52 protein-coding genes are annotated in these 56624 nt (G+C 50.9%); 33 read left to right on the plus strand and 19 right to left on the minus strand.

Going from position 1 to position 56624, the window contains the following annotated elements; translation table 11 throughout:
• Nucleotides 1–679: aminotransferase class I/II-fold pyridoxal phosphate-dependent enzyme (locus tag AB4Z33_RS17685; RefSeq protein WP_442051174.1), on the minus strand; the 679-nt coding region annotated here is incomplete at its 3' end.
• A 375-nt stretch (nucleotides 680–1054) separates the two neighbouring features.
• Between AB4Z33_RS17685 and AB4Z33_RS17690 the strand changes: the two genes are divergently transcribed.
• Nucleotides 1055–2233, plus strand: a complete 1179-nt coding sequence (locus AB4Z33_RS17690; protein WP_442051175.1) for an MFS transporter — start codon at nucleotides 1055–1057, stop codon at nucleotides 2231–2233.
• A 70-nt stretch (nucleotides 2234–2303) separates the two neighbouring features.
• On the opposite strand, the gene AB4Z33_RS17695 is transcribed toward AB4Z33_RS17690, so the two are convergent.
• Genes AB4Z33_RS17695 through AB4Z33_RS17705 form a run of 3 tightly spaced genes read right to left on the minus strand, consistent with a single transcriptional unit; the run spans nucleotide 2304 to nucleotide 4833 of the window.
• Nucleotides 2304–2984 (minus strand): TetR/AcrR family transcriptional regulator, encoded by a 681-nt coding sequence (locus AB4Z33_RS17695; protein WP_442051176.1) that lies wholly within the window; start codon nucleotides 2982–2984, stop codon nucleotides 2304–2306.
• A gap of 59 nt (nucleotides 2985–3043) precedes the next feature.
• Nucleotides 3044–4063 carry an ABC transporter permease gene (locus tag AB4Z33_RS17700; RefSeq protein WP_442051177.1) on the minus strand — a complete coding sequence of 340 codons (1020 nt, stop codon included), beginning with the start codon at nucleotides 4061–4063 and terminating at the stop codon, nucleotides 3044–3046.
• Nucleotides 4060–4833 (minus strand): ABC transporter ATP-binding protein, encoded by a 774-nt coding sequence (locus AB4Z33_RS17705; RefSeq protein ID WP_442051178.1) that lies wholly within the window; start codon nucleotides 4831–4833, stop codon nucleotides 4060–4062. Before AB4Z33_RS17705 ends, AB4Z33_RS17700 begins: the two co-directional genes overlap by 4 nt.
• A gap of 254 nt (nucleotides 4834–5087) precedes the next feature.
• Between AB4Z33_RS17705 and AB4Z33_RS17710 the strand changes: the two genes are divergently transcribed.
• Entirely contained in the window at nucleotides 5088–8114 is a 3027-nt protein-coding gene (locus AB4Z33_RS17710) for an efflux RND transporter permease subunit (RefSeq protein ID WP_442051179.1), read from the plus strand.
• A gap of 351 nt (nucleotides 8115–8465) precedes the next feature.
• Here AB4Z33_RS17710 and AB4Z33_RS17715 read toward each other — a convergent pair whose 3' ends face one another.
• From AB4Z33_RS17715 to AB4Z33_RS17725, 3 genes are all read right to left on the minus strand, one after another.
• The gene (locus AB4Z33_RS17715) at nucleotides 8466–9113 is read right to left on the minus strand and encodes a DUF1054 domain-containing protein (RefSeq protein ID WP_442051180.1); all 648 of its coding nucleotides are present in this window, start codon (nucleotides 9111–9113) and stop codon (nucleotides 8466–8468) included.
• A gap of 34 nt (nucleotides 9114–9147) precedes the next feature.
• Nucleotides 9148–9825: a response regulator gene (locus AB4Z33_RS17720; protein ID WP_442051181.1), complete on the minus strand. Its 678-nt coding sequence runs from the start codon at nucleotides 9823–9825 to the stop codon at nucleotides 9148–9150.
• Between the two features lie 74 nt (nucleotides 9826–9899).
• Nucleotides 9900–11030: a sensor histidine kinase gene (locus AB4Z33_RS17725; RefSeq protein ID WP_442051182.1), complete on the minus strand. Its 1131-nt coding sequence runs from the start codon at nucleotides 11028–11030 to the stop codon at nucleotides 9900–9902.
• Nucleotides 11031–11292: 262 nt separating this feature from the next.
• On the opposite strand from AB4Z33_RS17725, the gene AB4Z33_RS17730 reads away from it, so the two are divergent.
• From AB4Z33_RS17730 to gndA, 6 genes are all read left to right on the plus strand, one after another.
• Nucleotides 11293–12237, plus strand: a complete 945-nt coding sequence (locus AB4Z33_RS17730) for an ABC transporter ATP-binding protein (RefSeq protein WP_442051183.1) — start codon at nucleotides 11293–11295, stop codon at nucleotides 12235–12237.
• Between the two features lie 46 nt (nucleotides 12238–12283).
• The gene (locus AB4Z33_RS17735; protein WP_442051184.1) at nucleotides 12284–13450 is read left to right on the plus strand and encodes an ABC transporter permease; all 1167 of its coding nucleotides are present in this window, start codon (nucleotides 12284–12286) and stop codon (nucleotides 13448–13450) included.
• Nucleotides 13443–14600, plus strand: a complete 1158-nt coding sequence (locus tag AB4Z33_RS17740; protein ID WP_442051185.1) for an ABC transporter permease — start codon at nucleotides 13443–13445, stop codon at nucleotides 14598–14600. The genes AB4Z33_RS17735 and AB4Z33_RS17740 overlap by 8 nt, the downstream gene beginning before the upstream one ends.
• A 367-nt stretch (nucleotides 14601–14967) precedes the next feature.
• Nucleotides 14968–16677, plus strand: coding sequence for a proline--tRNA ligase (locus AB4Z33_RS17745; protein ID WP_442051186.1), 1710 nt, complete (start codon nucleotides 14968–14970; stop codon nucleotides 16675–16677).
• Nucleotides 16678–16865: 188 nt separating this feature from the next.
• Nucleotides 16866–17462 carry a hypothetical protein gene (locus AB4Z33_RS17750; protein ID WP_442051187.1) on the plus strand — a complete coding sequence of 199 codons (597 nt, stop codon included), beginning with the start codon at nucleotides 16866–16868 and terminating at the stop codon, nucleotides 17460–17462.
• Nucleotides 17463–17747: 285 nt separating this feature from the next.
• Nucleotides 17748–19160: an NADP-dependent phosphogluconate dehydrogenase gene (gene gndA, locus AB4Z33_RS17755; protein WP_337098709.1), complete on the plus strand. Its 1413-nt coding sequence runs from the start codon at nucleotides 17748–17750 to the stop codon at nucleotides 19158–19160.
• A gap of 25 nt (nucleotides 19161–19185) precedes the next feature.
• Here the strand turns inward: gndA and AB4Z33_RS17760 are convergent, their stop codons facing one another.
• The gene (locus tag AB4Z33_RS17760; RefSeq protein ID WP_442051188.1) at nucleotides 19186–19497 is read right to left on the minus strand and encodes a hypothetical protein; all 312 of its coding nucleotides are present in this window, start codon (nucleotides 19495–19497) and stop codon (nucleotides 19186–19188) included.
• A 149-nt stretch (nucleotides 19498–19646) separates the two neighbouring features.
• Between AB4Z33_RS17760 and AB4Z33_RS17765 the strand changes: the two genes are divergently transcribed.
• From AB4Z33_RS17765 to ptsP, 9 genes are all read left to right on the plus strand, one after another.
• Nucleotides 19647–20177 (plus strand): shikimate kinase, encoded by a 531-nt coding sequence (locus AB4Z33_RS17765; protein WP_442051189.1) that lies wholly within the window; start codon nucleotides 19647–19649, stop codon nucleotides 20175–20177.
• A gap of 36 nt (nucleotides 20178–20213) precedes the next feature.
• Nucleotides 20214–21509 (plus strand): 3-phosphoshikimate 1-carboxyvinyltransferase, encoded by a 1296-nt coding sequence (aroA, locus tag AB4Z33_RS17770; protein ID WP_442051190.1) that lies wholly within the window; start codon nucleotides 20214–20216, stop codon nucleotides 21507–21509.
• Nucleotides 21510–21572: 63 nt separating this feature from the next.
• Entirely contained in the window at nucleotides 21573–21998 is a 426-nt protein-coding gene (locus AB4Z33_RS17775; RefSeq protein WP_442051191.1) for a CoA-binding protein, read from the plus strand.
• Nucleotides 21999–22141: 143 nt separating this feature from the next.
• On the plus strand, nucleotides 22142–22840 hold the full coding sequence (locus tag AB4Z33_RS17780) for a response regulator transcription factor (protein WP_442051192.1): 699 nt from the start codon (nucleotides 22142–22144) through the stop codon (nucleotides 22838–22840).
• Complete coding sequence (locus tag AB4Z33_RS17785; protein ID WP_442051193.1) at nucleotides 22837–24225, plus strand: HAMP domain-containing sensor histidine kinase; 1389 nt, start codon at nucleotides 22837–22839, stop codon at nucleotides 24223–24225. The genes AB4Z33_RS17780 and AB4Z33_RS17785 overlap by 4 nt, the downstream gene beginning before the upstream one ends.
• Nucleotides 24226–24285: 60 nt before the next feature.
• The gene (locus AB4Z33_RS17790) at nucleotides 24286–24891 is read left to right on the plus strand and encodes a PepSY domain-containing protein (RefSeq protein ID WP_442051194.1); all 606 of its coding nucleotides are present in this window, start codon (nucleotides 24286–24288) and stop codon (nucleotides 24889–24891) included.
• A 123-nt stretch (nucleotides 24892–25014) separates the two neighbouring features.
• Nucleotides 25015–25671 carry a PepSY domain-containing protein gene (locus tag AB4Z33_RS17795; protein ID WP_442051195.1) on the plus strand — a complete coding sequence of 219 codons (657 nt, stop codon included), beginning with the start codon at nucleotides 25015–25017 and terminating at the stop codon, nucleotides 25669–25671.
• A gap of 275 nt (nucleotides 25672–25946) precedes the next feature.
• A complete protein-coding gene (locus AB4Z33_RS17800) occupies nucleotides 25947–27833 on the plus strand; it encodes a glucose PTS transporter subunit IIA (RefSeq protein WP_442051196.1) in 1887 nt (628 codons plus the stop codon).
• Nucleotides 27830–29572 (plus strand): phosphoenolpyruvate--protein phosphotransferase, encoded by a 1743-nt coding sequence (gene ptsP / locus AB4Z33_RS17805; protein ID WP_442051197.1) that lies wholly within the window; start codon nucleotides 27830–27832, stop codon nucleotides 29570–29572. The genes AB4Z33_RS17800 and ptsP overlap by 4 nt, the downstream gene beginning before the upstream one ends.
• Here ptsP and AB4Z33_RS17810 read toward each other — a convergent pair.
• A complete protein-coding gene (locus tag AB4Z33_RS17810; protein ID WP_442051198.1) occupies nucleotides 29569–30099 on the minus strand; it encodes a type 1 glutamine amidotransferase domain-containing protein in 531 nt (176 codons plus the stop codon). The two genes, ptsP and AB4Z33_RS17810, sit on opposite strands and share 4 nt — an antisense overlap.
• An 83-nt stretch (nucleotides 30100–30182) precedes the next feature.
• On the opposite strand from AB4Z33_RS17810, the gene AB4Z33_RS17815 reads away from it, so the two are divergent.
• The 4 genes from AB4Z33_RS17815 to AB4Z33_RS17830 all read left to right on the plus strand — a co-directional run bounded on the left by AB4Z33_RS17815 (nucleotide 30183) and on the right by AB4Z33_RS17830 (nucleotide 33085).
• On the plus strand, nucleotides 30183–30614 hold the full coding sequence (locus AB4Z33_RS17815; RefSeq protein WP_442051199.1) for a VanZ family protein: 432 nt from the start codon (nucleotides 30183–30185) through the stop codon (nucleotides 30612–30614).
• Nucleotides 30615–30765: 151 nt separating this feature from the next.
• Nucleotides 30766–31179: a hypothetical protein gene (locus tag AB4Z33_RS17820; protein WP_442051200.1), complete on the plus strand. Its 414-nt coding sequence runs from the start codon at nucleotides 30766–30768 to the stop codon at nucleotides 31177–31179.
• A gap of 197 nt (nucleotides 31180–31376) precedes the next feature.
• Nucleotides 31377–32381 carry a catabolite control protein A gene (gene ccpA / locus AB4Z33_RS17825; RefSeq protein WP_442051221.1) on the plus strand — a complete coding sequence of 335 codons (1005 nt, stop codon included), beginning with the start codon at nucleotides 31377–31379 and terminating at the stop codon, nucleotides 32379–32381.
• Nucleotides 32382–32386: 5 nt separating this feature from the next.
• Nucleotides 32387–33085 carry a 5'-methylthioadenosine/adenosylhomocysteine nucleosidase gene (locus AB4Z33_RS17830; protein WP_442051201.1) on the plus strand — a complete coding sequence of 233 codons (699 nt, stop codon included), beginning with the start codon at nucleotides 32387–32389 and terminating at the stop codon, nucleotides 33083–33085.
• Nucleotides 33086–33240: 155 nt separating this feature from the next.
• Here the strand turns inward: AB4Z33_RS17830 and AB4Z33_RS17835 are convergent, their stop codons facing one another.
• Together AB4Z33_RS17835 and AB4Z33_RS17840 are read right to left on the minus strand one after the other, a co-directional pair.
• Nucleotides 33241–34422: an acetoin utilization protein AcuC gene (locus AB4Z33_RS17835; RefSeq protein WP_442051202.1), complete on the minus strand. Its 1182-nt coding sequence runs from the start codon at nucleotides 34420–34422 to the stop codon at nucleotides 33241–33243.
• Nucleotides 34423–34475: 53 nt separating this feature from the next.
• A complete protein-coding gene (locus tag AB4Z33_RS17840) occupies nucleotides 34476–35111 on the minus strand; it encodes a GNAT family N-acetyltransferase (RefSeq protein WP_442051203.1) in 636 nt (211 codons plus the stop codon).
• Between the two features lie 247 nt (nucleotides 35112–35358).
• On the opposite strand from AB4Z33_RS17840, the gene acsA reads away from it, so the two are divergent.
• Nucleotides 35359–37083 carry an acetate--CoA ligase gene (gene acsA, locus AB4Z33_RS17845; protein WP_442051204.1) on the plus strand — a complete coding sequence of 575 codons (1725 nt, stop codon included), beginning with the start codon at nucleotides 35359–35361 and terminating at the stop codon, nucleotides 37081–37083.
• A 63-nt stretch (nucleotides 37084–37146) separates the two neighbouring features.
• Here the strand turns inward: acsA and AB4Z33_RS17850 are convergent, their stop codons facing one another.
• Together AB4Z33_RS17850 and AB4Z33_RS17855 are read right to left on the minus strand one after the other, a co-directional pair.
• Entirely contained in the window at nucleotides 37147–37539 is a 393-nt protein-coding gene (locus AB4Z33_RS17850; protein WP_442051205.1) for a VOC family protein, read from the minus strand.
• Between the two features lie 138 nt (nucleotides 37540–37677).
• A complete protein-coding gene (locus AB4Z33_RS17855) occupies nucleotides 37678–40749 on the minus strand; it encodes a transglycosylase domain-containing protein (RefSeq protein WP_442051206.1) in 3072 nt (1023 codons plus the stop codon).
• 301 nt (nucleotides 40750–41050) lie between these two features.
• Between AB4Z33_RS17855 and AB4Z33_RS17860 the strand changes: the two genes are divergently transcribed.
• Nucleotides 41051–41581, plus strand: a complete 531-nt coding sequence (locus AB4Z33_RS17860; protein ID WP_442051207.1) for a protease — start codon at nucleotides 41051–41053, stop codon at nucleotides 41579–41581.
• A 29-nt stretch (nucleotides 41582–41610) separates the two neighbouring features.
• Nucleotides 41611–43113 (plus strand): SPFH domain-containing protein, encoded by a 1503-nt coding sequence (locus AB4Z33_RS17865; protein WP_442051208.1) that lies wholly within the window; start codon nucleotides 41611–41613, stop codon nucleotides 43111–43113.
• A gap of 119 nt (nucleotides 43114–43232) precedes the next feature.
• On the opposite strand, the gene AB4Z33_RS17870 is transcribed toward AB4Z33_RS17865, so the two are convergent.
• On the minus strand, nucleotides 43233–43364 hold the full coding sequence (locus tag AB4Z33_RS17870) for a hypothetical protein (RefSeq protein ID WP_442051209.1): 132 nt from the start codon (nucleotides 43362–43364) through the stop codon (nucleotides 43233–43235).
• Nucleotides 43365–43541: 177 nt separating this feature from the next.
• On the minus strand, nucleotides 43542–44141 hold the full coding sequence (rpsD, locus tag AB4Z33_RS17875; RefSeq protein ID WP_337098904.1) for a 30S ribosomal protein S4: 600 nt from the start codon (nucleotides 44139–44141) through the stop codon (nucleotides 43542–43544).
• A gap of 466 nt (nucleotides 44142–44607) precedes the next feature.
• Here rpsD and AB4Z33_RS17880 point away from each other — a divergent pair, with 466 nt between their 5' ends.
• The 5 genes from AB4Z33_RS17880 to AB4Z33_RS17900 all read left to right on the plus strand — a co-directional run bounded on the left by AB4Z33_RS17880 (nucleotide 44608) and on the right by AB4Z33_RS17900 (nucleotide 49476).
• On the plus strand, nucleotides 44608–46563 hold the full coding sequence (locus AB4Z33_RS17880; protein WP_442051210.1) for a sensor domain-containing diguanylate cyclase: 1956 nt from the start codon (nucleotides 44608–44610) through the stop codon (nucleotides 46561–46563).
• A 224-nt stretch (nucleotides 46564–46787) separates the two neighbouring features.
• Nucleotides 46788–47423 (plus strand): hypothetical protein, encoded by a 636-nt coding sequence (locus AB4Z33_RS17885; protein WP_442051211.1) that lies wholly within the window; start codon nucleotides 46788–46790, stop codon nucleotides 47421–47423.
• A 101-nt stretch (nucleotides 47424–47524) separates the two neighbouring features.
• Nucleotides 47525–48646 (plus strand): aminopeptidase, encoded by a 1122-nt coding sequence (locus tag AB4Z33_RS17890; protein ID WP_442051212.1) that lies wholly within the window; start codon nucleotides 47525–47527, stop codon nucleotides 48644–48646.
• 162 nt (nucleotides 48647–48808) lie between these two features.
• Nucleotides 48809–49051 (plus strand): HPr family phosphocarrier protein, encoded by a 243-nt coding sequence (locus AB4Z33_RS17895; RefSeq protein WP_442051213.1) that lies wholly within the window; start codon nucleotides 48809–48811, stop codon nucleotides 49049–49051.
• Nucleotides 49052–49188: 137 nt separating this feature from the next.
• Nucleotides 49189–49476: a YlaN family protein gene (locus AB4Z33_RS17900; RefSeq protein ID WP_307203900.1), complete on the plus strand. Its 288-nt coding sequence runs from the start codon at nucleotides 49189–49191 to the stop codon at nucleotides 49474–49476.
• Nucleotides 49477–49533: 57 nt separating this feature from the next.
• Here the strand turns inward: AB4Z33_RS17900 and cax are convergent, their stop codons facing one another.
• On the minus strand, nucleotides 49534–50592 hold the full coding sequence (gene cax, locus AB4Z33_RS17905; protein WP_442051214.1) for a calcium/proton exchanger: 1059 nt from the start codon (nucleotides 50590–50592) through the stop codon (nucleotides 49534–49536).
• Between the two features lie 180 nt (nucleotides 50593–50772).
• Between cax and AB4Z33_RS17910 the strand changes: the two genes are divergently transcribed.
• Entirely contained in the window at nucleotides 50773–51150 is a 378-nt protein-coding gene (locus AB4Z33_RS17910) for an Asp23/Gls24 family envelope stress response protein (protein WP_337098739.1), read from the plus strand.
• A 28-nt stretch (nucleotides 51151–51178) separates the two neighbouring features.
• Here AB4Z33_RS17910 and ftsW read toward each other — a convergent pair whose 3' ends face one another.
• Nucleotides 51179–52381: a putative lipid II flippase FtsW gene (gene ftsW, locus AB4Z33_RS17915; RefSeq protein ID WP_442051215.1), complete on the minus strand. Its 1203-nt coding sequence runs from the start codon at nucleotides 52379–52381 to the stop codon at nucleotides 51179–51181.
• Nucleotides 52382–52392: 11 nt separating this feature from the next.
• Complete coding sequence (locus AB4Z33_RS17920) at nucleotides 52393–52737, minus strand: YugN family protein (RefSeq protein ID WP_442051216.1); 345 nt, start codon at nucleotides 52735–52737, stop codon at nucleotides 52393–52395.
• 234 nt (nucleotides 52738–52971) lie between these two features.
• On the opposite strand from AB4Z33_RS17920, the gene AB4Z33_RS17925 reads away from it, so the two are divergent.
• Together AB4Z33_RS17925 and AB4Z33_RS17930 are read left to right on the plus strand one after the other, a co-directional pair.
• Nucleotides 52972–54198, plus strand: a complete 1227-nt coding sequence (locus tag AB4Z33_RS17925; protein ID WP_442051217.1) for an amidohydrolase — start codon at nucleotides 52972–52974, stop codon at nucleotides 54196–54198.
• 93 nt (nucleotides 54199–54291) lie between these two features.
• Nucleotides 54292–54732, plus strand: a complete 441-nt coding sequence (locus AB4Z33_RS17930) for a CBS domain-containing protein (protein WP_442051218.1) — start codon at nucleotides 54292–54294, stop codon at nucleotides 54730–54732.
• 56 nt (nucleotides 54733–54788) lie between these two features.
• On the opposite strand, the gene AB4Z33_RS17935 is transcribed toward AB4Z33_RS17930, so the two are convergent.
• On the minus strand, nucleotides 54789–55640 hold the full coding sequence (locus AB4Z33_RS17935) for a thermonuclease family protein (protein ID WP_442051219.1): 852 nt from the start codon (nucleotides 55638–55640) through the stop codon (nucleotides 54789–54791).
• Nucleotides 55641–55800: 160 nt separating this feature from the next.
• Here AB4Z33_RS17935 and AB4Z33_RS17940 point away from each other — a divergent pair.
• Nucleotides 55801–56624: helicase-associated domain-containing protein (locus tag AB4Z33_RS17940; RefSeq protein WP_442051220.1), on the plus strand; the 824-nt coding region annotated here is incomplete at its 3' end.

Here is a 56624-nt window from a genome sequence, read left to right on the forward strand (position 1 = left end):
GCTTATKTACGCTCGTAGCCGCCATATCTGCTCCTGCTTGCATGGCGGACATCGGCAGCTTCTCATGGAAATGAATGAGCACCCCATGCGCCTCGTCGACAAGGACAGGAATATCGTAGCTATGAACGAGCTCAACGATTTCCTTTAAGTTAGCGCAAATGCCGAAGTAGGTCGGATTAATAACAAGCACGGCTTTGGAGTCAGGGTGACGCTCTAGCGCTTTGCGTACGGAACGGGTCGTAATGCCGTGATCAATACCAAGATTGCTGTCGCGAGCGGGAGAAATGAAAACGGGTCTCGCGCCTGCGAAAATAATAGCCGCCATAATAGACTTATGAACGTTGCGTGGAACGATAATTTTATCGCCCGGCGCGCATACGGACAAAATCATCGTCATAATAGCGCCGCTCGTTCCTTGTACGGAGAAGTACGTATAATCGGAACCGAACGCATCGGAGGCAAGCTTCTGAGCTTCCTCAATGACTCCGGTTGGCTGATGCAGGTCATCAAGCGGTGCTATATTGATGAGATCGATCGACAAAGCATTGTCGCCGATAAATTCACGAAATTCGGAATCGCTTCCTAGCCCTTTTTTGTGACCGGGTATGTGGAACTGAACGGGATCCTGCGCCGCATGTCGGCGAAGGGCGTTGAAGAGCGGGGTATTGCTATGATCCATCGCTTTCATCCCTGCCTTTCATCTGATGTGCAAACAAGCCCCAGTATAGCAAAAACAGGGGGGAATGCAAGCTACAATTTCATTTAAGAAGAAACGCCTGACGGCGTCTTTTCTTTAGACGCCATCGTTTCGTCGAAACGTATAGAGAAAGTATGAGCAGACTCATATACTTTCCTATACGTCATGCGCAAACGGCTCTCGCCATCTTTGGGGGCAAAAACAGTGTTTCACGGTGAAATGTAGACGCAAGTATAAGTGTGGAATTTATACTTTCCTATATTTTTATAAAAGGATAGGTTTGGCTATTTGTTCTCGAATTGTTCATACCAATCCCATAAACGGTTATGGTAACATAGGTGGGTGGAGGGATTAAGCATGTTAAAAAATCGTATGGCTATCGTAATGGCAACTTTAATGACGACTTTCATAGGCTTTGGCATTATCATCCCGGTTATGCCAGAAATTATACAAGCCGCCGACCCGGATGGGGCGGAGATTCATACCGGCTGGATGCTTGCTTTGTATTCGGCTGTATCCTTTGTTCTGTCCCCGTTATGGGGCGGATTGTCGGATCGGATCGGCAGAAGACCCATTATTTTAACCGGCATATTGGGCTTCGCAGTCAGCTTCCTGCTGTTCGGTCTGTCTTCAGGCGACTTGACGCTCATGTATTTGTCCCGTATTCTTGGCGGATTGTTCTCCGGTGCGGTTGCATCGGTTATCGTCGCTTATGTAGCAGACATTACTCCGCCTGAGCAACGGACGAAAGGGATGGGACTTGTCGGCATGTCGATCGGTCTGGGCTTCACTGTTGGACCAGGCTTCGGCGGGATATTAAGTCTCATATCGCTGGAGACGCCGTTCTACACCGCATCGGGTCTAGCGCTAATTACGTTCATTTTGGCTTTCATGATGCTGAAGGAATCGTTGCCGCCAGAGCAGCGTCGCAAGAGCACGGAGAAGCGGGAGTCCCGCTTTTCAGCATTCACAGGACCGCTCAAATACTTGTATGTGCTTGCTTTCTTCGTAACCTTTACGCTCGCGGGCATGGAGGCGACACTGCAGTTTTTCGGAATGAAGCGATTTGATGTGACGCCGCTGCAGGTCGGCATTTTATTCTTCGTCTGCGGTTTTGTCGGAGCGCTTGTGCAAGGCGGCTTCGTAAGACGCCGGATTAAGACGGGCGATGAACCGAAATACATCGGCATCGGACTTGTCATTTCGGCGATCGGATTTTTTATGCTTCTAGGTGCTCATTCCTTATGGTGGGCAACACTTTCGCTGGCCGTATTCGGCATCGGGAACTCGCTAATCAGACCTTGTGTAACGTCGTTAATTACTCAGAAGACGAAGGTAGGGAAAGGCGTTGCTTCCGGACTTAGCTCCTCGATGGACAGTCTCGGACGTATTGCCGGACCGTTGCTTGGCTCGTTCGTGTTCACCATCTCGATGGGTCTTCCTTATTTGATCGGCGGCATCTTATGTTTAGCCGCACTGTTGTTGCTGATCCGATTCCGCTCGCTGGACAAGCAGGAAACCGCGACAGAAGCGTAGGCTGGGCAAGAGCATGAAAGAGGGCTGTGCGATTAGCGATCTGATTCGCTAACGGCACAGCCCTTCCTTTTTATGGAGCCAATCCCTTTAATACAAATGTAATTGTAGCTTCTCGTTCCGCTTCATCATCCCAGTTCACCGCATCCTTCGAACCGAACAATGAACGCGATAGCACATAACCGATTATACTAGACACCGATAACCGAATGATCGTGAGCGGCGACCAACCGATAAGCGACCCGTTGCGCTGGAACTTTTCGACGCTGGCGGTCAGCTTCTCCAATATTTTCGAAAGTATTTGCTTCTGGAACTGCTCTTGCATGTCGGGTTGGAACGGAATTTCCTGAATGAATATCTTTAGGATTTTCATGTTCTTCTCTATAAACTCGATACGATTAACAATAATGGCGCGCAGTAGTTGGTCGTAGCTGTCATAGGTGCTATCCAGCACTTTATTGAAGTCACGCAGGACGAACGGTGCAATCAGCTTCGCCATCACTGGCGTGACGATCGACAGCAGCAAATCCTTCTTCGTCTTGTAATGACGGAATATCGTCCCCTCCGCAACGCCTGCACGCTGCGCAATCTCGCTTGTTGAGGAAGCGGCGAACCCTTTCTCCGCGAAAATATCGGCGGCAGCCTGCACGATCTTGAGCTGCTTATCGGTCATCGCATGTTCAGCCTCGTCGAGCTTCAGAAGCTCCTTCAGCCATTTTTCTATCGGTTCTTGCTCATCCCTACGCTCAGACACTTCCTCACTCCTTACCATTCTCTATCTATTGAAGTCATTATAGCAAAGTAATGAAATTCTTACATGCTCCTGTGTTTCTTCAGCGCCAGCACGTTCAGCAACGTAAACAGCAAGGAGAAGCCAATGAGCACATATACATCGATCCCGAAGTCACGCCAGCCTTCGCCGCGAATCATGATGCCTTGCATCGCGTCGGCTCCATAGAAGAGCGGCATTGCGTAGCTGATCTTTTGCAGCCAAGGATTCATCGCGTCAAGATTGAATAAGCCGGAGAAAAAGGCTTGCGGCACGATGACAATGGGGATGAACTGAATAATTTGAAATTCATTGCTGGAAAAAGAAGACAGGAGAGTTCCCAGCGTCAACGCGGTTAATGAGAGCAGCAGATTAATAAGCAGCACATAACCGATCTGTCCGGCCATGTACATGCCTAACATGTTAATGGAATACCAAGCGATCAGCATCGCCTGTATGAGCGTGAACAGACCGAAGCCTGCCAAGTAACCGAGCACCACCTCGCTGCGCCTGATCGGGGAGGCAAGCAGACGTTCCAAGGTGCCGGTCGTACGCTCTCTTAGAAACGACACGCCAGCGAGCAGGAAGACAAAGAAAAACGAGAAGAAACCAATAAGAACAGGGCCGAAGGAGTCGAAGGAGGCCATATCCGGACCGCCATGCAAATAGGTGATCGCCGGCAGTGACGAGCTGACCTTTGCTTGAAGCGTGTTTTGGAATAGCAGCATAACCGCCTTATTCATCGCCGGGTCGCTGCCTTCGAGTGTGATTGCGAATCCGGGAGTGCCGACTTGGATGATAGCATCAACGTCCCCATGCTCAATCGCCAGTTGCGCCTCGTCGGTCGAGGCGTACTCCGTTAGCGATGCGCCGGCTGCGCTCAGCTCGTCTGTGAATGCTTGCGGCGCATTGACCGTCCCAATATCGGGGGTTATCGCTTGACCGTCGAAGACCAGCTTCATCAAGCTTAAGATGAGCAATGGAGCAAGGAATAATAGAGCGAGCGTTCGCTTGTCTCTAATAAATTGCCGAATGATGCGGAGAGCCAGTGCGCGGATTCTCATTGTGTCGCCTCCGTTCCGGCAGCTTGCTGCTGCCCGAGAGTGATGAACGCTTCCTCGATCGTTGCCGCTCCCGCTTGCTCGATTATTGCTTGCGGCGTATCGACAGCGATTAGCTTGCCGTCTCTAATCATGCCTAGGCGGTCACATTTCTCAGCCTCGTCCATGACATGAGTCGTAACGATAATCGTTACGCCTTGCTGGCTAAGAGCCGAAAGCTCCGCCCATATCGATCGCCGCAGCACCGGATCGATGCCTACGGTCGGCTCGTCGAGAACGAGCAGCCGAGGCTCATGAAGCAGTGCGGTGGCCAGCGATAATCTGCGCTTCATCCCGCCTGAGTAGGCGCTAACTTGCTTGTTAAGGTGGTCAGACAGCTCAACGAGTGCGGCAACCGCTTGAATGCGTGCTTGCAGCTTAGCGCCTTTTAAGCCAAAAAGCGCCCCGAAGAATGCTAAATTCTGTTTGCCGGTCAGCTCATTGTAGAGAGCGTCGGATTGCGCCATATAGCCGAACGCTTGCAGCATCTTAAGCTGAGGAATGGGCTCGCCAAGCATGTGAACACTGCCGCCGTCGGCGCGGTCGATACCGGTTATAAGCTTAATAAGAGTTGTTTTGCCAGAGCCGGAGGGGCCGAGCAGCCCGAATAGCTCGCCTTGCGGAATGGTAAGCGATATGCCGTCGAGTATGGTTTTGCCATTAAATCGACGCTGTATCTGATGCAACTGTACAGCAGACACCGATTGCCCGTTTACCGAAGGGGTAGCCGACATGAAATACACGCTCCTCGAATGGAATGTCGTGAATGAGTGATTACTCACTTTATTTGATTATAAGCGAGGTTTCGCAAATATAGAAGTGAGTACTTACTCATTTATGAGGTMGACCTAGACTTAAGGCGTAGATTAGTTCCGACTAAAGGCGAGATCAAATAACGTTCTCGAGACGTTTTTACAAAGTCTGCCTGACCCTTATGATTATGAAAGACAAAAACAAAGAAACCGTATGGGAGAAGGAGTCGGGAAAGATGAGTAGATTGACGGAGTGGTCCTTCCGCAATAAGGCAGCTATTATTTTGATTGTAATCATGGCACTAGCGATGGGGGTGATGAGCTACCTCAGGCTGCCGATGGAGTTTCTGCCAGCTGCGGACAATCCGCAAGTCATGATTACGGCAATCGGACCGGGCAATGACGCGAAGTCGATGGAACATCAAGTGACGGGACCGATTGAAGAAGCGGTGGCCTTCGTGAAAGGCAAGACGGATATGTTCTCGACCTCAGGCGATGGTTACGCTCAAGTGAACTTGAATTTTGATTCGAAAACGAATATGAAGGAAGCGAAGGCGGAGATCGAACGAATCGTCGATCAGGTACAGCTTCCGGCGGGCGTTATGAAGCCGTTCGTGGTGCAATTCAACACTTCGATGATACCTATCTCCTGGGTCGTACTGACCTTCGAAGAGGGGCTAACTGATCAGCAGAAGGATGACAAGTTCAAGGAAGTAAAGGCGGAACTGCAGCGTTCCGAGGGAGCGGGACAGATTTCGATTGGCGGCAAATCGACGCCAACCATTCAAGTGACTCCGCTAACGGATAAGCTGGCATCGGCTGGCATTCCTGCGCAAACGCTGATGGGCGTACTGCAAGGACGGGGCGTAACGGCATCGCTAGGCGAGAAGAACGTAGACGGATCGGCGGCCAACATTGTCCTTAACGATCAAATTGCGGATATCGAGACGCTGCGCAAACTTCCGATCATTCCAGGTGTAACGCTTGCTGACGTCGCGAAGGTCGACTATGCCAATGATCAGGAGAGCATTAACCGGCTGAACGGCAAGGACGCAATCATGTTCACCATTTCCAAATCGGCGGACGCTAATGCGGTCAAAGCCGGCAACGCAATCGAAGAGGCGGTTAACCGACTGAACGAAGACGTTGATGGGATCGAAATTTCCGTCGTGCTTAGCACGGCTGAATCGGTCGTATCTTCGGTGAACAGCATGCTTCGCGAAGTATTGCTCGGTGCTTTATTCGCTACAATTGTTATTTTATTGTTCATGCGCAATCTGAAGGCGACGATCGTAACGGTCGTATCCATACCGTTGTCACTCGGCATTACGCTCTACTTGCTGCAATTATCCGGCGTTTCGCTCAACATTATTACACTAGGCKGCGTTGCGGTTGCGGTCGGTCGACTTGTCGACGATAGTATCGTCGTCATTGAAAATATATATAGAAGATTACAAAAAGAGCCTTTCTCCATGAAGCTCATTACAGATGCGACGAAGGAAGTGGCATCGGCGATTACGTCGTCGACGCTCGTAACGGTAGCGGTATTCCTGCCAATGGGACTTCTGCGCGGATCGCTCCAAGCGTTCCTGTTGCCATTCGCATTGACTGTTGCTTACTCGCTTCTAGCATCGCTTATTGTAGCGCTGACTGTTGTTCCATTGTTAAGCGCGTGGTTATTGCGCGGCACGAAGGAGAAGGAGCACACAGGCTCGCCGAAGTTCGCAGCATTCATCCGCTGGAACTTGCAACGGAAATGGGTGCCGATTGTGATTGCAATCGTACTGTTCGTAGGTTCAATCGGCGCATACGTCGCGATGCCGAAGGGCGCGCTTGATTCTTCCAGCGCTGGCACGGTAAACGTCTCGCTGCAATATCCGAGCGATACGCCTGCTGAGACGGTAGAAGAGGGCGGCAAGAAACTTGAGTCGTACTTGACGGCGAACGAAAGCGCGGAATGGGTCATGATGACGCTGGGCAACAGCTCGGACGCAGCACAGTATGGCGGAGTCAATTCGCCAACACTTGTCAGTTATATCGTCGATCTGAACGACGGAGTCGATGCCGAGCAGTTCATGGATGATGTGAAAAAACAGAAGGATGGTTATGGAGAAGCGGAACTGCTCGTGAACGCTACCGATTTGATGATGGGCGGAGGCTCATCGCAAATTTTCGTAGACGTAACGGGCGAAGATCCGGCGAAGGTTGAACAAGCGGCTCAAGACCTGCTTGCAGCGCTCAAACCGGTAGACGGCGTGCTAAAGGTGGAAAGCAATCTCGAGGAGAAGAAGCCAGTCTACTCGTTTAATATCGATCCAGGTGCTGCGAAGGGCGAAGAGCTTGCGATGCAATTGCAAAGCATGCTGAACCCGTTGCCGATTGGCAGCATCCGTATTGAGGATCATGACACGCCTGTTATTTTGCAGCCAATCGTCAACCCAACCTCTGAAACGGATCTAAAATCGCTGACGGTTATGACCRAAGCTGGTCYGAAAGCGATGTCGGATGTTGCCGAGCTCGTTCGTAAGGAAGAGCCAAGCAGCTTCTATCATAAAGACGGTAAAATGTATGTACGCGTAACGGCAACCGTTGAACCGAAAGAGCTGTCGGTCGTCGGCAGCGCGATTACCGATAAGACAAATGACCTTAAGCTGCCGGAAGGCGTTGCGTTATCCGTAGGCGGTGCATCTGCGGAGCAAGCGAGTGATTTCGCGGATCTGGGCTTAACCGCATTGATCTCCATCGGTCTCGTATACTTGATTATGGTGCTGTCGTTCAAGACATTGCGCACACCGCTTGCCATTATGTTCTCGCTGCCGCTAGCGGCTATCGGCGCAGTGACAGGCTTGCTCATCTCAGGCGTAACGCCGGACTTCACCGCGATGTTCGGGGCGCTTATGCTGATCGGTATCGTCGTCACGAATGCGATCGTATTGCTCGACCGCGTCAGACAGAACGAGGAGCACATGTCGATTCGAGAGGCGCTTATTGAGGCCGCAACGACAAGGATGCGTCCAATCGTCATGACAGCGGTGGCGACCGTCTCTGCGATGCTGCCGCTTATATTCGGCTCGCATGAGTCGGGAAGCATTGTCTCGCAAAGTCTTGCTATAGTTGTCATAGGCGGACTGACGGCTGCGACATTGCTTACGCTTATCATCGTGCCTTGTATATATGAATTGTTGTACTTCCGCAAGTCGCGCAAGCAACGTATCGCGAATACGAACGGAGCTGCGAAGGAAGCGGCGGCATCAGCCGAATAATTGAAAAAGATCCCGAGTTGTTGAAATTGACAGCTCGGGATTTTTTTTCAACGCGGGCTCAGCGCTATAACGGCATTTCGGGCAACTAATACAAGCACAACTCATGTACCGCCTCTAATAGCTCGATTTCGGGACGTTATTGAGACGCTTTCCGCATTTCGGTCATATTTATGGTGATTAGTTCGACGAAATGCCGCTATTCGCAGTCTTTTGGGTAAACTTCCTAATTAGTTCGACGAAATGCCGTTACGGGAGTAATAAAGGGTTGTGGACACTCGCTGGAGGCATGGTGGAGGAATAAGAGAAAGACCGTCAAGCCGATAGTGGCAGGACGGCCTCTCGTTTATTATTTTATACGAGCGACATGCGGTAAAGAGGCATAAGCGTCTCGAACGTCGAGGAAGCGAATTTCAGCAAAATATCGCCGCTGCGCAGCAACATGTCATCCGCCGGAATGTGGCGGCCGATCAGCAGCTCCGCTTTCTTCACGTCGCGGAACCGGACGAGCGCCTTGTTCCAATCCTCGGCGCTCATATCTCCGGTTCTCGTCGCTTCCTTCATCGTATGGTCAAGAGAGATCATATAGTTGTCAGGCACGGAGGCGATGACGTCATCGAGCTTGTCCAAATAAGCGGTAGCAATCTGCGATTTGTTCGGCACTTCATAGATGAGCGCCAGCCACAGGAACAGATGGTCATCGAACAGGCCTAACTGGAAATGCGGATGAGATTTGTATCCGCGTTTGTTGTTGCAGATGCTGAGCCAAGTATCCTTCGGAGGATTGACCGTGCGTCTGGCGTGTTTCGCGATATGCAGATACATTTCGTCGCCGGCATGGACGGCAAGCTCGCCAGCCAGCCGTTCGCCGATAGCTTGGAATTTCGGCTGAATAAGCTCTTGAATGCCAGCCATGCGTTCCTCCAAGCCTTCCAGTTGAAATACGTCAAAATCCTCTTGCGTGAAGCCGACTAGTCCGGCTGTTGCTGTTTTCGTTGCCATAATATAATTTCTCTCCTCTATGTCTGTGATGGACTTACAAGCCCTGCAAGAGCTTCAAATAATAGATCGCAAGCTGCGTCCGATCCCGCAATTCAAGCTTGTTAAGAATTTCGGAAATGTAATTCTTAATCGTTCCTTCGCTTAGAAAGAGCGACGAAGCAATTTCCTTGTTCGACTGCCCGTCCGCTACGTGACGGACAATCTGGCATTCCGCCACCGTCAAGCCTTGCTCGGCTAAGCTTTTGCTCGCTTGATCGAATAGATAGGATGGCTCAGCCGAAGAACCGCCGCGAGGCGATTCAAGCATGCCAGCCAGTTTGCGGGCAATGTCGGGATGAATGAGCATCGTGCCTTGATGAACGGTCTTAATGCCATTAATAATTAGGCTCGGCGAAACGTTCTTAAGCAGGTAGCCGTTCGCACCATTGCGAATGGCCTGCGCAATATAATCGTCATCGTCGAATGTCGTCAGAATGAGGACGGCAGGCGGATTCGGCAAGGCACGAAGCAGCTTCGTGCCTTCCACGCCGTCGCAGACCGGCATTCGAATATCCATCAACACGACATCAACAGGGTGAACAGCCGCGAATTCGGCGGCTTCTTTGCCGTTTTGACTAACGCCGACGACTTGAAGTTCCTTATCCAGATCCAAAATCACTTGCATGCTTTCCCGAATGAACGGATCGTCATCGACGACAAGAACCTTGATCATCGTATGCACCTCCTTATTTATGGCGCTCGCATATGTAATTTTGTATCACGCCGACGCCTTCCGATTGACGTAACCTACTTCGTTAACAGCGGCAAAATAGTTGTGATGGCAAATTGCTCCGCGGTCGCAACCTCCAGTCTTCCGCCAATGAGGGCGATCCGCTCTCGCATGCCGCGTATGCCAAGTCCGGCTTCTACAGGCTCGCTTGGCAGCATGCCGTCATTCGCAACCGTCAAGGACACGCTGTCGCTCTCGAACCTGAGGTCGACGGTAATGACCGTTGCTTCGCCGTGCCTAACCGCGTTCGTTATCGCTTCTTGCGCGTTCTTGAACAATATAAGCTCCATGCTCGGGTAAATCGGCCTCGGATTGCCGTGCACCTCGAAGCGGACCTCGTAGCCTTGTCCGTCTACCGATTCGGCCATTAACCGATCCAGCGCGTAACGACGCGGTTCGCTATCGCTATCCGAAGCGAGCTTGCGCACGGTTCGGCGCATGCGCTCCATGCTGTCCTGTAATTGATCGCGGATTTGCTCGAGAATGCCGCGGGCTCTATCCGTATCGACGTCAAACAGATGCAGCGCGGCTTCCGACATCATTTTCACGCGAATGAGCCGGTGCCCGAGATCGTCATGGATATCTTTGGCAATTCGATTTCGTTCTTCGGTCTGGGCGTATTGCTCGATTTGGGCGGCGTAATCTTTCATACGGTCTTTGGCGGCATCCAATTGCTCATTGCTAATCGTGAGCGCTTCATACAGCTCTTCGAACTTAAACCTCTTTTTCTCAAAATCATTCGTAACGAAGAGCATGCCCGCGGCCGTTCCCCATAAGACGAGGAGAGAAACAATCAACTCAAGCTCTCTGCCGTACAGTCCGACCGTAAGCGCCGCACAGCCGATGGCCGTCCAAGCCGCGCACTCTCGCACGGTCGCTCCTCTGCGGAATGCCGCAATGAGCGTAGCGAAAGGCAGGAGGTATAAAATTCCGCCGTACGTATAAGAAAACCAGCTAAAGAAGACGAGCTCCGCAATCAGTATCGGTCCTGCTAATCGAGGCATGATGATGTCGGCTTTGCTAATTAAGAGGKCGATCAGTGCGAATGCGGTATACGGGGCGTATGTTCTTGCTTCAATATCTATGATGGTTACAAGTGCCRGTATAGCTATGAGCAAGCTTCGCATTCGGAGCAGTATGACATTCATATGGAATGGTCTCCCGAAACTGAATTTGTTCCCAATCTATGCTTTTTTGACGGCGTTAGCCATATCTGCTTCCATATACTGCGATAGGCGTTTTCTCATTATATCACAGACAGTCAACCTGGTCGCCGGTATCGCAGGCATGCATCATTTTGGCAAAAATGACTTTCGTCACCTCGATCTCATGACTTTGGAGACCTGACTGCATCCAGTTCCTTCCGTATAATCAGAGTTAACAAGGGCGCAAGAGAGAGGATGAACAGACATGAGTTTGGTTTCATTTCGAGATGTGGTCAAAAAATACGATACGAAGGTGACGGTCAATCATTTGTCGCTCGAAATAGGCGAAGGCGAAGTGTTCGGTTTGCTTGGTCCGAACGGAGCGGGCAAAAGCACGACAATTAGCATGCTGGCCGGACTATTGAATGCCACCAGCGGAGACATTACCGTCGGCGGTTACTCGATCGGCAAGCAGCCGCTGGAGGTCAAACGAAGAATCGGTCTCGTGCCGCAGGAGCTTGCGATCTACGAGACACTGACGGCCAAAGAAAACGTTACTTTCTTCGGAAAGCTGTATGGACTTAGAGGCAAGCTGCTTAAGGAGCGTGTGGCGGAGGCGCTGCAATTCGTCGGATTGCTGGAGAAGGCGGGCGATCAGCCTCAGACGTTCTCCGGCGGCATGAAGCGGCGGCTGAACATCGCTTGCGCGATTATGCATCGGCCGAAGCTCATTATAATGGACGAACCGACGGTCGGCATCGACCCGCAGTCCAGAAATCATATTTTGGATTCGGTGCGCGAGCTTAATAAGCTGGGTTCGACCGTTATCTATACGAGTCATTACATGGAAGAGGTTGAAGCGATCTGCTCGCGCGTAGGGATACTGGATAACGGCAAGCTCATTGCATGCGGAACGAAGGAGGAGCTGAAGCAGCAGGCTGGCCAAGACGAGAAGCTGATCTTCGAGCTCGACCGCCAGCTGGGGCAAGCGATGGAAGAGCTGAAGCAGCATCCGGGCGTTCGCCAGATCGATGAGCAAGACAACGGAACGACATTAGAGGTGACGGTCAAGGAGTCGACTTCGATGCTTCAGGATTTGCTGTYCATCCTTCAAAAACACGGCATTACGCTTCGGAAGCTGACGCGGGTCGAGCCGAATTTGGAATCGATGTTCCTGCAAATGACGGGTCGCACGCTGCGGGACGATTAGCGGAAATGCCGAATGCTCGGTTAACAAGCTTGGGAGGGAACGATAAATGCGGATTTGGTGGACAACGGCTTATTACGAGCTGCTTAAATACAGTCGCAAAAAATCATTGATTTTAATATTGATCGTATTGCCGCTTATTCTTATTTATATGCTCGGAAGTGCTTTCGATACGGAGATTAAGCCTGCGAAAGTGATCGTATACAACGGCGATCAGGGAGAGCTGCGGGCGAGCGTGGACGCCTTCTGGGAAAATGATGCCATCAAACCTTACGTCCGGCTTATTGCCGCGGAGGAAGAAGGAGACGTACAGCCGTCCGTGACGGAATCCGAGTCCGACTATGGCGTCGTCATTCCGACTGATTACTCCAGTCGTGTTCTAAGCGGCGAGAATGTATCGTGGCGCACGTATTCAGGGAGGTACGCGGAGAAAAATTTGGCCATCGAATMGGTCATCAACAGTTACTTAGTGGAGGTTAACAGAGAAGTGGCTGCTCAAGCCGTTCTAGGGCCGGAGGCAGGAAGCGGGCAAGCGGCATCAGGAGGAACGGGTTCGACCGAACCGTTCGTAAAGGTCGGCATGCTTGGCGTTGACAGCAACCAGATTTTCCACTCCGTATCGGCCATGCAATATTATGCGGCGACCTACTTGATCATGTTCCTTCTGTATGGCGGCATGCTGGCAGCCATCGAGCTGTTGAACCAGCATAAGAACGGCACGCTGCAGCGCATGTTCACGCTGCCGCTATCTTTCGCCGGGCTTGTTCTCGGCATCATCACGGGCTCCTTCCTCGTTGCGGGGCTGCAGGCCGTTATTATCGTCGTATTCACGACTTACGCATACGGCGTCGACTGGGGCTCGAATTACGTTTGGCTATTCCTCATCAGCTTGCTCACAACGGCTATCGGAGCGGGCATCTCGATTATCATTGCCTCCTTCGCCAAGACGGTCAAGACAACGCAAACGGTGTTCGGTATCGTGGCATTCACCATGACCTTTGTAAGCGGAGGAATGATCGCGGATATTGACGTCATCATCGGAGATGTCTCCAAGTGGACGATTAATCACTGGGCCAATGAGGGGCTCCGGGCGATTATGAACGGTTCAGGTTGGTCCGCTTATAGCCAAGCGGTAACGATTCTGGCTATTATCGCGGTCGCACTATCCGCACTTGCCGTGATCAGATTGCCTAAGGTGGTGAAGCAGGATGCCTAGTATCCATATTGCTCTGCAGTTAATCAGACGGACAATGGGCTCAAGACGGGGGTTATTCCTCAACATGCTGCTTCCGGCTATCATATTATCCGTGTTGACGGGTCTGCTCGGCGCGCAAGGTCAACAAGCCGTTATCGCTGTTGCGAATGCGGATGCCGGCGAGCTAGGCGCTTACGTAAAAGAAGCTTTATCGCGCGAAAAGCTGTATGATGTCCGCGATGTGACAGGGAGTACCGAGGAGGAAATCAAGCAGCAGGTGCTTGATGGAAAAGCCGATGCCGCCGTATTCATTCCGTCGGATTATACAGCCGCTTTGCTCGAGGGCAATCACGTTCCAGCCGTGATGTACCGGATGAATATTCAGCTTTGGAACGCCTCGCTGGCTACGACGCTGGAAGCGGAGACGAAGAAGCTGTCCGCATCCGCCGCGATGGTTGTGGGTACGGTAGGAGTCGATAAGGAGGGGATCATGCCGCTCCTCAAGGAACTATTGGCCGCGCAGGAGAAGCCGCTGGTCACGACGGAGCATGTCGGGACGAAGCTTGGCAATATTTTGTCCAGTCCGATTATGGTCGGTATTCTGCTCATGTTCGTCATGATGCTAGTCAGTCAATCCATCGGGTTCATCATGGAGGACAGAGAGCTTCGCACGATGGCGAGGATGTATACGGCGCCGGTCAGAGCGATCGACATCTCGCTCGGCAACTTTATGGGCAGCATGGCCGTCGGTACGCTGCAGCTTCTTATCGTGCTAAGCTTGACGTACTTTGTGTTCCAATACGATCCTGGCGTTTCGTTCGGCTATATGCTGCTGGTGCTTGAGTTTTTCTTGCTGGCTGCCGTCGGTCTTACGTCGGCTATTGCCGGGCTGGTCAGAGACAGCCGGCAACTTACGCAAATTAATAACCTCGTCATCATGCCAAGCTGCATGGTCAGCGGTTGCTTCTTCCCCTTGTCGATGCTGCCGACGTTCATGCAGAAGCTGGCRAACTTTTTGCCGCAGAAATGGGCTCTTCAAGCAATCGACCGGCTCGGCGGCGGCGGTAGCGTTGCGGATATCGGCTTGCAGCTAGCCATTCTGGTCTTGTTCGCGGCCGTACTCATCGCCTTCGGTTCGGCGGTGCTTAGGCCGAGCAAACAAAGTCTGTAGGCTGAAGTCGGAAGCGTCTTGACTTGTGGCAAGCGAATATTGTAAATTATTCAAAAGCTTATCTTACGATATCACAATAGCATTGACCAAGGTTATGCTGATCGGAACAACGTTCGCGACAGAGAGGAAGCCCGCCGGTTGAAAGGCTTCCGCGAATGGCCGATAGGCTCCCTGCCTTGCGAGCTGCGTTGGCTGCCAGACGATCGTTATGGGAGCTTATCGCCGGAATGTCAACATTCCGTTATTGAATGAAGAACTGCCGTTTTCTTGGGCGGTCAGAATTAGGGTGGTACCGCGAACGCATTCGTCCCTGACGAACGCGTTCTTTTTTTTATGCTCAAAATCCACGAAAATCGGGGGAATTCTCATGCGTCAAAGTAAAATGCTAATGCCTACATTACGTGAAGCGCCGGCTGAGGCGGAAGCAGTCAGCCATCAACTGCTGCTGCGAGCCGGTCTTGTCAGACAGCTTGCCGCCGGCATCTATACGTACTTGCCGCTCGGACGCCGCGTACTGCGGAAGCTGGAGGGAATCGTACGCGAGGAAATGGATAAGGCTGGCGGGCAAGAGGTGCTCATGCCGGCGCTGCAGCCCGCGGAGCTTTGGCGGCAATCCGGTCGTTATGAGGTGTATGGACCGGAGCTTGTCAGGCTGAGAGATCGTCATGATCGGGAATTCGCGCTTGGTCCGACGCATGAAGAGGTTATTACGGCGCTCTTGCGCGGCGAGATCAGTTCGTATCGCCAATTGCCGGCGACACTCTATCAGATTCAGACCAAATTCCGCGATGAGCAGCGTCCGCGCTACGGGCTGCTGCGAGGCAGAGAGTTTTTGATGAAGGACGCTTATTCATTCGATGCAGATTGGGAAGGGCTTCATCGGAGCTACATGGCCATGTATGACGCCTATCACCGCATATTCACGCGCTGCGGTCTCAACTTCCGTGCGGTAGAGGCAGATGCGGGCTCCATTGGGGGCGAAGGGGGCACGCACGAGTTTATGGCTCTCGCCGATATTGGCGAGGATACGATTGCCTCATGTACCTGCTGCAATTATGCGGCCAATCTGGAGAAGGCGGAGTACGGCATCGCACATATGGATGCCGCAGTAGTTGAACCAGAAGCGCCTAAAAGGCTGCATACGCCAGGCATCAAAAAAATCGAGCAGCTTACGGAATCGCTTGGCCATGACGCATCCGTATTCATTAAGACGCTTATCTTCGTAGCGGATGGCAATCCGGTAGCCATTCTCGTACGCGGAGATCACGAGGTGAACGAGATTAAGGTGAAGCAGGCACTGGCCGTTGACTCGCTTGCGCTCGCTGATCAAGAGACTACAGAACGGGTAACAGGCGCGCCTACAGGCTTTGCGGGACCAGTCGGACTGGCGATCCCGGTCTTTGCTGATTTTGCGGTTACGCAAATGGCTGCAGCCATTGTCGGTGCTAACGAAGCGGACTATCACCTTGCCAATATACAGCCGGGCGTTCACTTCAACAGTAAGGCGAGCGGCGATTACCGCAATGCGGCGGAAGGCGACCGATGTCCCCGTTGCGAAGAGGGGCGGCTTCAATTCCATCGAGGTATCGAAATCGGACATGTGTTCAAGCTGGGGACGAAATACAGTGAAGCGATGGAAGCCACTTTCCTCGATGCTTCAGGTAAAGCGCAGTCTCTTATTATGGGCTGTTACGGCATTGGCGTGTCGAGGCTGCTCTCGGCTGTCATCGAGCAGCATGCCGATGATCAAGGCATTGTGTGGCCGGCTTCAATCGCGCCGTACCATGTCCATATCGTGCCTGTGTCGGCAAAGGATGACACTCAGATGGCGCTAGCCTCGCAGCTGGCAGAACGACTTACGGCTGCCGGCATTGAAGTGCTGCTCGACGATCGGGATGAGCGGCCGGGCGTTAAGTTCAAGGATGCCGATCTGATCGGCATTCCGCTGCGCTTGACGGTCGGCAGGCAGGCGGCGAACGGCATCATCGAAGCGAAGCTTAGGACAGAAGCGGCGGCTAAGGAATTGACGATCGAAGAAGCGCTTACAATGGCGTCGTTGCTGAGTGCCGGTCAATAGTTGTACAGATAAGGGACAAACCGCTTAACATAGGCGGACTTGCCCCTTTTTTTTACAAACAGGCGCCCGATTCTATAAAATTAGTCAATAATCCAAGTTGCCATTACATAAGATGGAGTATAAGATAATGGTAAGAACAAATTATCAGATTATTTCGTCAACTATCATGAAGCAAGGGAGGGATTGCCGTGAACAAGAGCTATGAAGTCGAATATTGCAATCTAGAACTGCGATTTGACCGCCGGCAAATCCAAAATCTCATCCGTGATCTGATTCAGGAAGGGTACTCCTTATACTGGAGCGAGACGGAGGGCCAGTTTCTCGTATCCATCCGCACCGGCCGCAAGCTCGTCAAGCTTCGGTTTCAGCGAATGAAGAGTCGGTATAAAATTGTCGGAGATTATATCATTAAGGACGAAAAGTTGTCTGAGTTGATCGAGAAGCTGATTAATGACACGCGTGGACATGCGGTAGTGAAGCGAATCAAAGATCGTCAAATCGTCATTGAGAGCATTATGTTCGGTGAGATTATACGACTCGTGGAGGTGTCAGGTATGGAACATCGCATTATTTATCAAAAGAAGCCTTTCGTGACAATAGAGGAAATGATTAAAGCTTTCCAGTCGAAGAGAGCGGAAGAGCGAGCAATCGTCCTGCGCTACGAGCTTGATTACGAGCTGTCGATGTTGTTCGACGCGCTGCAGGACGGCAATGAGGAGGCGGCAAACGCATCGAAGGGGAAGCTGGCTGTTCTTCGAACAGAAATGTTGCAATTAGAGTTATAGAGATGAAAATTTTTTTCATACTAAAATGCTAAACGATTGAATGCTGCTCCGATGAGGCACAGCGTTTGATCGTTTTTTTGTTGTGCGGCAAGCAAAGGACAAATGCCTGGAAGCCGCGTCACGCTTGATTTTTTGATTAAATAGAAGGGGATCTTTCACGAGCGGTCAATTTTATTAGTAACCAAAAGAAATTTTTTTTCATCCAAACGGTTTTCTTCTGCCAGCAAAAGGAGTAGAATAAAGTCATTGCAAAACAAATAAATAACAAAGGATGGACGAAACCAAATGTCGAAACAGCAAATTGGCGTAATTGGATTGGCAGTAATGGGCAAAAACTTGGCACTCAATATCGAGAGCAGAGGTTTCACGGTATCGGTGTTCAACCGTTCCCGCGAGAAAACAGACGATCTTGTACAAGAAGCAGCAGGCAAAAACCTCGTTCCTACTTATACGATCGAAGAATTCGTTCAATCGCTTGAAGTACCGCGCAAAATCCTGATCATGGTTCAAGCAGGAGCAGGCACAGACGCAACAATCGACTCGCTCGTTCCGCATCTGGAGCAAGGCGACATTATTATAGACGGCGGCAACGCTTATTTCCCTGACACCGTTCGCCGCAGCAAAGACCTTGAAGCCAAAGGCTTCCGCTTCATCGGCACGGGCGTTTCCGGCGGCGAAGAAGGCGCTTTGAAAGGCCCTTCGATCATGCCGGGCGGCCAAAGGTCCGCTTACGAGCTTGTAGAGCCAATCCTTACGGCTATCTCCGCGAAAGTCGGCGAAGACGCATGCTGCACATACATCGGACCAGACGGTGCCGGCCACTACGTGAAGATGGTTCATAACGGCATCGAGTATGGCGATATGCAACTGATCTGCGAAGCTTACGACCTGCTTAAGAACGTTCTTGACGTTAGCGCCGAAGAGCTCCACGAGATCTTCACGGAATGGAATAAAGGCGAGCTCGACAGCTATCTGATCGAGATTACGCGCGACATCTTCTCCAGATACGATGAAGAGACTGGCAAACCAATGGTAGACGTCATTCTTGACTCCGCTGGCCAGAAGGGTACTGGCAAATGGACAAGCCAAAGCTCGCTTGATCTTGGCGTACCTTTGTCGATCATTACGGAATCGGTATTCACACGCTTCCTGTCCGCTATGAAGGAAGAGCGCGTTGCAGCAAGCAAAGTGCTTAGCGGTCCTGCTAAGAAGCCTTTCCAAGGCGACAGAGCGGCATTCATCGAATCCGTTCGCAAAGCATTGTTCGCATCCAAAATTTGCTCGTACGCGCAAGGCTTCGCACAAATGCGCGCTGCTTCCGAAGAGTACGGCTGGGATCTTCGCTACGGCGACATCGCAATGATCTTCCGCGGCGGCTGCATCATCCGTGCTCGCTTCCTGCAAAACATCAAGGACGCATATGATCTTGATCCAGGCCTTCGCAACCTGCTCCTTGATCCTTACTTCAAGGAAATCGTCGAGTCGTACCAAGGCGCATGGCGTGAAGTTGTATCGATCGCAGTTGCTAACGGCGTACCGGTACCGGCTTTCGCAAGCGCGATCGCATACTTCGACAGCTACCGCACGGAGCGTCTGCCAGCTAACCTGCTGCAAGCGCAACGCGACTACTTCGGAGCGCATACGTTCAAACGCATCGACAAAGAAGGCACGTTCCACTACAACTGGATTCAATCCTAATCGTCAGCGCCCGCGCTGCGATCGATTACCTTGCTTTGTTCGAGTTGATGCCGTATGAGGCTTCCCTGAGCCAATCGCGTAATCGATCGGCTTCTTGATCGCAGTAATGCTTGCGGTTAATGAGGGACATAGCCACTTCGGCAAAGTAATGAAAGTTCTGTAACAAGCGTGGCTGCGAGAGATCCATTAAGGCGGGATCCTCGTCAGCCACCTTTTTTTTGATATATTGAAGCATCCATACGACATCTGAGCGGCATAACGGATGGTCGGGATCCATTATGCGGTCGATATGCGATTCGGTTCGGTGCGGCGGAGGTAAATCCAGCTTGCTATTCATCTCTAGCTTCACTCCTGTCCGGAAGTTATGCATCTTTAACATCCATACGGCATATGCAACTTTTTTATACCCTAGTATTCAAAAAAAATGATATGATGTTGTGGAATATGTGCGAAGATACAATGGTTATAAAGGGTGGATCAGCTACAATGGAACGGCAGCTTGGCAACAAATTGATTTTGGTCGGCTTTATGGGGACGGGTAAATCAACCGTCAGCAAACTGCTCGCCGGCCGCCTAGAATGGGAACGCGTTGATGTCGACGAGCAGATCGTAAGCAGAGCAGGACAAGCGATTTCGGATATCTTCGCCGAGAGCGGGGAAGAAGGCTTCCGGGATATCGAGTCGGATGTGCTTGCGAGCATACTGGCAGATGAGGCTTCATCGGTTGTAGCTACTGGCGGCGGAGCTGTGCTTCGCGAAGCGAATCGCAACCTGATGCTGGCATCGGGACTCGTCGTTGCTCTTAAGGCGGATGCTGCCCAGATTATTGACAGAGTTCAATCGGACGACGCTCGTCCGCTGCTTCAAGGAGATGCCGCAAGCCGGGTGAATACGCTGCTCGAGCAGCGGAAGCATGCGTATGACTTTGCGCATATCACCGTGGATACGACAAGCTTGACGGCAGACGAGGTTGTAGCCGCTATAATGGAACGTTGGGGCAACGGCAAGCAGCAGTAGAGGATACTATTATAGTAAAAGGAGATCATACGAACTATGGACGTGTTAGTGACACCTACTCCAAAGCTACAAGGGGAAATTCAAGCGCTTTCCTCCAAAAACTATACGACGCGCTACTTGCTGGTAGCCGCGCTTGCTGAAGGAACAAGCACGATTTATTATCCCGCGCATAGTGAGGACAGCGATGCGATGCGCCGCTGTATCCGCGATCTTGGCGCTATCGTGGAAGAGGATGACGAGAAAATCGTCATTACCGGCTTCGGCCGCAATCCGAAGCCTGCCGAGCAGCTTGATGTAGGCAATGCGGGAGCGGTGCTTCGTTTCTTGATGGCAATCGCGGCGCTATGCCCTGACGTTACGTTTATTAACCGATACCCGGACTCGCTCGGCAAGCGTCCGCACGATGATCTGATCGAATCGCTGAGCTCGATGGGCGTTAAGATTGATCATAACGAAGGCAAGCTGCCGATTCGCATTCAAGGCGGCAAGCCGAAGGGCGGCCACATTCAAGTATCCGGCAATATTAGCTCGCAGTTCCTTAGCGCGTTGCTATTCCTTACTCCATTGCTTGAGGAAGACAGCGAGATTGAAGTGCTTCATGACTTGAAGTCGAAAGTCGTTGTAGGCCAGACGCTGGAAGTGTTGGAGCAGGCAGGAATCGTTATCCATGCCGACGAGGACTACATGCGCTTCCGCGTTCCCGGCAACCAAAGCTATGCGGCGAAGACGTACTCCGTGCAAGGCGACTACCCGGGCTCGGCTGCGATTCTGGCTGCTGCTGCGGTTACGGAATCCGACGTGATCGTACATCGTCTCGAAGAGCGCAGCAAGCAGGGCGAGCGCGCAGTCGTGGATGTACTTAAGATGATGGAGACTCCTCTGACTCATGAGAACGGCATCGTTCATGTGAAGGGCAACGGCAAGCTGAAGGCCGTTGAATTCGATGGTGACCACGCAACCGACGCTGTACTTGCGATGGTAGCGGCTGCCGTATTCGCAGAAGGCACATCGCGCTTCTATAATGTAGAGAACTTAAGATACAAGGAATGCGACCGCATAACCGACTACTTGAATGAGCTGCGTAAAGCAGGAGCGAACGTCGAGGAGCGTCAAGCGGAAATTATCGTGCACGGACGTCCCGAAGGCGTTGAGGGCGGCGTGGAGATTAATGCGCATTACGACCATCGCGTAATTATGGCGCTTACGATTGTAGGCTTGCGCTCGAAAGAGCCGATCCGCATTCGTGACGCGCATCATGTCGCTAAGTCTTATCCGATTTACTTCGACCATCTGAAGGCGCTTGGCGCGAACGTAGAATGGATTGAAGCGTAAAGGGCGCAAGAATTCGGTTATTCGAACTTACAGCAATTCAATATGATGAATTGAGGTGCGGCAATGGCCTATCAACATCCGTCTCGCGAGGAAATCAAGTCGATTCTGAAGGGAAGTACAACAATTGCAGTTGTCGGGCTGTCCGATAAGCCTGACCGTGTATCGTATATGGTATCCGAGGCGATGCAAGCCAAAGGGTATACGATTATTCCGGTGAACCCGAACGCGGAATCGATTCTCGGTCAGAAGAGCTATGCTAGTCTTAAAGAGATTCCCGTGCCCGTCGATATCGTGAACGTCTTCAGACGGAGCGAGCATACGCCGCCAGTRGCTGAAGAAGCCGTTGCGATCGGGGCGAAGACGTTGTGGCTGCAGCTTGGCATCGCAAGCGAGGAAGCAGCTTCCATTGCAGAAGCAGGCGGCCTGAATGTCATTATGGATCGTTGCATTAAGGTAGAGGATTCCATCCTTCTTCCAGACGGCAAATAATAATACGGTACAAAGAGCTTTTTAACCGCACTTCGGTTAAAAAGCTTTTTTGTTGTGTCCTTACCGGACCGGCAGGTTAGACGAGCACGACTCTTTCCGCTATGCTTATAAAATAAAATAGTAATGCTGGGAGGGAATTGCCAGTGAGCGATACGATACTGATTGTAGAGGACGAGCGCCGGATCGCCCGTTTGCTGCAAATCGAGCTCGAGAGCGAAGGGTACGGGGTAAGGCTTGCGCCAGATGGCGTGGAGGGCTGGGCAGAATATAAGGCAGGGGGAATCGCCCTCATTTTGCTCGATGTGATGCTTCCAGGGATTAGCGGAATTGACCTGCTGCAGCGTATTCGCGCTGTGGATGCAAACACTCCCGTCATTATGCTCACTGCCAAGAGCGCATTATCGGATAAAGTAACCGGTCTTGATCTGGGCGCTAATGATTATATGACGAAGCCGTTCGAGATGGAGGAGCTGCTCGCCCGCATTCGCGCAGCCTTGCGCAAAGCTGCCGGGCAAGTCACGGGGGACCAGCAGCCCGGCCAGTGGATGACGGCGTCCGATCTCCGGTTGAACGAAAGCACGCGCGAGGTGGAGCGGGCCGGGCAGTCGATTACACTTACTCAGCGGGAGTTCGACCTGCTAGCCTATTTGCTTCGCAACAAAAAACTGGTCTTAAGCAGAGATCAGCTGCTCGCCGAGGTATGGGGTTATGATTATGCGGGCAATACGAATGTCGTGGATGTTTATATCCGCTATGTACGCAAAAAAATAGACGAAGGCTATGATACGGAGCTTATCCATACGGTGCGGGGCATCGGCTATTGCATTAAGGACGCGACATGAAGCTGCGAAGCAAAATACATCTGTATTCGTCGGTATTGTTCACGGTGCTGCTGCTGCTTGCCAATGCAACGGTATACACCATGTTCTCTTCCATGATGCTGGAGCGCGAGCTGAACAATCTCGCGGCGGAAACCCGCCAGTCGGCAACTGCATTACGTCAGGCAGACCACAATGCTGCATTAGTGGAGCTGCTTCGCGCATACGTGCCGCTTAACGGCATGCTTAGGTGGGTGCCTGAAGGGGCGGACGGCGGCGGAACGCTCGTTACTTCAGCCTCGGAAACAGATTTAAGCCGCCAAGCGGCTGTATATTCCAGCGAGCAGAAGCAGCATCGATTGAATATCGCGGGCAAAAGCTACGGCTTCGTGTCCATTCCGGTTATCGGAGGGGATGGGGCGGTTGCGAACGTGCAGGCGACGGCGAGTCTCGAGGAGCTTAAGGAGCTGCTGCGGATATTGCGGCTTGTGCTGATCAGCGTTTCGGCAGCGGTGCTGATACCTGTGCTCGTTTCCAGCGTCGTATTAGGCAAGGTGCTGATGCGTCCTATTTCTGCTATGACGAGAACGATGCGTCAAATTGCCCGCAGCGGCGAGTTCGTCAAGCTGAAGCAGCAGGGACGCTCCCGCGACGAGCTCGTGGAAATGGGAGAAACGTTCAATGAGATGATCGGGCTGCTGGAGGAAAGCTTTGCGAAGCAGGAGCAATTCGTGTCTAACGCTTCGCACGAGCTGAAGACGCCGTTAACGATTATCGAAAGCTACGCCAGTCTGCTCAAGCGAAGAGGACTTGATCGGCCGGAGCTGTTCGAGGAATCGATTGAAGCGATCCATTCCGAAGCCGTGCGAATGAAAGGGATGACGGAACAGCTGCTGCTGCTCGCGACGTCCCGGCGGGAGTGGAAGGTGGAACGGGAGCCGCTGGAGCTGCTGCCGTTCGCCGAGCAGACCGCCGAGTTTTTCCGCAGCGCATATAAGCGCGATGTCCGGGTGGCAGCGCTGGATCTTGCTGACGTGACGGTTAGCACGGATCAAGACATGCTTAAGCAGATTCTTTTCATTTTGTTGGACAACGCTCGCAAATACAGCAGCGAGATGATTCAACTTGAGGTGGGACGCGTGCAGAATGCCGGGTATATACGAGTGAGGGATCATGGAATCGGGATTCCTGCAGAAGATCTCAAGCAAGTATTCGAGCGCTTCTATCGCGTCGATAAAGCCCGCAGCCGGGATCAGGAGCCGGTGGGAGGCGCAGGGCTCGGCTTGTCGCTTGGCAGGGAGCTTGCGCACGCCATTAGCGCCGAGCTTGTGCTGGAAAGCGTGCCTAGCATTGGCACGACGGCAACAATCGTCATTCCTATCCAGGCGTCAGCCGGTCGTTCTCAGTAAATTGTAAGAAAAGGGAGCTAGAATAGACGGTATAAAGGAACGACTGGAGGGATGGATTGCATGAATTACGCAAAATGGCGGCTCGGTACAGCGGCAGCAGCCGTCATCGTTATTGTTGCCGCTGCAGCGATTTATTTGGTGGTCCGGGCCGATAGCTCGCCCGAACTTACGCTAGCTGCGGCCGAGGAGGAGGTACTCGGACAATATTCGGGTGAGATCGTTGGAAGCAAACCGTTAGGCGAAGGGTACGCGATCCAGCTCCGATCAACGCAAGGTTTGTATGAGCTGACAGTCGAACCGGCGGGTATTGCCGCTATTCGAACGTTGGAACGCTACGGCATTGAAGAAGGGGGCGCGTCTCCGGAACCGGGTTCGCCCGAACCGTCGCTTTCGCCTCCGCCAACGGCGACGCCTAAGCCGACTCCTCCTCCACCTGCAAGCAGTCCGTCAACCAATCCGTCCATTCTGATTACCGAGCAGAAGGCAACCGAGCTGGCTCTGGGCAAAATTCCTGGCAGGGTCAAGGATATCGACATGGAGCAAGAGGGCGGAAAGTGGTACTATTTCGTGGAAATCGAAAACAAAGACGGACGTGAAGCGGACGTACAGCTGAATGCCGCTTCCGGTAAGGTCGTATCTGTAACTTGGGACGACGATGACGACTAGCTTTATCATCAAATTCTAATGTTTCTGTAATGGTTCTCTTAGATTGCGGGTGTAAGTTATAGATGTAGCAGCAAGAGCCGGCAACGGTTCGCAATCAGAGAATGGTAAAGGAGATGTTAGAGTATGATGAATAGAAAAATCTGGATGATCGGATTGGGACTTATCGTGGCGCTAGGAGGGGCGAGCGCGGCCGTGGCTGCCGAAGGGGCAACTTCCTATATCGGCAAGACCAAGGCGAAGCAAATCGTCTTAAACGCAGCTCCAGGGACCGTGACGGATATTGAATTGGAGCGTGAACGCAACACGGTGTACTACGAGGTGGACATCGACCGCAAGGACACCTTCCAGGAAGTGGATGTCCATGTAGATGCGGCAACCGGTAAAGTGCTGAAGGTTAAAAACGATGACGATGATGCTCCGCGTACTACGGTTGCACCAACAACGTCGCCGACAACAGCACCGTCAACAGCACCGTCAACAGCACCGACAAGTGCTCCGTCAGCCGAATCGGCATCGACGACGATTACGAAAGAACAAGCCGGCAAGCTGGCTCAGCAGAAGGTGAAAGGCGAAGTCATCCGGGTGGAGACAGATTGGGATGACGGCATCAAGAAATTTGAAGTCAAGCTAAGAACAGCTGCAGGAAGGGCAGAAGTGGACATTGCAGCCGCAACAGGCAAGGTACTGGATGTCGATTACGATAATGATGATGACGACAATGACGATGACGATGATTACGATTCTGATGATGACAAGCATGATGACGACGATCGTGATTAATCCCATGGATCAAGCGCGAGTACCGAGGCTGACGAAACCTCAGGTGCTTGCGTTTTTTTTGACGTATAGGAAAGTATATGATTTTGCACATACGTTCTCTATACGTTTCGACGAAGCGTTGGCGTCCATAGATAGGACGCCGCTAGGAATGATTTCAAACAGCTAGACTAAAGAGAGGCGGGTTTTGTTTTGACAAAACGGACATATGCGCTTAACATCGTAATAGACATTTTGGTTCCATATCACAATAGACGCAAACGGTTAGGGGGTGCGTAATGATCTCCATTGGGAGCTTTCAACAGCTCGGCAGAGCGATCATGCTGCCGATGGTTGTGCTGCCTGCGGCAGCTATATTTTTAAGCTTAAGCACGCTGCCATGGGATATGGTCGGGATGCCCGGCATGTCCGGCTATTTGCAAGCGGCGAGCGAAGCTGTATTTATGTTTTTGCCTTACATATTTGCCGTCGGCATCGCGCTGGGCATGACAGGCAATGCGTTGTCGGCCGGTATGGCTGCCCTTGTTGGGATGTTTATTTACGAAGGGATTACGGGCTCCGTAGAAGCGCAGATTGAGCCGACCGTGCTCATCGGCACCCTTATAGGCGTGGCATCGGGTTTAAGCCATGCACAGTTCAAAAATCTTAAGCTGCCTGAGTACATACAGTTTTTTGGCGGTCCTCGGTTCGTACCGCTGTTCGTCAGCTTTATTTCKCTTCTGTTCTCAATAGGAATGGTCGGTGTAGCTCCTTATTTGCAGCAGTTACTGATTGATCTTGGCGACATCGTTGCCTCAGGCGGCGGATTCGGCGTGTTCTTGTACGGCTTCGTTCATCGAATACTCGTCGTATTCGGCCTGCACCATCTCGTCAGCCATGTGTTCTGGTTCCAGATTGGCGGCTATGAGACAGCAACAGGCGAGATGGTCTATGGCGATTTGCCGCGTTTCTTCGCCGGCGATCCAACGGCCGGATCATTCATGGCGGGTATGTACCCTACGATGATGTTCGCATTGCCTGCGATTGCGTTCGCGATCATTCATGAAGCGCGCGAGGATTTGAAACCGAAAATCCGCAAAACGTTTATGTATGCGGCATTGTCTTCTTTCTTGACAGGGGTTACCGAGCCTGTCGAATTCGCTTTCTTATTCGTAGCGCCGTACTTGTACGTCGTTCATGCGATTCTGTCGGGCGTTATTATGTGGGTAACGTATGAGTTAGGCATTAAACACGGCTTTTCGTTCTCGGGCGGCGCGATCGATTACCTTATTAATGAACATTTGGCTACGCGCGGGTGGCTGCTCATTCCGATTGGCATCGTCGTTGGTTTGGTTTATTATTTTCTGTTCCGCTGGGCGATTCGGAGATTCCGCATTCCAACGCCGGGACGCGAGGAAGGGTCGCAGCTCGATGAATGGGCAGGCGATATTCCTTACCGCGCGCCGCTCATTCTCCAAGCGATCGGCGGCAAGCAAAATATCGTGCAAATGGAGTCCTGCATTACTCRCCTGCGGCTTAAAGTATCAAACGAGAGGCTAATAGATACGAACGCACTGCGCAATCTCGGCGCGGCAGGCGTTATCAAGCTTGGAGGAGGGCATGTTCAAGTCGTCTTCGGGACCTATTCCGAGCTTATACGCGAGGAAATGAACAAGACGATCCAGCGCGATCAGGCGCAAATCTTGTTCAATTCCCCGATGCAGGGCAGAATGATTCCGCTCGAGGAAGTGCCAGATCCAATCTTCGCCGGCAAGCTTGTCGGACAAGGGGTGGCCTTCATTCCCGACCGAGGGGAGCTCGTATCGCCGGTCAAGGGTGTCGTCATTCACATTTATCCGACGATGCACGCCATAGGCATCAAGACTGGGGAAGGACTTGAGGTGCTGCTTCATATCGGTATCGATACGTCGAAGCTTGCTGGCAAGTCGTACTTCAACGCTGTCGTGAAAGAAGGGGACGAGGTTACGCCGGGCATGCTGCTTATCCGCTTCGATCTGCAGCGCGTTAAGAAGGAGAGCAAGTCGCTTGCAACTCCAATGGTCATTACGAACTCCGATCTCGTACACTCCTGGCGCTTTGCGCCGTTCAAAGCGGTGAAGAAAGGTCAGTCTTCGGTGATGTCGGTTGTACTTAAAGAGAGAAATGGTGGAGGGGAAGCACAATGATTCAAGGAATAGGAGCGTCAGCAGGCATTGCGATCGGGAGAGCGTTCGTGCTGCCTAATTGGGAGTGGGAGCTTCCGGAGCAAAAAATTGACGTTGCCGATTTTGCGCGGGAGTTCGAGCGTGTATATGAAGGCATTCGGACGTCCAAAGTCGAAATCGAGCAAATCAAGGATGAGCTTCGAGAGGTTGTCGGTTCGGAGGAGACGCATATATTTGACGCGCATCTCGCTATTTTGGACGATCCTGTATTCATGAATGAAATTCAAGGCATCATCCAGCGCCAATACAAGGCGGCTGAAGTTGCTGTGAAGGAAGCGATCGATCATTTCGTGACGATGTTCGATCTGCTGGACGATGAATATATGAAGGAACGCGCGCTGGACATTAAGGATGTCGGCAACCGGCTGCTCAAGCACTTGTTAGGCGCACCGGAAATTACGCTTCCTTCCGACACGCAGCCATTTATTCTGATAGCGAAGGAGCTGTCCCCTTCACAGCTCGCTCATATTAATCCACAGCATGTGCTTGGCATTGTGACGCTGCAAGGCAGCACGACTTCCCATTCTGCCATAATGGCGCGAGCGCTAGGCGTTCCGCTAGTCGTTGGCGTCGAGATCTCTTTAGAGGAGCCGCTTCAGACCGGTCAGACAATCATAATCGACGGTAGTGACGGCAAAGTATTCATGGAGCCGACGCAACAAATTATTGAGACCTACACGCAGCTGCACAGCCGGCAGAAGGAGGCGAAGAAGAAGCTTCATAACATTGCTGGACATCGCCCGATGACGCCGGACGGCAAGACGCTGGAGCTTGCTGCTAACATCAGCTCCCTCAAGGAGCTGGAGATTGCGATGGCAAGCGGGGCGCATGGCGTTGGTTTGTTCCGAACCGAATTTCTATACATGGACCGCAATCGATTCCCAAGAGAAGATGAGCAGTTCGACGTATATAAAGGTGTAGCCGAGAAGTTGGCAGGAGATGCGCTCGTCATTCGAACGCTCGATATCGGCGGCGACAAGCAGCTTGATTATTTCGAGCTTCCGGAAGAGGACAATCCGTTCCTTGGCTATCGTGCGATTCGTATATCGCTTGATCGGCAGGACTTGTTCAAGACACAGCTTCGAGCGATTCTTCGAGCGAGCCATTACGGTCAGGTGAAGCTGATGTACCCGCTTATTTCCTCGGTCGACGAAGTAAGAGCGGCGAATGCCATACTGGAACAAGCGAAGCGGGAGCTGGAGCAGGAAGACATCCCATACGATAAAGAAATTAAGATCGGGATTATGATTGAGGTTCCTGCAGCGGTCATGATAGCCGACATGCTCGCGAAGGAGGTTGACTTCTTCAGCATCGGAACGAATGATCTCGTTCAATTCACGTTAGCGGTCGATCGGATGAACGAGGAAATTTCACATCTGTATGAGCCATTCCATCCTGCGCTGCTTCGAATGCTGATGTTGACTGTAGACGCGGCAAAGCGCAATGGAATCAAAGTAGGCGTATGCGGTGAACTGGCGGGGGATTTGCGGGCGCTGCCGATATGGCTAAGCCTAGATGTCGAGGAACTGAGCATGTCCTCGCACTCGATCTTGCCTGTGAAGGAGAGACTGCTCAGCACGACGCAGAATGAGAGCCGCGAGGTGCTCCATCAGGTGCTGGAATGCCGCACAAGCAATGAGATTATTGATGTGCTGACTCGTTTCATGGAACGTGTGGACGTAAAGACAGCGAATGGTTAACCCATTCGCTGCTCTAATGCGTCTACGAAAGCCTTTGCGTATTCCGGCAGATCCGGCGGACGTCTGGCCGATATGAGATTGCCATCGACAACGACGGCTTCATCATACCAGGTCGCGCCTGCGTTCTCCATATCGTCGCGAATGCCCGGAGTCGACGTGACTTTGCGTCCTTCGAGTATTTTGGCAGAGATGAGCACCCAGCCGGCGTGGCAGATTTGTCCGATCGGCTWATTTTGCGCATTTAGCTCTTGTACAAGCTGGAGCACCTTCGGATAACGGCGGAGCTTATCCGGCGCCCATCCGCCAGGAACGAGCAAGCCGATGATATCTTCGCTGCTCACCTCATCGAACGAGAGGTCGGCAACAGCGGGAACGCCATACTTGCCGATATGCTTCTTGCCCTTCTCGGGTCCAGCATAGAGCACCGTTGCTCCGGCTTCACGGGCGCGATATACCGGATACCACAATTCCAAATCTTCAAATTCATCATCCAGCAAGCAAATGACCGTCTTATTATGTAAGGACATTTCGATTTTCCCCTCCAACGTGTACGTTTAACCATCTCTATTATTGTAGCGAAGGAGTTTCAATGAAGCAAACAGAACAAATAATGATGCAGACTCAACGGCGTATTTCCATTTATCGATTTATTCCCGCTTTCCTTTGGATGGCGATTATCTTTATATTATCCTCACGAACAGGCGAACAGCTGGATACCGTGCTTCCGCTGTTTCAGAAGCTGTTCCCATTCATGGATAATTTCAATTGGGGTCACTTTGTTTCCTACTTTTTGCTTGCCATGCTGCTCGACTATGGTTTTGGACGCCGCTCGGAGCTTTTATCCTACAAGCTGCTCGTGATCTTATTATGCGGCTTATACGGCATTACTGATGAGTATCATCAGTCATTCGTTGGAGGCCGGATGCTTGATCCGCATGACCTAAGGAACGACCTAATTGGAGCAACTATATGGGTTGTTATCGGGTTACTGCCGCCCGTGAAGCGGTTAAGATCGAAGTTGTCCAGAGCGAATAGTCAATAGGCTGGCGATTAACGCTTGTTGCCTGCTGTAGTAAAAATTACATAGACGACACAAGAAGGATTTTTTGCGAAAAAGGTCRAATTACCTATCTATCTCTTTGTGCCTAGATTTCTACTTAGGCTCAAGCTGCCATGAGAAGGAGTGGACCACTTTGCAAAAGCGGTGTCATTGCGGCGACATTATGACGATGAAGCTGCGAACAGTTATATTTTCCGGAAAAGTAGAAATTGATAACGTTCCGATATTCTCCTGCACGATATGCAACCGGAGCGAGGTTATTCCCGAGGTTAAGCCCGATTTGACTGGACTAATCGCCCAGCTAGGGGCAGAACCCGATAAGCAAACGTTTTTGTTTAACGAATGCAATGAATGGGCAAGTTTGTTAGTAGAAGCGAAATCCTATAAGCAGCATACGGATCGCAGCGCGGTCGAGCGCCTCTTCGAGGAGCGCGTCAATCAATTGCTAGATCTATATTTGCTTGCGCAAACGCTGAAGGACGAAGCATGGATTCAAGATTTGGATAAGCGGTTGAAACAGCTTAGCCGCCGCACGCTTCTTACATAACGGTACAACGACTGCACTTTTAGCCAGATCTACCCGGGTGGGCGATGTGTAATTAAATCGTTCATACGGCTATTTTACTTACACCGTAAGCGTAAACGATAAGCGTTAACATTGCGAAAAGTAATATTTTGTCGTATCATTACTGTAATATGCGGCGTACGTAACAATAAAAATCTGAGCTAATGGAGAGAAGGACCGTGACTGTAACCATTTATGATGTAGCAAGAGAAGCAGGAGTATCCATGGCAACGGTTTCTCGGGTTGTGAACAACAATCCTAACGTAAAGCCTGCAACACGCAAGAAGGTATATGAGGCGATTGAACGGCTAGGATATCGTCCGAATGCGGTCGCACGCGGATTGGCAAGCAAGAAGACGACAACGGTAGGCGTCGTCATCCCCGATATATCGAATGCTTTGTATGCAGAGGTAGCCAGGGGCATAGAAGATATAGCTAATATGTATCATTATAATATTATTTTGGCTAATGCGGACAAGAAGAAGGACAAGGAGATTCGCGTTATCAATACGCTGCTAGAGAAGCAAGTCGACGGTTTGCTGTTTCTAGGAGCGCCTGTAACCGAAGAGCACTTGCAAGCGTTCAAGACGGCCAATGTGCCAATCGTGCTATGCGCGACTACGGATGAGAGCGGACAAGTTCCATCGGTAGACATTAATCACGAGAACGCTGCTTTCGACGCAGTCATGAGCTTGGTTGGGAAAGGCCACAAGCGCATTGCGATGATTAGCGGAACGCTGCAAGACCCGGCTAACGGCTATGCTCGTTTCCAAGGATATAAGCGCGCGCTGGAAACTTCCGGCATTCCATATGACGATTCACTCGTTCGAATCGGCAACTATCGTTATGAGTCCGGTGCTGACGCAATGAAATATTTCATTGAGCTTTCTGAACGTCCTACGGCCGTATTTTCAGCTACGGATGAGATGGCGATCGGCGCTATTCATGCGATTCAAGATGCGGGACTGAAAGTGCCTAACGACTTCTCCGTTATTAGCGTGGACAATAGCCGTATGGCTTCAATGGTAAGACCGCAGCTAACAGCTGTAGCTCAGCCTATGTATGATATTGGCGCAGTATCGATGCGTTTGCTTACGAAGCTGATGAAGAAGGAAAACGTGGAACAATCTCAAGTGGTTTTGCCTCATGAAATGGTTGTGCGTCAATCAGTTGGAGGAATTTAATAGAAATGCCGTTTAACAAAATCGGAATTATTGGCGCTATGGTTGAAGAAATTGAATTGCTGCATAAGCATACGGAAGTAGCTTCCGAGGTGACGAAGGCAGGGATTACGTATTACGAGGGCAAACTGCACGGCAAGGAAGTTATCTTCTGCAAGTCGGGTGTAGGTAAAGTGAATGCCGCCGTATGTACGCAAATTTTGCTTGATCTCGGTGCAGACTGTGTGTTGTTCACAGGCGTTGCAGGCGCGGTTGATCCCAGGCTTAACATCGGCGATATCGTCGTATCGACAACCAGCATTCAGCACGATATGGATTGCTCGCCGCTTGGCTTTGCTAGGGGCACGATACCTTTCCATAACCGTTCGGAGTTTCCTGCCGACGACAGATTGATCGAGCTTGCTGTATCGGCTAGCGATCGTCATTTCCCAGGCCGCAGTCTAAAGGGAATCGTATTGTCTGGCGATCAGTTCATTGCAAGCCGCGAGGCGGTCAAGCTGCTGCATGAGACGTTCGATGGCGCATGTGCAGAGATGGAAGGCGCGTCCGTTGCGCAAGTTTGCGACATGAATGGGATCCCATATGTCGTCATTCGTTCCATGTCGGACAAGGCCGATGGATCTGCTCATGTGAATTTTGCGCAATTTACGATTCAAGCCGCCAATAACTCGTACCAGATCATTGATGAGATGGTCAAGCATATGTAATTATTATGATTAGACACATAAGCACCCGCCAGTTGATCGCTTTCGATCGACCGGCGGGTGCTTTTTAATTATCTCCCTTAGAGCTGTATCAGCCTTTTGATTGGAATTTCTAAATTGCATGAGATACAGGCAAAACATAATTCTATTAAATAGTTCTACAAATCCTGAATGGCAATTTGCTGCGTCACGCGATTTTTGAGTGTAATTTCTTCACGTCGCGGAATAGGCGGGATGTGCGTCAGATCATCCAACCAGTGTGAAGGAAGCTCATGCGGACATGAAGATGACCAGTGCTCCAGCCAATCCGCTGGCAGTTGCGGCATTGTAAGAGTGTCTTGGAGCTCTGTCGTTACAGGATGCTCGGTCATCGTCAGCCACACGAGCGCCCAAGCTCTTGGAACGACACGCCATATATCGTAACCTCCGCCGCCAAGCGCAACCCACTTGCCGTTCGTATAATCATGCGCGAGCTCATGAATGATGGCCGGGATTTCCCGATAGATGCGCATGCTGCAATGCATATGGGAGAGAGGATCATAGGCGTGAGCGTCGCAGCCATGCTGGCTGATGATGACATCCGGCTTATGAGCGGCAATGACTTTGCGAAGCGTCACATTAAAGCTCTCCAGCCATGAGTCATCTTCGGTATAGGGCTCGAGCGGCACATTGAAGCAAGCGCCAAAACCGCTATCCGCGCCTTTCTCATGAACGAAGCCCGTTCCCGGGAACAGGAAACGCCCGGTTTCGTGAATCGAATAGGTGCATACGTCCTGATCGGCATAGAATACCCACTGTACGCCGTCGCCATGATGGACGTCCGTATCGATGTAGAGCACTCTTGCGCCGTATGTACGGCGTATATGTTCGATTGCGATGGCGGCGTCATTGTAGACACAGAAGCCCGATGCGCGCTCAGGGAAGGCGTGATGCAAGCCTCCAGCGAGGTGGAACGCATGAAGCGACTGTCCGCTCATGACGGCATCAGCAGCGGCTACGGAGCCGCTAACGATCGCAGAAGCGGCTTGATGAATGCCGGCAAAGAACGGGGTGTCTTCGGTTTGCAGACCGTATTTCTCGGCAAGCGTGTCGCTATTATCGACAGATGCGCTTAATTTCGTAACGGCGTCCACGTAATCCTGCCTATGCACTAACGCAAGAAGCTCCTCATTTGCGCTTAGATGGGGCTGCCTGATTTGATCGTCCGTCAACGCGCCCATTCGTCTCAGCAGATCAATCGTCAATGTAAGACGCATCGGATCAAAGGGATGCTCCTCTCCGAATTTATAGTTCTCGGAACCCGGATGGTGAAAAAATATTGCGTTTGCTTTTGAAGACATTCCCCTTATAGCCTCCTAGAAAGGTTAAGCCTATATCTTAAGCTCTAACCGTGTTAGTACATGAATCGCTGACGGAACCGGACGCGGTCGAATTGTTCAACGGAGCTTAGCGGCACTTCCTTGCCGATCTTCACCATTAGACAGTTAGCAGGGTGGGAGCAAATCTCGGGATCATCCGTTGCGAACCAGATCATGCCTACCGACTTCATCAGCTTCTCCATCATATTGCGATATTCCCATACATTAAGCTTCGTACCCTCTAAGTCCCAATGCCAATAATATTCGGTTGTAAATACAATCATATTGTCCAGCTGTTCTTCAGCAAAAGCGAGATTTATCATCTTCTTGCCGAGTCCATACGAGCGGTAATCGTCAGCAACCTCAATCGCGCCGAGCTCGATTAGGTCGTKCATCCCGCCCTCAGACCAGCGCTCAAGCTCATCTGCATAATGGAATGTTACATAACCGACAATTGTATCTGCTTCCCGTACGAGTATAATTCGTCCCTCGTCAAGCGCTGCGATTTCTACCAAAGCCTCATGCTGGTCGCGCGGCCTTCTGAACGCGTCAAGCGCAGGATGCATAACGAGCTGTGCAACTTGCTCAGGCGGTACAGGACCTTCAATGACAAGCTCACGATTGCCAGGCAGCTCGATACGCTCATGCTGCAACCGTTTTCGATGTTCCAAAGCAAATCCCCCTTTCGTCTACTCATGCAGCCCGTGCTCAAGGCGATGCTCTATTAATGGTTATAACAAACATTGCGGGAAATGAAAAGCATAGTCGAGATGAAAAAGGTTATGCTATAATAGTTGTGGCGGTTAAATGCCATACGAATCGTTTAGGTTAGTCGGCTTGTTTGCCTGCAAGAATAGACTACTTTATGAAAGCGTATTCTATGGTAACAATAGACAGATTTGATGGGAGAGTGATAGAATGATCAACTTGCATCAAGAGCGTATTCCAGCAACGGCGACAAATGCGAATTTGACGAACTATGAGGATGCGGCAGCTAACTTTAGATGGGAACAAATCGAAAGTCAATTCAGCTGGTATTCAACTGGCAAAGTAAACATGGGTTATGAAACGATAGATCGTCATGTGGAGCAGGGCAAAGGAAGCAAAATCGCGCTTCACTACAGCGACAACGACCGCGATGAGTCCTACACGTATGAGGATCTTAGCAAGCAGTCGAATCGATTCGCGAATGTGCTTCGGAAGCATGGCATAACGAAAGGCGAGCGTGTATTTATTTTCATGCCTAGAACGCCTGAATTATATTTCAGCGTGCTCGGCGCGCTGAAGGTGGGTGCAATCGTTGGACCGCTGTTCGAAGCATTTATGGAGACAGCTGTAAAAGATAGACTGCAAGACAGCGAAGCAACGGCAATCGTTACGACTCCTTCCTTGCTTGGACGGATCAAACGCGAGGAGCTGCCTGCGCTTAAACATATTTTCGTATTCGGCAACGACGTACAAACGGAAGACGGCATACTGGATTTTGCCGCTGAGATGAGCCAAGCCTCGGAGGAAGCTGAGATCGAATGGCTTGATCGAGAAGATGGTCTGATCCTGCATTATACATCCGGATCAACCGGCAAGCCGAAGGGTGTATGTCATGTTCAGAACGCAATGATTCAGCATTATTATACGGGCAAGATCGTACTTGATTTGAAAGAAGACGATGTCTATTGGTGTACAGCGGATCCAGGCTGGGTAACGGGCACTTCGTACGGCATCTTCGCTCCGTGGTTGAATGGCGCTACAATCGTCATTCGCGGCGGCCGCTTCAGCCCTGGCGACTGGTACGGCGTCATTCAGAAGTATGGCGTAACCGTATGGTATAGCGCTCCGACGGCCTTCCGGATGCTTATGGGGGCTGGCGATGACGTCGTAACACAATACGATCTATCCAGCCTGCGTCATGTCTTGAGCGTTGGCGAGCCGCTTAATCCAGAGGTTGTCCGCTGGGGGATGAAAGTATACGGCCAGCGTATTCATGATACGTGGTGGATGACGGAAACAGGCGGTCAGCTAATCTGCAACTACCCGAGCATGGATATTAAGCCTGGCTCCATGGGCAAGCCAATTCCAGGTGTATCAGCCGCGATCATTGACGACAACGGCAATGAAGTGCCGCCGTATCGCATGGGTAATCTGGCTATACGCACTCCATGGCCTTCGATGATGCGCAAGATTTGGAACAACCCGTCCAAATACGAGGAATACTTCCGCTTGGAAGGCTGGTATGTATCAGGAGACTCCGCTTATATGGACGAAGACGGTTACTTCTGGTTCCAAGGACGGATTGATGACGTTATTAATACGTCCGGCGAGCGGGTAGGACCTTTCGAGGTCGAGAGCAAGCTGGTCGAGCACCCAGCGGTAGCGGAGGCAGGCGTAATTGGTAAGCCTGACCCGATGCGCGGCGAGATTATTAAAGCGTTTATCGCCTTGCGCGAAGGTTACGTCGCTTCCGAAGAGCTTAAGAAAGAAATCTCGCAATTCGTTAAGGTTGGCTTGTCCGCTCACGCGGCTCCGCGCGAGATTGAGTTCAAGGATAAGCTTCCGAAGACGCGAAGCGGCAAGATTATGCGCCGTGTGCTGAAGGCTTGGGAGCTCAACTTGCCGACTGGCGATTTATCTACAATAGAGGACTAATCTTATAATGAACGAAGGCGGTGCAGGAAAGATCCTGCGCCGCCTTCATTTGTTCTGTACAGTTTACCGCTGGAACAGCTCGATCCGCTCGTTGTCAGGGCCGCTGACGAAGAAGTAGCGGTAACCATTCGGCAAAGTCGTAATATCCTCATCAACGAATGGAACTTCCAGCAGCTTCAGACGCTCGAACTCCGCCTCAATATCGTCCACCTTGACCGCAAAGTGATGCACCTTGCCTTCGATCGGCAGATCGCCGTTGTAGCCTTGAATGAGCTCCAGATCGGTTTCGTCCGAATGTCCGAACCCCAGGAATGCAAGCTGGATTACGCCATTTGTATGCGGGACGCGGCCCTTCTCCTCAAATCCGATTACTTCCGTATAGAATCGGATGGAGGCTTCGATATCTTTAACCATTACGCCTACATGATCGATACGTTTATTAGTCAAAACAACCATTCCTTTCATTTGTTATTCGAATTAATTCTGCTCTATGTTAACGATCTATTTCTCAGCTGTCAAGTCGGGATTGTATAATTAAAGTAAAAACGGTATCCCGCTGCAAGCCAATGGCTGAGGGGATACCGTTTCTTATCGCTAATTAACAACGATGATTTGAGAAGGTGCGGATTGGCCGCTTGCGTTCTCAGAGGTTACGTAGAATGCGCCAGTTACGAGTACATCGATATACTCGAACTGCGATTCGCTAGTGGAGCCGATTAAGGAATACTGTCCGTTGTTGCCCGGACTATGGTAGATATGGTACTGCGTAACTTGATCCGATACGGAGTTCGGCGTCCAGCTAAGCGTGACGCTAACTTCGTTCTTGTTAGCTTGCAAGCCTTCCGGAGCAGCTGGAGCATTGCCGCTAGGCTGCTCTGTACCGCCGCCAGGCTCTTCGCCGCCTTCCCCAGGGCCAGTAGGCAGCTCAGGAATGGCTGGGGCGTCACCGTAATGAACCATCAAGCTAGGCTGAGATTCGTTGCCTACGACATCGACAGAGGTAACATAGAAGCTGTAGCTATGCGCGTTCGACGCGTATAGCTTCGCCTTGTACTCGTTGCCGGCAGGTATCGATTCGCCCTCTTTCGTAGGCGCGTTACCGTCAATTGCTTTGTACACACGGTAGCCGACAACATCCTTCGCTGCACTATCGGTGAACGTTAGAATGAGCACGCCGTCGGCTTGATTTAGCCTTACATTGCTCGGAGGCGGAGGCGCTGCGCCATCGTCTACACGAGGATCGGGTTTGGATGGCGCGTCATTAGCCGCATCCTTCGGCAAGTAGACCGACATCGGCCGTCTGCTCTTCGCAGGAAGCTTCGCTTGCGCTGCGTTGATCTCATCCATTAGCGCATCAAGCGGTTTCTTGCGCTTGACAACGATTTGCTCCTTCAGCATATCGAGCGGAGTAGCCGGATTCGGCACATAGTTGACGCCTTCATAGGTTATGAAAGCCATCTTCACAAGTGATTCGTCAACCGCCTTCGGCACATATTTTTTGTTGAACCAGTCGGTTACAAGCATGCCTGCTTCTTTCGTCAATTGAGAAGGAAGCAATCCGCTTGCGCTGGATACAGTAGCCTTCACAATGCCGTCCGGTTTATTGAACTTATCCGTAACGAGCAGCTCAGGTTTCTTTTCTACAAGCTGATCCATAATCTTTGCCCAGATTGCCCGAGCGCGTTTCTTGCCTTCGGTCGAGAGAGAGTTGATCTGCTCCTCGTAGCCCGCCCATACGCCGAGCGTAACGTCCGGCGAGAAGCCCATGAACCATACATCGCCGTAGCTTTGCGTTGAGCCTGTTTTGCCGGCAATCGGAATGTCGCCGTAATGCTCGAACTGAGAGGTCAGACCATGACCTGAGCCCGATGGGCTGGAAATGACGGTCGACAGCATATCTGTAATAAGGAACGCGCTTTGCTCGGAGAATACGCGTTCAGGCTTTGCCTCGTGCTCATAGACGATTTTACCTTCAGCATCGGTAATTTTCTCGATCATGTATGAATCATTGTATATGCCGTTGTTCGGGATAGAGCCGTAAGCGTTCGTAAGCTCCTCCACCGAGACACCGACGCTGAGACCGCCGATTACGCCTGTCTGAGCGCCAGCGTCCTCCGGCTGAAGCGTAGTAATGCCAAGCTTCTTGACGAACGCCCAAGCGTTCTCGATCTTAAGCTCTTCGTTAAATATTTTTAGCGCTGGTATGTTCATCGATTTGTTAAGCGCTTCACGCGCCGTTACAAGTCCGGAGAACTTCTTATCGACGTTCATCGGGATATGGAAGCCCTTTTGATAGTCTTTCATGACGATCGGCGAGTCATCGATAATGCTGGCCGGTTGAATAATGCCTTGCTCAATCGCAGGCAGGTAAGCAGCGATCGTCTTCATCGTTGAACCCGGCTGGCGAGTCATTTGAGTAGCGTAGTTCATTTGCTCTTCATAAAAATCGCGACCTTCAAGCATGCCGAGAATGGCGCCAGTCTTATGATCCAGCATGACGGCAGCAACTTGTTCAAGGCCTTTCTCTTCGCTATAAGGCGTGAAGTTCTCCTCATTGGAGCCGATCTCGCGCATAAACTTGTAAATATCTTTATCAATCGTGGTGTATACTTTGTACCCGCCGCGAAGCAGATGATCTCTTGCTTCTTCAAGCAATTGCGGGTTTTCCTTCAGGTCTGCCTTCGTCAAGTCCGGGTCTTGCTGCATGAGCATAATTTCCGCGGCTTGGCGCTCGGCTTCCAGCATGAGATATGGATAAGTCGTATAAGCTTTCTCGCTTGGCGCAGCAAGCGTCTTGCGAACGTCGAAGGCGAGCGCTTCGTCATATTGCTGCTGATCGATGCGTCCAGTCTCGAGCATGCGGCGAAGCACCATTTGCTGGCGCTCGATGGCTAGCTTGATGCCTTCTTCGTTGTATTGCCCTTTGCCCGTGTATGCCGTATAAGCGGACGGGCGCTGCGGCAAGCCTGCGAGATAGGCGGCCTGCGCGATATTAATTTGATTCAGATCGGTAATGTTGAATATCCCTTTGGCTGCAGCCTTAATCCCGAATACTTGATAACCGCTCGAACCGTTGCCGAAAGGCATCTTGTTCAAGTAAGCGGCCAATATTTCCGGTTTCGTCAAATATCTTTCCATACGGAGAGACAAGAAGATTTCTTTGATCTTCCGGCTGTCGGTTTTGTCCAAGCTCAGAAATACGCGTCGTGCGAGCTGCTGCGTCAGCGTACTGCCGCCTGTCTGTGTTTCCTCGTTCAGAAGCTTCTGCTTGACCGCACGGCCGAGGCCGTTAATATCTACGCCGTAATGCTCGAAGAAGTTGTTGTCTTCAATAGCGAGCAGGGCGTCTATTACTTGCGGAGGCAGATCCTCATATTCGACGATCATACGGTCTTCGTCGGTACGAAGCTGCCCGACAAGCGAATCATCATTAAAATAAACATAACCGGTGAGCGAGTTCTCCCCGACTCTCTCCTCGATGACGGTACGGGGCCGGACCTCTTCGTTTTTGACGAGAGCAGCCACATAGCCGGTTACGGCTCCGCCTGCTAACAAGCCGATGAATATGCCGAAATATACCATCCATTTTACAGTTATAAAAGTTACGATTCCGAATGTTCGCCATTTGCTTCGTTTCGTTGGCGCCGGCTGACGATCTTCTTGCATCTTTTTAATTCCCCCTCCAAAATAGCAAGTCCATTATAACATAAAACACCAATAGAAGCAGGTACTAACCGTATGGTCATATATATTCGTTATCTCATTGACGTATCGGGGGGCTAAAATGTTTTGCTTAAACGTGAAATTCAGCAATAATCAGCCTGAGACCGTAAAAACTGCTGTAAACGGAGCAATTTACAACTTTTTTGCTTATTTTTCGACGATTTTGAAACATATTGGGGTTTATGGCGTAATACATATTGGGGAATGGTTGGAAAATATGGTTATAGAAAGAGGGTGAGGGAAAGTGGAAACGCTGTACTTAGCCTGTCTGATCGGCGGCATTCTGTATGCGATCGTCAGCGTCATATTCGGAGATTGGCTCAGCCTGGCTTTGGACGGCGTGCTTGATTTTCTATCGTTTGACGGCCATTCATGGCTGCAGCCAACCGCACTTGTTGGAAGCATTACCGTATTTGGCGGCGCCGGCATCATGCTTACCAGATATACTTCGCTAAGTATAGGCGTCGTATTGGCGCTTGCGTTGCTCATTGCTTTAGCCGCTGGCGTCGGCGTGTTCTTTCTATATGTTCGACCGATGGAGCGAAGCGAGAATTCCATAGCTTTCTCAATGAATGCTTTGTCGGGCTCGCTCGCAGAGGTGCTTGTCTCAATCCCCGATAAAGGATATGGCGAAGTGCTCGTTAAAGTAGGGGCGGGGTTTACGAATCAGATYGCGGCGAGCTATGAAGGCGTCCCGATAACTGCCRGTTCCCGTGTCGTCGTCGTCGAAGTGAAAGACCGTACATTATTTGTATCCGAAGTGGACTTATCCTAAATCCAAGCACGAGAGAGGAGTCATTCGATATGCCGGAACATTTGTTAATACCGATCATTGTTGTTGGAGTGCTTGTTGTGCTGGGGCTTGCCTTCTGGGCTCGTTATCGAACCGTTAGTCCCGATGAGGCAATGCTGGTTACGGGGTCATTCTTAGGCAGCCGTAATGCGCTGACCGATGACTCTGGAAGGAAAGTAAAAATCATTCGCGGCGGAGGCGCCTTCATCCTGCCGATCTTCCAGAAGGCTGAGTTTCTGTCTTTGCTTTCGCATAAGCTGGACGTATCAACCCCGGAGGTGTATACGGAGCAAGGCGTTCCTGTTATGGCCGACGGTGTCGCGATTATTAAAATCGGCGGAGCTGTAGAGGATGTTGCAACCGCTGCCGAGCAGTTTCTAGGCAAGCCGACCGAAGCGCTCAAGGGCGAGGCCCAAGAGGTGCTGGAGGGGCATTTGCGAGCGATTCTAGGATCGATGACGGTGGAGGAAGTGTATCGCAACCGCGATAAGTTCGCCCAAGAGGTACAGGGAGTAGCCGCCAAGGATCTTAAGAAAATGGGGCTGCAGATCGTATCATTCACGATCAAGGACTTGCGCGACAAGCATGGTTATCTGGATGCGCTGGGTAAGCCGAGAATTGCAGCGGTGAAGCGTGATGCGGAGATAGCGGAGRCGGAAGCGGTCCGCGATGCGCGTATTCAGAAGGCTTTAGCGGCCGAGGCGGGGCAGAAAGCAGAACTGCTGCGCGATACGAATATTGCCGAAGCGGAGAAGGACAAGGAGATGAAGGTGGCTTCGTTCAAGCGCGATCAGGATACGGCGAAAGCCGAAGCCGATCAAGCCTATTCGATTCAAGAGGCACGTGCCAAGCAAAGCGTCGTCGAGGAGCAGATGAAGGTCGAGCTCGTCCGAAAGGAACGCGAGATCGATCTCGAAGCGAAGGAAATATTGCGCCGCGAGAAGCAATACGACGCGGAAGTGAAGAAGAAGGCGGATGCCGACAGATACGCCGTAGAGCAGGCAGCGGAAGCGGACAAAGCGAAGCGGTTGCGCGAGGCGGACGCGGTGCAATACCGCATTGAAGCCGAGGCGAAAGCGCTCGCCGCGCAGAAGCGGCTGGACGGTCTTGCGGTAGCCGAAGCAGAGCGAGCCAAAGGTACGGCGGAAGCAGACGTAATAAGGCTGCGCGGACTGGCTGAAGCAGAAGCGAAGGAGAAGCTTGCTGAAGCGTTCGAGAAATTTGGCGAGGCAGCGGTTCTTGATATCATCGTGAAAATGTTGCCAGAGCTCGCTAGTCAGATCGCGGCACCGATTGGGGCGATCGATACGCTCACTGTCGTAGATACCGGCAAAGGGGAAGGCGCAGCGCGTCTAAGCAATTATGTAACCGATCTAATGGCAACCGCTCCCGAAATGCTTAAGAGTGTGTCCGGCATCGATGTGAACGGGTTGATCAGAGGGCTCACCTCACGAGCGGCAGCGTCAACTTTGCCTGCCTCATCTGCGCTAAGCCGAATGACTGAGCAAGATTAATCGTATTTAATGGAAATATAAAAAGCGTAGAAGCCCGCTTGGCGAGCCTCTTCGCTTTTTGTATAATGATGTGGGGTAATGTCTGATTGTGCATGACGGCAACCGTACGGAGCATTCAGTTAGTAGCCGTAACCGCCGCCGCAGCCACCGCCGCTAAAGATTCCACAGCTACATGCAATAATCACGAGCAGAATAAAGAGAACCAAAATTGTACCAAGGTTGTTGAAAGCACCACCTACGTGTCCGGACATTATACAATGCACCTCCTTACGTGTTGAGTACTCTTTACTGTATGAATGTCTTGTGCCGATTGATTGGGTATTTGTTACGGGAGGCTATCGTTTATATACAAATTGGGCGGGGAGCAGGAGTAGCTGAAACAAAGAAAAGCCGTATGAATGCAGCTGCATTCATACGGCTTCGTCTTATTAACGGCTGTAGAACTCGACGATTTGTTTCTCGTCGATGTCTTGGGAAAGCTCGCCGCGGTCTGGCAGGCGAACGTACTTGCCTTCCATTGCTTGCTCGCTGAACTCAAGGTAGTTAGGAAGGTGATGACGGCCTTCCATAGCTTCTTTAACAGCTTTCAGGCTGCGGCTGCGCTCGCGCAAGCCGATTACGTCGCCAACAGCAACCGTGTAGGAAGCGATGTCGACTTTTTTGCCATTAACTGTTACGTGACCGTGAGCTACCAATTGGCGCGCTCCAGCACGGGAGTTGGAAAGTGCAAGACGGTATACAAGGTTGTCAAGACGGCTTTCAAGGAGAGCCATGAAGTTTTCGCCGGCTTTACCTTTCATGTTTGCCGCTTTGTCAAACAAGTTGCGGAATTGCTTTTCGTTCAGACCGTACATGTGGCGAAGCTTTTGTTTCTCTTGCAATTGAACGCCATAACCGCTCATTTTTTTGCGTTGGTTAGGGCCGTGTTGACCCGGAGGGAAGTTGCGTTTCAATTCTTTTCCTGTACCGCTCAAAGAAATGCCTAGGCGGCGGCTTAGTTTAAATTTAGGTCCTGTATAACGTGACATGCGTCGTGTTAACTCCTTCATCAAATAAATTTTGAGAATGGGGTTGTGTTTCGCCGTTTACGTCCAATGTCCGAGCTCGCTCGTCCCTGATCTGCACTTCAGCCGCTGGCCTATCAGTGTACGTAATCATTGAGGGTGACACAAAACCGTACGCCCATGTATTCAACAATAAATATTATATGAAATTCACCCAGAATGTCAAGCTGTACTTCATAAAATTAAAACTTTGTAATAAGCATCTAAAGTCCTATAAATTTTGGGGAGAGTAGTGCAAAAATATCAAAAATGAAGTAAGATAATAATTATTACAAGAAGGAATTATTGGTTGCCGCACCGGATTTAGGTCGGCTCTTGAAATGCCTTCTGCTTATTGAATAAGCTACGGTATAAGCTGAGCTTAACTTTATGCCTATCATATAATGTAACCTCATCTCCTGGCTATACAGACGGAAGGGTTGGGTGCCGTATGGTTAATCGGATTAACAGCGATGCTGCTTATAGTGAATCGTTAACGGAAGATCGCGCATCAACAAGTACTGAAGCCGTTTGGTTTGCCAGCGAAGATATTACGGAAGCGGACGAGCCCTATTTGCCGCCTTTACTTAACGACAGCTTTCACCAGTGGATCAACGAGGCGGAAGGACTCCCTTTGTTCCAGTCTGGTGAATTTTCATTATTCGGTACTGATTGCCAGCGTATTGCTGTTACCGGGAAACTCAGCATTGATCGGCCGGATGGTTTAACCGCTATAGTGAATACCGTTATTTCCTCCGTGTTCGAACAGAGGTTGACGGTTGCAATGAACTTGGACAAACTGCATGTGGTTGGCGTTCCGGTGAGGAAGCGTACGGAGGATCTGGTGTTCTCGGTCTTATGTTATGTGACCGAAGCGGAAGCAGATGCCTCATCAGCGCACCATGCGCAGAATGTTGAGATATGCGCTTATCATTTCCGAAGTTGCTTCTACAGAAGGTTCGAGCAGCTTTATGTTCAGGATCTGCTCGTGCAACAGAAGCAGACGGAGAAGGAAGCAAAGCGAAGAGATGCGCTGTTTCTTGCCGCGAAGCGGCTTTATGATCAGATCGATGTATCGTCGGTGCTGTCAGAGATGCTGAGCAGTCTTGAACAGCTCTATCCAAACTCAGAGGTTCATCTTTACTTATCGCAGGACCATCTCAATGGAGACGAGCGTGTGAAGCCTCTCGTATTCAAGAATGCGGCGCATGATCTCGTTGCGAAAGCGTTCCTGGACGGACAATCCGCAAGCGAGCACGATCGTGACGGCACGATTCGCCTGGCGGTTCCGATGACGGGCAAACAAGCAGCATATGGCGTCTTATGTATGACGATTGGACCGGGCAAATGGGACGAGGCAGACCTTCCGGCGTTTCTGCTGCTCGCCGACACGGCTGGTTCGGCGTTCGAGAACGCCAAGCTATACGAGCAGTCCAATCTGCTCATTAACGAGCTGAGGCTTATTAATGAGCTCACGAAGCGTCTTAATCAGTCGCTGCGCCTCAAAGAAATATTTCAATTCGCGACAAGCGAATTGCTTAMGATATTCGATGCCGATTATTGCTGCGTTCTGCAGATGAATAAGGAGAAGGATCAGTTCGTCGTTATGTCGAGCAACTTTCCGGCACTGGCGAGCGAGCATTTCTCGCCGGAATACGGGTTCTGCGGCATGGTATACAGGACAAGAGAACCGCTCATCATATCCGATTATTGGCATACGAGAGTCGTGACGTCGAAGCTGATGGACAATACGGGTTCGCGTTCGCTTATCGCTGCGCCGATTATGGTGGATGGCGAAGTGGTAGGCGTTATTCTAGTCACGCATAAGGTGCCGAACTTCTTCTCGTATGATAATTATAAGCTGCTGCAAGTGATGAGCACGCATATAGGTCTTGCCGTTACGAATGCCTCCTTGCATGCCGAGGTGCGTCGAATGGTCATTACTGACAATTTGACTGGTCTGCATGCGCGTCATTATTTGAATGAGCAAATTCAGAACCGCCAGCGGAAGGACCCGTTCGGAGCACTTATTCTCGTCGACATTGATTACTTTAAGAAAGTGAACGATACGTTCGGCCATCAAGTAGGGGACCAAATATTGATCCAAGTGAGCAATATTATTAACGCATCGATCAGGCAAGGCGATATAGCAGCCCGTTGGGGCGGCGAGGAGCTCGCGGTGTATTTGCCGGGCATTAGAGCGGAGCAAGCATATCGGATTGCCGAGCGCATACGGATGCATGTCGAAGCGGAGACCGATCCGGTCGTCACCGTATCCTGCGGCGTATCGGAATGGACGTTCGAGAACGAGAAAATTAGCGTGGAATCGTTGTTTTATCGTGCGGACATGGCGCTGTACGAAGCGAAGAACAACGGAAGAAACTGCATTTTTGTCGGACAGAATTAAAGGGTCGTGACATATACAGATTAGCGTAATTCGTTAGGGAGCGTCGTTATCGGCGCTCTTTTCTTTTGTTTTCTCTTCGGCATGAGGAATAAGACGGGGATACGTGTGGGGAGTCTACGTAGAAGGTCTGTAATGCGGAAGGAGAGCTTATGAGAGACAAACCTAAGATGAGTGCCGCTTGTATCTTAATATGCGCTAGCATCGCTTTAGGGGGCTGTGGCGGCATGAATGTGCAGAGAGAGCCTGAGCGGTGGCTGTCGTTATCTTATTCGGGTCTTGCGGCTATGGATCAATATGCATTCACAGGGTCAATGGACATGAGCTTGGACGGGGGAATGCCAGTCAGCCCGCAGACATTCCAAGGAAAAGTCACCGATCATAAACAGTTAACGCTCCAAACGAACAGCGGTGATCAGCTCCATATTAACCCAGCCCATGTTCTGGAGTCGCTTACGCAATCCGACAACATAAAAATCGTTGTAAGCGATTCGTCCGACCCAGATACGATTACGCTGCTAATTGCCGAGGACGCCGCTTCAGCAAAGGAGAAATGGGAGCAGCGTCTTAGGCAGCAGCTTGAGGCGCTTGTGGTGAATGAGCCGCCTGACTCTGCGCCTTATAAGAAAGAGTGGGAGCAGGAGGCCGAGCATTCTCGCAAGCAGCTAGAAGCGATGCTGAGCTCGCTGAGTACGAAGACGAGCTATGAGCTCGTTATTGACGAGAACCGGCTGCTTCCGCTAAGGCTGGATGAGCAGACGGAATTTCTGTATGAATATGGCGGTAAGAAGGCTTCCGAGGCGCGCCATACAACTATCCGATTTTACGCCTTCGATGGAGCCTCAAGCGCAGCCGTTCAATGACATTGAACCGTAAGAATGGCGACAGCCGTTTCACCTTATGGTACGATATTAGGGATGGCACTAATTAAGCAATTGAACACTTAAAGGAGATGAACGAACGTATGCGCGATCCAAGAATTCAGAAACTTGCACAAAATCTAGTCTGTTACTCCATTGACGTACAGCCTGGCGAAAATGTGTTGATCGATATAATCGGTTCTGAGCGTGAGCTTGCCAAAAGCTTGATCGAGGAGGTGGCTAAGCGCGGCGGCAGACCGTTCATCGAGACGAGCGACCGCTCGGTACTGCGGACAATGCTTCATCATGCAACAAAAGAGCAGCTTGAACTATGGGCAGCGCTCGATCTGGAGCGCATGAAAAATATGCAGGGTTACATTGCCGTTCGCTCCGGCGAGAACGCGAATGAGCTTTCCGATGTTCCAGAAGAGAAAATGCGCTTATATGAGCAAATTTATCGTAACCCCGTACATATGGAGCAACGTGTAAAGAAGACGAAATGGGTTATTTTGCGCTATCCGAATCCGTCCATGGCGCAGCTTGCTAACATGAGCACAGAAGCGTTCGAGAACTTTTATTTTGACGTATGCAATCTTGACTATGCGAATATGGATAAGGCGCAGGATCCGCTGCAAGCGCTGATGAAGAGGACGGACCGTGTCCGTATTGTCGCGCCAGGCACCGATCTTGCGTTCTCAATCAAGGGCATAGGAGCGAAGAAATGCTCCGGACATCGGAACATTCCTGACGGCGAAGTGTTCTCTGCCCCTGTTCGCGATTCCGTACAGGGAACGATTACGTACAACGCGCCAAGCGTGTATTCCGGCGTTTCGTTCCAGAATATTTCCTTTACGTTCGAGAATGGCAAGATCGTCAAAGCTGAGAGCAATGATACGAAACGTCTGAACGAAATATTGGATGCAGATGAAKGAGCTAGATATATCGGGGAGTTCGCGATCGGCTTCAATCCGTACATTTTGCATCCGATGAACGACATCCTGTTCGACGAGAAAATCGCCGGCAGCTTGCATTTCACTCCGGGTCAAGCGTATGAAGAGACGGACAATGGCAATCGTTCGTCTGTGCACTGGGATTTGGTACTCATTCAGAGACCGGAATACGGCGGCGGTGAAATTTATTTCGATGACGTATTGATTCGCAAAGACGGTCGATTCGTTATTCCAGAGATTGAAGCGCTCAATCCGGAGAACCTTAAAGGGGAGTAATAATAGCTTCTAACTCCAAATATTATGTGTTCTAACGGGGGATCTCAGGCTATGAAAATTGGAAAATAAAGCGTTTTTCATTTTTCCTCTTGATGGATGTGAGATTTCGGGTTATCATGGTGTCAAAGGTAAGCTTTACTAAAATAACTGGAGGGATCTCCCATGTCCAATAATGCTGCAATAGTTGAAATTTCCCAAACGGCTGGCCAATTCCGCTCATCCATCGTTCTACAAGCCKAGAGTAAATATATCGATGTAAAGAGCATTCTCGGACTATTCACGACGCTTGTGGGAGGCCACGCTTACGAGCTTCACGTTCACGGACCTGACGCTGAAGAAGCGAAGGCTGCAATGGCAGCTGTATTCGCTAAGCATAACCTTAATGTATCTGTAATTACGGAATAATTGTACGATTGTTTCCAACTGAAGCACTCCTCGCTTTTGCGTAGGAGTGCTTTTCTGTTTTGTCCTTGTGTATTCGTCCTTTTTCGTCTAATATAAAAGGTATAGAAGACGGCGGTACGCGCACAGGGGGGAAAACGATGTCTTCACCGGAAATAACTGTTCAATTGCATGAGAAAGCGCTTCGTCTCCTTCAGGAAGATGCGAGTAAAATAGAAAAGTTGATCGAAGTTCAGATGGAGAACTTGACGACTCGTCAATGTCCGCTGTACGAGGAAGTTCTAGATACGCAAATGTACGGTTTCTCGAGAGAGGTCGACTTTGCCGTTCGCGCCGGATTAATTGCCGAGCTGGCCGGGAAAGAAATCGTCAGCAGGCTTGAGAGAAATCTTGCCATGCTGTATGAAGCGTTAGATCGCAAAGAGTAGTCCCCCGATTCGGGAGACTACTCCTTTTTTTTGCCTATGTGATTGTCATGCGCAACGTTAGACGAGATAGAACGCAATCCCTAGTATGACGTATACCATAAGCAGAAGTACACCTTCGTACCAGTTCGTATTGCCGTCCCTGGAGACAGACTTGGCGATAAAGACCGATACGCCGATTGCGGTTAGCTCGATTGGGGTGAATACGATATCCATCGTATTGCCGAATAGCGTACTGACGATAATGAGCACTGGAGCAACGAACAAAGCGATCTGCAAGCTGCTGCCGATGGCGATCTCCACGGCTGCCCCGATCTTGTTCTTCATTGCGAGAATGACCGCAGCGCTGTGCTCAGCCGCGTTGCCGACGATGGCAATGACGAATGCCCCGATGAACAGTTCTGACAGTCCGAAGCGCTCCGAGAACGTATCCAGCGTATGTACGAGCCATTCGCTGACGAATGCGACCATTACGGTAGCCAGTACGAGGAAGAGGATTGATTTCATTTTCGACCAAGCAGGCTCTTCGCCGTGATCGGCATTCATATCCACGTCGGCAAGCATATCCTTGTGCGTAACCATCGAGAAGAGAAGCCAAAGCACATACGAGATTATGAGAATGYCTGCTACCGCAAGGCTTAGGAATTGGTCCTTATCGAAGGTGAACTTCTCGGATACGACGAATACAGCCGGGACGAACAGACCGATGACGGCCATAATCATGAGCGTAGAGTTATGATCGGCGAGCCGGTTGTTGAACCGCTGCTCCTTGTACTTCAAACCGCCAAGCAAAATACTAAGTCCAAGCACAAGCAACAGGTTGCCGATAATAGCGCCCGTCAAGCTTGCCTTCACCATATCGAACAAACCTTCCTTGACGAGGAAGATGGCGATAATGAGTTCGGCCGCATTGCCGAACGTGGCGTTCAGAAAGCCGCCAAGCCGTTGCCCTGCATAGTGTGCGACGCTTTCCGTAGCTTTGCCGAGGAAGCCCGCCACAAATATAATCGCAATCGCGGATATGACGAACTGCACCGTCATGTCCCAATGAGCGTAATGGCCTACTGCGCTGAGAACGAACATGACAATAAGCCCCGAGAAAAACAACTTCTGATTCAATAGCTCCACCTCTTCTTGACTGTGCTGAAATCCTGTTAATAATATAGCGAAAAAAAAGGGAGAAGTAAACTTTTACCAATATAATAACATTCGCGGGTATATTCAAAGCTTAGCCTCCTTGATTACATCGTATCCATCTATTACAATGTTCATATATGGCAAAAACGAGGAGTGAATCACATGACCGAAGACCTTCAAACAGGTATTATTCGTATTTCTGATGATGTAGTGGCTACGATAGCGGGACTTGCGGCACTTGAGACACCGGGCATTGCAGCGATGTCGGGCGGCATCTCGGAAGGTTTGGCTAAACGTCTAAGCGGCAAAAACGTTCAAAAAGGCGTTTCCGTCGAGGTTGGCCAAGTTGAAGCAGCAATCGATCTTCGGATTATCGTTCACTATGGCATTCCGATTCAAGAGGTATGCCGTCAGCTTCAACTGAACGTACGTGAATCGGTTGAGAATATGACGGGGTTACATGTTGTCGAGGTGAACGTGAAGGTCGAGGGCGTCGCGTTCAAAGAGGAAGAGCTTGAAGAGGCTCAAAGACTTAAATAAAGCTTTCCATAATAAAACGGTATCCATCTTAGCGGATGGATACCGTTTTTTGGCTTGAGCGAGTTGTAGCAGTTGTACTGCGGGAGGTACTCGCTTTCTCGCTTCGATTCGATTCTCTCGATATGCTGAGCAGGACGCCCATACTCATCAGACAGACGAGTAAGGAAGAGCCGCCATAGCTAATGAATGGCAAGGTTACTCCTGTAAGCGGGATAGCACCGGTTACGCCTCCAACGTTGATAAAGGCTTGAATGGCGAGCAGACCAATGATCCCGACGCCAACGACTGTACCGTATTCATCCGAGCATCGCAACGCTATGATAAGACCGCGCCATAGGAAGCATAAGTAGAAGAGAAGGAACAGCGTGCCGCCGATAAATCCGAATTCTTCGCCAATGACAGCAAAGATGAAGTCATTGTATGCGTATTGCAAGTAATGAAGCTTCTGTACGCTCTCACCGAATCCGGCGCCGCTGATGCCGCCATGACCGAACGCTTGAAGCGAGGATACAAGCTGCCAGCCCGAATCTTGCGCATCGGCTAGCGGATCCGCATAAGAGGTGAAACGATCGATCCGATATTCCCACTTCTTGGGTTCCATCGCCATCGAAATGCTGAATACGACGGTGACAAGAAGCACAACGGCAAGTCCCGATGTCGCTGCCTGCTTCAAGTTCGCTCCCCCTGCGAAAATCATTACGATCGCGCAGGAAGCAAGTACGAGACAAGAGCCGAGATCGGGCTGCATCATGATAATGCCGCACACGGCGCCGACAATAATGATAACCGGAAGCAGCCCCTTCTTGAAGTCGCGGAACTTGTCACCCTTCTTCGAGATAAGCGCTCCAAGGTACAGAATGACGGCAAGCTTGGCCGGTTCCGTAGGTTGTATCGTAAAGCCGGCGATGTTAATCCAGCTCTTGGCTCCGTTAATATCGGGCGCTATGAAAGGCACGAGAATGAGCAGAGCCATTACAGGTAAGAAGTATAGCAAGAATAGCTTCTTGTAAACCTGGTAGCGAATGTTCATGCTGAACAGCATGGCGAATACGCCAAGGCCAGCCCACATGAGCTGGCGTTTCGTGTAGTGAAGCGCGTCGTTTTCTTCAACGAGCGCAATGCTGGAGCTTGCGCTGTAGACCATGACAAGTCCGAAGCCGACGAGCAGAAGCGTCATTACGAGAAGCAGAAAGTCTGGTCTTCCACGGCCACCGTTCTGCGGTTGCTTCATAAATCGACCGCCTAAGCCAACAGTTGTTTCAATTGCTCGATGCGTTGCGTTGCCGTGTTCATGATCGCTTGCGGAATCGGCGATTCATATTCCATTCCGTGCGGGAAAGTAGCTCGTCCAATATAGACAGCCTCGATAGCGAGCACAGCATGCGGCGATTCCAGCTTGCCTTCAACTGCGCGCGTGTTGATGCGCAGGAAGTATTCGTTGCCGTTCACGTGATCCTCAAGCTTCAAATCGTATGTAGCGCGATAGTATTCCCATTGCCAACGAACAAAGCCAACTTTCTCGGCGGATTCGTCCAAATGGTACAGTTCGCTCTTAACACCGTTTAATCCGGTATTTTCAATAATCATGGTAGTTCCTCCTAAAGGTTTTGTTGAAGCAAACCTGGCTCTGCAAGCTACTGCTTCCAATCATCAGACATAAGTTGTCCATTCTTTACTCATGATAGTATGTTTCCCCAGCTAGCGCAACCCTTACTCCTTAGTCATCATTACCTTAATAGTGACATTTTTGAGAACAGTAGCGGAAGGTATAGCGGCTCGTTTAATAAGCTTCCTTAAAGCTGCGATTATCTGTTAAAATAGATGAAAAAAGTTCGTGCGGAGAGGGAGATTCGAGATATGCACAATTACAAAGAAATAGAGCATGCGATGCAGCGTCTCTATCCCGACATGGTACGGTGGCGCAGACATCTTCATCAGTTTCCGGAATTATCCTTTCACGAGAGAGTAACGTCGCAATGGATTGCGACCAGACTTGCAGAGTTTGGCTGCACAGTGCGGAGCGACGTAGGCGGACATGGATTGATCGTTACGATAAAGGGAGATAAGCCCGGCCCCGTAGTGGCGCTACGGGCAGATATAGACGCATTGCCGATTCAGGATGAGAAGGAATGCGCATACGCATCGAAGGTGCCGAATGTGATGCATGCGTGCGGACATGACGGCCATACGGCCGCTTTGCTGGCCGTAGCCGCTTATTATTCGGCGAATCGCGATCAGATTGCCGGTGAACGCCGCTTACTGTTCCAGCCTGCCGAGGAACAGACGCCTGGCGGAGCGAAGCCGATGATCGAAGACGGGGCGCTTGATGGTGTAGATGCAATTTACGGCGTACATCTATGGACACCGATTCCCTATGGAATAGTTGCGTCGAGACCTGGGGCGTTCATGGCGGCTGCGGATGAATTCGTTATCGATATTATCGGTCGCGGAGGTCATGGCGGACTGCCGCACCAAACGATTGACTCGATCGTTGTCGGTTCGGCGATCGTGCAAGCCGCGCAGACGATCGTGAGCCGCAGCGTTAATCCGCTGCACCCGGCTGTCGTATCGATCGGATCGTTCCAAGCCGGAACGACGAACAATATTGTGGCGGAGAGATGCCGCATGAAAGGCACGGTAAGAACGTTCGACGAGCATACGAGAACGCTTATACACGAGCGCCTGGAGTCCGTGATCCGGCATATTTGCGAGATGCACGGAGCGAAGTATGAATATCATATGCGCATCGGCTACCCGCCGGTCGTCAATGACGACAAGGAAGCGGAACGCTTCTTCCAAGTAGGCGCAACCTTATTCGGCGAAGAGTCGGTTCAGCGTTCAGAGCCGCTAACCGTTGCCGAGGACTTCTCTTATTATTTGAACGAGGTGCCGGGCTGCTTCATGTTTGTTGGCGCTGGCAATGAGGAATGCGGAGCAACGTTTTCGCATCACCATCCAAGATTCGATATCGACGAGCGGGCGATGAGCAAATCGGCTTCGCTGCTAATTGGCATGGCAGAGCATTATGCAAGTGAATTTGCAGGTTAATCATAAACATCCCGTTATCTGGACTTCGTATGAACGCAGCGGCCGAAGGGCAAGCTAATCGCCGATGCACGTTCAAGGAAGGATGATAAAGGAATGAGTAATCATACAGTCGAACAATTAATGTCAACGAATTGTGTTACTGCGACGCTGCTCGATAACGTCTACGAGCTTGCGGTGAAGATGAAGCAACATGATATCGGATTTATACCGATTGTTAATGGAAATAAGCTGATCGGTGTCGTAACGGACCGGGATTTGGTCGTGCGAGGATATGCCGAGAAAAACCCAGGCTCGGAAGCTGTAGAGACGGTGATGACGCCTTCTCCAATCACGATCGAGCCTTCGTCTTCCGCTGACGATGCGGCGGCATTAATGGCGGAGCATCAGATTAGAAGGCTGCCGGTCGTTCAGGAAGGGATGCTCGTTGGCGTAATCGCCATAGGCGATCTAGCTGTAAGGGATATTTATGCCAATGAAGCCGAGGCTGCTCTTAGCGCTATTTCCGAGCACAGCCATAGCGGTCATCTGCATTAAATATTAAAAGGCTGGCGGGGGCATTGAATATGCCTCTTGCCAGCCTTTCTTTTGCACTACTTATCTTCCCACACGGTGACAAGCTCATTACTCGCGTTGTACAGTTCGCCGGGATCCGTCTCGCTATTGCTCCACACGCTTTCCTTGCCCCAACGCAGCGTTTTGTCAGGCAACAGCTCATTGCCGCTATTAGAAGAGATCGTAACCTTCTCGCCTGCGGCCAGCATGTATTTCTCGAATTCATACGTTTGATTGCCGCGGACGCTCACGAGCTTCCAACCGGCTAGCTCTATGTCCTGTCCGGATTCGTTGCTTATCGTTGCAAGTTCGTCTTGCTTATCGACGGTAAGCAAGATTCCGGTTTGTTCAGCTGTCTTGACCGGATAGGCATTTTTGAATTTCTCGCGATCGGTTCCCCAAAGGCCTAGCTCCGCTTGTTTCGCGGTTTGCTCGATCTGCTTGTACACGTTCTCAAGCTTGACGTTCGGCTCGACGATCATAACCTTGGCAAGCCCTTCCTTAAGCAGCAGCTCATTCAATATTCGTCCGTCTTTCAGCTCAACCACGGCCAAGGTTCGTTCGTACTTGTCCATCTGCTCTTTATCGAAAGTAAGCCTAACCTCTGCAGACTCCGTTAACACTTGCTTCGTATATATGGATGCCTCGCTGCCGAAAGGTTCCTCAGGTCTACTCGAATCCTCATGGGCAATTTCCGGAGTATTTACATAGAGCAGTCGGATGGTACGGTTGTCGTCTCCGACATTTATTTTGAAGGTATCGCCGTCGATGTAATCGGATACGGAATACCATACGTTCGTTTGTAGTTTCTGAGGGGTTGTTGTTGCCCAAGAGCAGCTGGCTAACGTCAAGCAGCCAAGCAGAAGCAACGTTATTCCTATTCGTTTCACCTTCGCATACCTCCAATCAGTCGTAATGATGAAGCCTATTTCAATTAATATACCACAAAATACGACCAAGAATCGCAATTCATTGGTCACGGTATGGCATAAAATCATAAAAAACCTTTCATACTGACAGAAGAAGGACTCTGTTTGAGGAGGGAAATCGATGCTGGAGCAATCAGAAGGAGCGATAATCGTCCAATCCGATTTGACGATATTGCTGGATGAGGAGAGTAGTGGCGCGGAGCAGGCAAGAGAAAAGCTGCTGCTGTTTGCCGAAGCCGTGAAGCAGGCTGGAACGCTTCATACCTATCGGATTACGGCTTTGTCTTTGTGGAATGCTGCGGCTGCCGGTTATAGTGCGGAGGAGCTCATTGGCTGGCTTAACGCATTTGGACGTTATGACTTGCCCTTCGCTGCGGAATCATCCATTCGCAGGCTGATCGGAAGGTACGGCAAGCTGACGTTGACAGCTGATCAAGACGTGCTGCTGCTTAGGGGAGACAAGGAATTGATGGAAGAACTTGTTGCTCAGTCGGCCATAGATAAGTGGGTTGCCAAGCGCCTTTCAGAGGAGACTTGGCAGCTATCCGATGCTTGCCGGGGAGAATTGAAGCAGGAGCTCACGAGGCTTGGATATCCGATTATTGACCTGGCCGGCTATCATACGGGAGAAGCGCTTGCCGTGAAGCTGAGAGATGTAACGCTGCAGGGGAAAGTTTTCGGACTTCGGCCATATCAGAGGCTGGCGGCTGAGCAATTCTATCGTGACGGTACGGCGCAGGGGGGCAGCGGCGTTGTCGTTCTGCCTTGCGGCGCAGGGAAGACGATTGTCGGTATTGCCGCGCTTGCGAAGCTGAGCAGCGCCACGCTTATTCTTACATCTAATTCAACGTCCGTTAAGCAATGGAAGGATGAGTTGATCGACAAAACGACGCTGAGCGATAACGAAGTCGGTCAGTATTGCGGGGCATTGAAGCAGGTGCGTCC

It is taken from the genome of Paenibacillus sp. 2TAB19 (genome assembly GCF_052115185.1).
GTDB lineage: Bacteria > Bacillota > Bacilli > Paenibacillales > Paenibacillaceae > Pristimantibacillus.

Coding starts and splice junctions, on each gene's coding strand:
- AB4Z33_RS17745 (WP_442051186.1), top strand. CDS start 14,968: ATGCGTCAAAGTAAAATGCTAATGCCTACATTACGTGAAGCGCCGGCT.
- rpsD (WP_337098904.1), bottom strand. CDS start 44,141: ATGTCACGTTATACAGGACCTAAATTTAAACTAAGCCGCCGCCTAGGC.
- AB4Z33_RS17760 (WP_442051188.1), bottom strand. CDS start 19,497: ATGAATAGCAAGCTGGATTTACCTCCGCCGCACCGAACCGAATCGCAT.
- AB4Z33_RS17850 (WP_442051205.1), bottom strand. CDS start 37,539: ATGGTTGTTTTGACTAATAAACGTATCGATCATGTAGGCGTAATGGTT.
- AB4Z33_RS17690 (WP_442051175.1), top strand. CDS start 1,055: ATGTTAAAAAATCGTATGGCTATCGTAATGGCAACTTTAATGACGACT.
- AB4Z33_RS17870 (WP_442051209.1), bottom strand. CDS start 43,364: ATGTCCGGACACGTAGGTGGTGCTTTCAACAACCTTGGTACAATTTTG.
- AB4Z33_RS17790 (WP_442051194.1), top strand. CDS start 24,286: ATGAATTACGCAAAATGGCGGCTCGGTACAGCGGCAGCAGCCGTCATC.
- AB4Z33_RS17900 (WP_307203900.1), top strand. CDS start 49,189: ATGTCTTCACCGGAAATAACTGTTCAATTGCATGAGAAAGCGCTTCGT.
- AB4Z33_RS17765 (WP_442051189.1), top strand. CDS start 19,647: ATGGAACGGCAGCTTGGCAACAAATTGATTTTGGTCGGCTTTATGGGG.
- AB4Z33_RS17855 (WP_442051206.1), bottom strand. CDS start 40,749: ATGCAAGAAGATCGTCAGCCGGCGCCAACGAAACGAAGCAAATGGCGA.
- acsA (WP_442051204.1), top strand. CDS start 35,359: ATGATCAACTTGCATCAAGAGCGTATTCCAGCAACGGCGACAAATGCG.
- AB4Z33_RS17925 (WP_442051217.1), top strand. CDS start 52,972: ATGAAAAAAGTTCGTGCGGAGAGGGAGATTCGAGATATGCACAATTAC.
- AB4Z33_RS17705 (WP_442051178.1), bottom strand. CDS start 4,833: ATGTCGGCTACCCCTTCGGTAAACGGGCAATCGGTGTCTGCTGTACAG.
- ftsW (WP_442051215.1), bottom strand. CDS start 52,381: ATGAAGCAACCGCAGAACGGTGGCCGTGGAAGACCAGACTTTCTGCTT.
- AB4Z33_RS17910 (WP_337098739.1), top strand. CDS start 50,773: ATGACCGAAGACCTTCAAACAGGTATTATTCGTATTTCTGATGATGTA.
- AB4Z33_RS17785 (WP_442051193.1), top strand. CDS start 22,837: ATGAAGCTGCGAAGCAAAATACATCTGTATTCGTCGGTATTGTTCACG.
- ptsP (WP_442051197.1), top strand. CDS start 27,830: ATGATTCAAGGAATAGGAGCGTCAGCAGGCATTGCGATCGGGAGAGCG.
- gndA (WP_337098709.1), top strand. CDS start 17,748: ATGTCGAAACAGCAAATTGGCGTAATTGGATTGGCAGTAATGGGCAAA.
- AB4Z33_RS17930 (WP_442051218.1), top strand. CDS start 54,292: ATGAGTAATCATACAGTCGAACAATTAATGTCAACGAATTGTGTTACT.
- AB4Z33_RS17835 (WP_442051202.1), bottom strand. CDS start 34,422: ATGTCTTCAAAAGCAAACGCAATATTTTTTCACCATCCGGGTTCCGAG.
- AB4Z33_RS17830 (WP_442051201.1), top strand. CDS start 32,387: ATGCCGTTTAACAAAATCGGAATTATTGGCGCTATGGTTGAAGAAATT.
- AB4Z33_RS17885 (WP_442051211.1), top strand. CDS start 46,788: ATGAATGTGCAGAGAGAGCCTGAGCGGTGGCTGTCGTTATCTTATTCG.
- AB4Z33_RS17700 (WP_442051177.1), bottom strand. CDS start 4,063: ATGAGAATCCGCGCACTGGCTCTCCGCATCATTCGGCAATTTATTAGA.
- aroA (WP_442051190.1), top strand. CDS start 20,214: ATGGACGTGTTAGTGACACCTACTCCAAAGCTACAAGGGGAAATTCAA.
- AB4Z33_RS17795 (WP_442051195.1), top strand. CDS start 25,015: ATGATGAATAGAAAAATCTGGATGATCGGATTGGGACTTATCGTGGCG.
- AB4Z33_RS17815 (WP_442051199.1), top strand. CDS start 30,183: ATGATGCAGACTCAACGGCGTATTTCCATTTATCGATTTATTCCCGCT.
- AB4Z33_RS17720 (WP_442051181.1), bottom strand. CDS start 9,825: ATGATCAAGGTTCTTGTCGTCGATGACGATCCGTTCATTCGGGAAAGC.
- AB4Z33_RS17715 (WP_442051180.1), bottom strand. CDS start 9,113: ATGGCAACGAAAACAGCAACAGCCGGACTAGTCGGCTTCACGCAAGAG.
- AB4Z33_RS17920 (WP_442051216.1), bottom strand. CDS start 52,737: ATGATTATTGAAAATACCGGATTAAACGGTGTTAAGAGCGAACTGTAC.